A 57,671-nucleotide genomic window follows, 5' to 3' on the forward strand; every position below is an offset into this window, starting at 1 on the left:
AGTGGAAAATGTAGAGAGTTATATTTATTTTTACAATTACAAAAGGATTCATTCAGCTATTGGGTATTTAACCCCAGCAGAAAAGATGGCTGAATTGAAAAAAGTGGCTTGAAATGTGTCCAAGTTGATTAGATCATTACATACCACTTGTCTTATCTAAAAAAGACCTTGTACAGAAAGTCATTCATATTAAGTTTGCTATACTTTTTATTCAGCCTCATGATATCGGGACTTTAAGCTTTGATAGCGTCGCTGAGTTTGATAGTTGTGAAGTCTATATAGAATATATTAATCATGTAGCCACTTATAAAGCACGAGCAAGCAAAGCCTGCGATAGTTCTAAACGGAAAAATTAAAACATTTGTTAAGACCTTTGCAGATGTGTAAATTACAATGGGAGACCTTTGCATAAATAGGGATGATTAGCAAAATTCAATTTTTGCCAGATTGGTGATTTTATTAAACCTTGTCCTAGCAGGGCTAAGGCTGGGTTTAAAAAATCGCCAAGCGGGTGAAAAGTGGATTTTTGATGATTATTCATATTTATGCAAAGGTCTCAATGGGTTAACGACTCTTTAAACTTAAATCTCAGTTGTTTTCTACCCTGAAGAAGACTGTGTATTTTCTGGTCATTTTGGACCCCTAAATTGTTGTAATTTAGTGCCCGAACTTCAGTATAAATTAAATAATATTTCAATCTTAATTATTCAAAAAAGTTATTGAGTGCGTATAATCTCTTTTTTAATTAATTCTATATCTGCCTATTATGAAAAAAACATTCAGTTTCGTGCATTCTAAAAAGAAAAGACCTAGAATGGTTGAGGCAATTAAATATGAACTTAAAAAATACATTAAACGCGAGCGTAATAAAAAATTACCTGATAATGTGGACTTTTGGGATTTTAATTGTCGCTACGGCGCAAATGAGGCTTCCGCTGACACGATTCATATTTCTGAAATCAACAAAGTAATTTCAGAAGCTGATGCAGAAGGCTTAGATACTTTCTTTTTAGAAGTGTTGGTCAAGCCAGGCGTTAGAGTTACTAAGCCTAAAGAAGAATCTATTGAGAATTTTTTAGATTAAGTTTTCCATTGGTGACGAAGCGCTGGCGTAGGCTTTTTTCATCATTCTACCAGCAAGAAAAGATGTGCGCCCTGCTATAACTGCGTGTTTCATGGCACTTGCCATTAAGATAGGGTTGGTGGCATTGGCAATGGCTGAGTTCATGAGTACGCCATCACAGCCTAATTCCATGGCTTTGGCGGCATCTGAGGCGCAACCGATACCTGCATCAACCAATACGGGAACATTGGCGTGCTGTTTAATGAGTTTGATATTGGCTGGGTTGGCAATACCTTGACCTGAGCCGATGAGTGAAGCAAGTGGCATAATAGCACAACAGCCGATGCGCTCTAATTCTTTGGCGATGATTGGGTCATCGCTGGTATAAACCATCACATCAAAGCCGTCATCAACTAAGGTTTGTGCGGCAGATAGCGTCTCAACAATGTTGGGATATAGAGTTTTTTCATCACCCAAAACCTCCAATTTGATTAAATTATGTCCGCCTAAAAGTTCACGGGCTAATTGGCAAGTACGCACTGCATCTTTGGCATTATAGCAACCTGCTGTATTGGGCAAAATAGTGTATTTTTCCGGTGAAATGACATCTAATAAGCTAGGCTCTTCCTTATCCTGTCCGATATTAGTACGGCGAATGGCAACGGTGATAATATCAGCCTCAGCGGCTTCGGTCGCCAGTTTGGTTTCATTAAGGTCTTGGTATTTTCCCGAACCAACCAGTAAGCGAGAGTTGTAAGTTTTTCCTGCGATTACTAAAGGTGTGTCAGTCATAATAGGGTTGATTGATAGTGATAAAATAATCTGAAAATTTTACCTAATTTTCGTATTTTATTAGGCTTTACGCAAGTATTTTTTTTTCCTTACTGTTTAGCGCCAATAAGGCAAATTTTAGAAACACGAAGGCACATAGTAAAAATCTATGCAACTAGGTATTTTTTTAAATTTAACGCCGTAGAATGAAAAAAGACGCAATAATATGGTGGAGAGTGAGGGATTCGAACCCTCGATAGGGGATAAACCCTATACACCCTTAGCAGGGGCGCGCCTTCAGCCAACTCGGCCAACTCTCCATAAGAGGGCGTATTATACGCTAAGAAATAGCGACTTAAAAGCCGTAATTGTATCGAACTTTTATTGCACCAGGGTCTTTGCCCTCCAAGCCTTGCATTTTAAGCTTTATCTGCCCCCAGCTACCTTCGGCACTCATTTTTTCTTGCAATGCTTGTAGTTTTATTTTTGCACCCAGAATCATTCTCTCGGACTTGTTCCATTGATGATCGTTATGAGCTCTAGGGGTGCCTAGTTGGCGTTCGTAGTAAAGCAGTTGTTGGCTAATGTCATCTGCTTGAACTGAAACTTTGAATGCATCAAGCCCCATTTTTAATTTATTTTCAAGTGCTGATAAGTCGTAATGTATTGCTTTAATTTTCTTGGTCAAAGGGTGGCTATTTTTGTCATGTGCTTCCGTAAGTTACTCGTGCTGTGCATCGCTTGCCACAGTGTTTAATGACAAAAAGTAAAAACAAAAAATGCAAATAAATAACCTTAAGAAAACCAATGATAAATCCCCAACATATTAACACAAACAAAAACGGCATTAAGCAACACTAAAGAGTTGTCATTATTTTTAGCTCCTTGAGCAATCCAACTAATGGCCGATGCCATAAAAAAGATATAACCAAATTTAGACCATTCAAAATTAAGCGCTACCAACAAACCACCCGTAATGCCTGTTACTGTGCCAAACCAGCCCCAAGCATTATTCATGGACTTCAAAATCGTGCGTTACCTTGGCAGTTTTTCCCAGCATGATTGAAGCGGAGCAGTATTTATCAGCCGATAAACTAACGGCTTTTGCTACTTTTTTCTCGTTGAGATTTTCTCCTTCTACAACAAAATGAATATGAATATTGGTAAAAACTTTGGGATGCTCATCTGCTCGCTCCGCAGTGATTTCGGCACGGCAATCACGCACAGTTTCACGCATTTTTTTGAGTGTTGAAACTACATCAATAGTTGTGCAGCCACCCATACCGAGTAGCAACATCTCCATAGGACGGATGCCTAAATTTTTACCGCCCAGCTCTTCAGGTCCGTCCATAACCACACCGTGGCCACTGGCAGATTCGCCAACCATCATCATGTCATTAATCCACTTAACGACTGTCTTCATACAAAAATCTCCTGCAAGGCGTTACCTGGGTCGTCATGGCGCATAAAGGCCTCGCCAACCAAGAAACTATAAATATTGTGTTTGTGCATAAATGCCACATCTTTTGCACTCAAAATACCGCTTTCGGTAATGATTAAGGTGTCGTCTTTAATCTCGCTTAACAATTCAACTGTTGTTTGTAATGACACCTTAAACGAGCGTAAATTGCGATTGTTAAAGCCAATCATTGGTAGGCGTAATGCCAGTGCGCGTTGCAGTTCCTCTAAATTATGCACTTCAACCAAAACATCCATATTGACAGCAATAGCACGCATTGCAAAGTCTTCCATTTGCTCATCGCTCAAACAAGCAACAATCAGTAAAATGCAATCAGCGCCCAAGACTCTGGATTCATAAATTTGATAGGGATTAATAATAAATTCTTTGCGCAAGACAGGTAGCGATACAGCGGCACGCACATCGGTTAAATATTGATTATCACCTTGAAAAAAATCTTTATCGGTTAAAACAGACAAGCAAGCTGCACCTGCTTTTTCGTAACTTTTGGCAATTTCAACTGGATTAAAATCCTCTCGTATTACACCTTTAGATGGCGATGCTTTTTTGATTTCTGCAATAATGGCGTTCTGTTTAAGGTCTGCTTTATCCTTTAAGGCTTGATAAAAATCTCGTGTATTGCGATTTTTATAAGCGTCTTCAAGCATTTTATTTGCAGAAATATTGTTTTCACATTCGGCAACTTCTTCTTCTTTGCGCTTGATAATTTTTTTTAGAATATTGGGTGTATTTGTCATATTTGCTATTTTAAACGAATATAATTAACGCTGAGTTTTTTGTATAGATTATAAACGATGAAATTATTAGATTTTGAAGTCGGCATTGATCAGCCATTTTTCCTCATTGCAGGGCCTTGCGTCATTGAGTCTGAAGCATTGGCGCTAGAAACTGCCGCTTATTTAAAGAAAATTACTGAAAATTTAGGCATTAATTTTATTTACAAATCATCCTACGATAAAGCGAACCGCACCAGTACCAATAGTTTTAGAGGCTTGGGCGTTAAAGAGGGTTTACGCATTTTGCAAAAAGTTAAAGACGAGATAGGCGTGCCAGTGTTGACTGATGTGCACGAAGACACGCCACTTAATGAAGTAGCGAGTGTGGTTGATATGATGCAAACCCCTGCTTTTTTGGTTCGTCAAACCAATTTTATTCAAAATGTTTGCAAGCAAGGCTTGCCCGTTAATATTAAAAAAGGACAATTTCAAGCACCGTGGGATATGCAAAATGTGGTCGATAAGGCTTACGAAGTAGGCAATAAAGCAATTACTGTTTGTGACCGTGGCACTTCGTTTGGCTACAATACTTTGGTTTCTGATATGCGTGGCTTGGCGAGTATGCGCAGCACAAATTGCCCCGTGGTCTTTGATGCCACACATTCTGTGCAGCAGCCCGGTGGACAAGGCACAACCTCAGGCGGGCAACGAGAAATGGTGCCCGTATTAGCAAGAGCAGCGGTTGCTGCTGGTATTAGCGGTATTTTTATGGAAACTCACCCAGACCCTGAAAATGCCAAAAGTGATGGGCCTAATTCGATGCCAATTGACAAGATAGGCGAACTACTCAAAACCTTGCAAGATTTAGACAACCTAACTAAGAAAAATGGTTTTTTAGAAAATAGACTATAAAAACCTTAATTTTTATTGATAGAGGTCTTTACATAAATACGGATGATTAGCAGAATTCAATTTTTGTCAACTTGGTAAAAAGTAGATTTTTGATGATTATTCATATTTATGCAAAGGTTTCTGATACGAGGTATCCACCTAAAATCTTTGCTTTGAGTGATAAGTATTTATCTTCTACCAAGCATTCTACGTAGGGTACTGTCTTTATCGATAAAATGATGCTTAAATGCACCAATAATGTGCAGTGTGATAGCAAATATCATAATATTTCCACCCAATTCATGCAAAGTATGTCCCAAGCCTGCAAGTGATTTACTCAGTGGTATCACCTTGCCTGGATTCAATTCATCTGGATTACTTGCCAGTAGTTCTAAACCAAAGATAGACAAGCCGTATCCACCCGCACCTGACATCAACATACCAGAAATTGGCATCATTACCGTGCCAATAATGAGCACCCAATGAATGGTTCTTGCCCCTATTTGCTCAATTTTTTTGTATTGACTAACAGGCTCAGGCCAGCCGCTTTTGATACGCCAAACCACACGGATTAAAATTACACTAAAAAGCAACATTCCTATTGATTTGTGTATTGGGTATAGAAAAAACACCTCGTTTTCTTCCATATATATGCCCACCGCAATTAAGCTGATAAGCACAATGGCAATTAGCCAGTGTAGTGTGGTAGTGATTGGAGATAGTTTTTTCTTACTGTCTTTTATCATTTTGTATTCCTCTTAAAAAGTTAATGAGTAATGCATATAATAATACAAATCAACAACCAAAAACCTTAATTTTTTTTATTTTTTTAATTCATGCTTAAAAGTAAACACCAGCTACTACAAAACACCTTTGGATTTGATGAATTTCGCCCATTGCAAGAAATAGTAGTGGATAAAATTTTAAACCACGAAGATGTGTTATTAATTTTGCCAACGGGTGGTGGGAAATCGCTATGTTATCAACTACCGGCGTTATTAATGGAAGGCATAGTGGTTGTAGTTTCTCCCTTGTTGGCATTGATGCAAGACCAAGTGCATGGGCTGATGGCAAAGGGTGTTCAAGCGGCAATGATGTCGTCCATGCAGGATATGGAAGAAATCATACAAGCACAGAATGATTTACGAAATGGTGCAGTGAAGCTAGTTTTTGTTGCCCCTGAGCGCTTACAAAATGGTCAATTTTTACAATTTTTAAGCACACTGAATATCGCCTTTTTTGCCATTGATGAGGCACATTGTGTGAGCGAATGGGGGCATGAATTTCGGGCAGATTATCGCCAGCTGGGTATATTAAAATCCCATTTTCCCGAAGTGGGTATCGCTGCTTTTACGGCAACGGCGACCACGCAGGTGGAAAAAGACATTGTTAATCAGCTGAAGTTTAAACAGAGCAATAACATTGTTCGTGGTAAAGTTTATCGGCATAATTTATTTATCAGCGTCCAATCTCGACAAGGTAATGGAGGGCAACAATTGCTCGATTTTTTGCAGAACCATCAAAACGAACAAGGCATTATTTACACCTTATCACGCAAAAATACCGAATCATTAAGTGATTTTTTAAATGCCCAAGGTTTAAAAGCACGGGCTTATCATGCAGGTTTGCCAACTCAAGAGCGTCGTCAGGCATTTAGTGACTTTGTAAATGATGAGATTGATATCATGGTCGCTACCATCGCATTCGGTATGGGGATTGATAAAAGTAACATTCGCTTTGTGGTGCATATGTCTATTCCAAAAACCATGGAAGCTTATTACCAAGAAATGGGTAGAGCGGGTAGAGACGGATTAAAAAGTGAGGTTTTGCTACTTTATTCCACTCAAGATTTAGGCTTGTTGGGGCGTTTTATTGCCGATATTGAAAATGAGGAGTATCGAAATTTAGCCTATCACAAGCTTAATTTAATCAAAAAATACGCCTTCTCTGAAGGTTGTCGGCACCAAGCATTAAGTCATTATTTTGACGATGAAATGCCCAAATGCCAAACTCAATGCGATAATTGCCTTAATCCTGATGTTAAACGCAGTGATATTAGCAAACAGGCAAAGATGTTTTTATCCGCCATTTATCGTACCGACCAGCGTTTTGGACAAGGGCACATTGTTGATGTTTTATTAGGCTCAAAAAACCAAAAAGTACTCAACAGTGGACATCAAAACTTATCCGTCTATGGTATTGGTAGCGCCACGAGTAGAGCTTTGTGGAAAATTATTGGCGACCGTTTATTGGAAATAGATGCCTTAATGATAGGTGAATTTAAGGTTTTAAAATTAACTAATATTGCTAAAAATATTTTAAAATCAAAGCAAACAGTCGATATTCGTCAAAGTAATTTGCAAATGCAAAACAAGGCATTTAAACAAATTAAACAACAAGAATATTCAGTAGATGAGGCAATTTTAGGCGCACTACAAGCACTCAGACGAGAGATTGCCCAAGAAGAAAGTATGCCTGCTTACATTATTTTTGACAACAAGGCTTTAACAGAAATGGCGCACTTTCTGCCTGATAGCGAAGCAAAATTATTACAAATCAACGGTGTAGGTCAAGTTAAATTGGAAAAATATGGCGCTCGCTTCCTAGACTTATTAGCCACCTTAAGGGTCGATGGTTTTCAAGAACCTGCACCCAAAGTTGAGCCTATTGTACAAAAATTACACCCTACTTACCAAACTACTCTAGAATTAATAGAACAAGATACAAGCATAGAAAGCATCTGCCAACAGCGCAATTTAGCCCTCACCACCGTGCTAGGGCACATTAACAAATTAGCAAATATCGGCAAAATCGAACACACCAAAAGACAGCAGTTATTTACCACTGTCCCCACTGACGAAGCCATTACCCACTGGATTTTACAAGGTCTTGAGCAAATAGACTCAATCGAAAAAATTCAACACCATTTGGCAGTTTTTAAGCAACTCAATCAAATAAATTGATTTTTATCACGCAAAAATACCGAATCATTAAGTGAGACCTTTGCATAAATACGAATCATCATCAAAAACCCACTTTTTACCAACTTGGTAATTTTTTTAAACCCAGTCTTAGTCTTGCTAGAACAGAGTTGAAAAAAATACCAATTTGACAAAAATTGAATTTTGCTAATCATCCATATTTATGCAAAGGCCTCACATACATAAAAAAATCAAGATATCAGCGCCGATTAAACTTAAAAACTAAGTCCAATCCATACATTGCCAGCTTTTTTGCTTGGCAATTTCTAATAATTTTTCATCACCATGTACGACAATGGGATTATCAACCAATTCCAATAATGGTAAATCATTATGTGAATCGGAGTAGAAATAAGCGCCGTCTAAGATTTCGTTATTGGTTTTACACCACGCTTTTAGTTTATGGACTTTGCCGATTTGAAAACAGGGCTCGCCTGATACTTTTCCGCTAAACTCACCGTTCACTATTTCAGGCTCAGTGGCGAGCAAATCCTTGATACCGTAGGCTTGGGCAATTGGGCGGGTGACGAATGAATTAGTGGCAGTGATGACCAGCGCCCTATCGCCATTTTTTTTGTGTGCATCTACCACTTTTTTGGCTTTTTCTAAAAAAATTGGCTGGATTTTTTCAACCATAAATTGCTGGTGCCATTTGCTGAGTTGTTTGATAGAATTGTGTGCTAAAGGTCTTAGGCAAAATTCTAGATATTGATTAATATCCAATTCTCCTCGTGCATAATCATCAAAAAACACCTGATTTTGCTTTTGGTATTCATCAACATTAACTGCGCCGATTTCGGACAGAAACTCGCCCCACAAAAAATCGCTATCACCGCCTAATAAAGTTTTATCTAAATCAAATAATGCAAGTGCCATATTAATAAACCTCGTTGTGCATATCAACATCAATTAATATGATTTGATTATTTTTTTAATTACAATACGATATTTACGATGGTATTCATCGTATGATTAAAAATTATTATACTAACTTTTTAAAACATTTTTCCGCCTTTTTAATAGTATGTTCAATATCGTTATCGTTATGTGCCGTGGAGATAAACCCTGCCTCGTAGACGCTGGGCGCTAAATAAACACCCTCTTTTAGCATTAAATGAAAAAACTGATTAAAACGCTCAACATTGCATTGTGAAGTTTGCACAAAGTTCGTCACCGTATCAACATCGGTAAAAAACAAACCGAACATGCCACCCACTACATTAGCCGTCATTGAAATATTGTTTTCTCGTGCTTTTTCTACAATGCCGTTGGTAAGCTTGGTGGCTTTTTGCGCTAAATTCTCGTATAAGTTTTTGTCCTTATCAATTGCCTCTAGCATTGCCAAACCTGCTGCCATTGACATGGGATTGCCTGAGAGCGTGCCTGCTTGATAGACTGCACCCAAAGGGGCAATGCATTCCATAATGGCTTTTTTGCCCCCAAATGCACCAACGGGTAGCCCACCGCCAATCACTTTTCCAAGTGTTGTTAAGTCAGGTTGAATGCCAAATTTCTCTTGCGCACCGCCTTTTGCAACCCTGAATCCAGTCATTACTTCGTCAAAAATTAGCACCGTACCATATTCATCACAAACCTCTCTAAGTCCTTGCAAAAACCCATCAACGGGCGGAATACAGTTCATATTACCAGCAACAGGCTCAACGATAATACAAGCAATCTCGCTGCCTTTTTCGGCAAACACTTCTCGCACTTGCGCTAAATTGTTGTATTCCAAGGTCAATGTATACTTGGCAAAATCTGCCGGCACACCTGCTGAATTTGGCTCACCAAGTGTTAATGCGCCTGATCCTGCTTTGACCAATAACGAATCTGAATGCCCGTGATAGCAGCCTTCAAATTTCACAATGGTATCACGCTGAGTAAAGCCTCGCGCCAAGCGAATAGCGCTCATAGTGGCTTCTGTGCCTGAACTCACCATACGCACCAATTCAATAGAAGACACCATTTCACATACTTTTTTTGCCAGCTTAGTCTCAATCTCGGTCGGTGCGCCAAAACCCAAACCATTGTGCAGGACTTTCTCCACTGCACTCACCACGCCTTGGTTAGCATGACCCAAAATCATTGGCCCCCATGAGGCGACATAATCAATGTATTGATTATCATCGACATCAAACAAATAAGCACCCTCACCTCGGGTAAAAAATATCGGCGTGCCGCCTACGCCTTTGAATGCTCGAACGGGGGAATTCACCCCACCTGGAATGTAGTGTTGTGCTTCGCTAAAAAGTTGTTCTGATTTTGTCATTTATTTATTCTCCAATATTTGTGGGTAGGTTTTTAGATGAGTAATATGCGACCATACAATCAGCACATCATCCAATAATAATTTTATATTTACGCTAGTTTTTGCTAGGGCAATAGCACGAGAAATGTCTTGTAATAATTTGAATAAAAAATCTGTTTTTGCTAAGTTGATGATTTGATTTAGCTCAACCAAGCCTCCTTCTCGTTTAAGTGCTTTGAGTCGAATACCCTCGATAACCAAGTGTTGTAGGCAACTCAAGACTTCGACTTCGTTGCTGTCAAAGCCTTCTACTTTGTTGATAGTGGCTGGATGTAGGGCAACGCTTAATAATTGATTTTGCCATTTTTGATAATGAATAAAGTCATCCCCTGCAAGCCCGTCAATAACCTTAAAAGGCACGCCGTGTGCGGCTTCTAATAGTTGCATTGTGTCAAAATCCTCTTTGTGTTCAATATGTTGCTCAATCCACGCTTTAGTGTCTTGGTCGTAAGCAGGGCCAATATGCACGCTCTGACAACGGGAAACAATCGTAACTGGTAGATTTTTAGAATTGTGTGCCAGCAGAATAATCAAGGTATTTTCTCTAGGCTCTTCCAGTGTTTTTAACAAACTATTGGCAGCATTAATGTTCATTTGGTCGGCGTAAAAAATAACGCCTATCTGCAATTTATCAGCAGTTTTGTTTAACGCTTCACAAAATGCACGCACCTGATCAACACGAATATCTTTAGAGCGATTTTTGGTATTTGGATTAATTTCACCCGCACGACAATAAATCATATTCGTGTAATGAGAGCGTCTAATCAACACAGCGTTGTCCAAATCCTGCTGCACATCGTCCTTTCTAATAATTTCCTCGTCATTCAGCAAAGTGCCAACGAGTTGTTGCATTAGTTCAAACTTGCCTATCCGAGAAACGCCTGTAATCAATAACGCATGGGGTAGATGATTTTGGTCAATCATTTGTTTGAGTTTTGCAAATGCATCTTGGTGCCAAGGAAGTGTCATAGCAAATCCAGAATAACTTTAATTTGTTGTTGAGTATAGGCTATCGTTTGCATGGCATTAATTAATTTAATGCGTTCAGGGTGTTGTTTAGAGCGAGTAATATAAGCCTCACGCACACGATTAAAAAAATCAAAATCCTCCTGCTCTATGCGGTCTTTTTTACCTCTGGACTCCACACGCTTCATGCCAATATCCACAGACACATCCAGTAGCAGCGTCATATCAGGGGTAAATGCTCGCAACACCCAGTCTTCTAATTGTGCAATGCGTGCAACATCCAAGCCACGACCGCCACCTTGATAAGCATAAGAAGCATCGGTAAATCTATCACTCAAAATCCAATTTCCTTGCGCCAATGCTGGGATTATTTTGCTTTGAATGTGCTCGTTTCTGGCGGCAAACATCAGCATTAGTTCAGTATCAGCATGCATCTCGCCAGTTGAATTACTCAATAACAAGGTACGAATTTTTTCGCCTATTGCTGTTCCGCCTGGCTCTCGAGTGAGCACAACATTAACACCCTTATCCGCCAAATATTGACAAATAAAATCAATTTGTGTGCTTTTTCCTGCGCCCTCTACGCCATCAATGGTGATAAATTTTCCTTTTTGCATAAAGTCTTATTTTAACGAGTCCACTTTCAATAAATAACTTAAATTTACCTTACCTTTAGCAAAGAAAAAATTGAGAAGCCCGGCTTCTCAATTTTTAGTTAACAAGTGCTTTTTGATATTGAGGCGATGTTGTTGGTAAGTTTTTGCAAAGGCATGGGTGCCATTTTTCTTAGCAACAAAAAACAAGGTATCGCCTGACGCAGGGTGCATTACCGCACGCAACGAAGTGATACTAACTGAGCTAATTGGCGTTGGCGGTAAGCCGTGATTTCGATAGGTGTTGTAAGGGCTGTTGAATTTTAAATCTTGTCGCGTTAAAAAACCACGATATTTTTCACCCAAACCGTACACAACTGTTGGGTCGGTTTGCAGGCGCATACCTATTTGCAAACGGCGCATAAATACGCCTGCTATTTGTGATTTTTCGGCGTTGTGTGCGGTTTCTTTTTCAATCAAAGATGCCAATATCAAGGCTTGAGATGCGTTCTTTAGGCGCAGAGTTTTATCCCGATTTTTCCATTCAGAATTTAATATTTCTTGCATAATTTGATGCGACCTTTTAAAAATACTGGCAACACTATCGCCGTAACGCACACGGTAAGTATCTGGCCAAAAAATCCCTTCATAAGGCGCTTTAACGCCTGCCAAACGCATCGTATTCGCCAGCGATCCATTGGATTTTAATGCCTCAATGCTTTGCAATTGTTGGTAATAATGACGCACAGTTTTACCTTCAATTAGGGTGATATTGCGCTCAGCTACTGTTGCCGATACAAAATTATCAAGCAAATCCATCACTTTCATATTTGGTGTTATATCATAATAGCCAGATTTTAATTTAGACTCAAAGCCAAAAACCTTGGCCGCTATACGCAAGAAAAAAGAGGAGCGAATCACGCCTTGTTTTTCAAGATTATTGGCGACTGAAACAATATTAGCGCCTTGAGACAGGTGATAAACAACTGGGTGGGTGGTTTTAATGGTATTTACCCAATAAGACCAAGTTAGCACCAGTATAGCAACAGTTATTAGAATTTTTTTCATCGTAGTTTTTCTTCTAAAGCTTGCGCTAATTGCCGTGTAATGGTATGTTGGTCAAAGCATTTTTCATTAATAGCTGTAACGGGTTTAATACCAATTATACTATTGCTAATAAATATTTCATCACAATCGTTCAGCGCTTGCAATGTTAATATACCCACCTTGACCTGTAAATCTAGTGCCGTGGCAATTTTTAATATCACGGCTCGTCGTGTCCCTGCAATACCGCATTTTTCTAAGCTTGGTGTTAATAATACGCCCGATTTTATGGCAAAAATATTGCCCTGTGTAACCGAAATCACCCAGCCATCATCATTCAACATAATACACTCATCAGCACGCAAATCACTGCGTGCTAATATTTGCTCAAGACGATTGCAATGCTTAATATTGGACAACAATTGATGATTAGCATAGCCGCTATTACAAACACTAAGGGTGTATTCGCTCAGTATTTTATCGGGCATTTTTGAGACAATAACAAGTCGTGTTGGCTCAATATCTGCTTCAAACCCATATCCTCGCATACTTTGCCCACGAGACAATACTACCTTGACCACGGCTTGCTCTAACTTAGCGATTGAAAGTGCTTTGGCAATATCTTTTAGCCATTGTTGTTCGCTAATACGATTAATTTTAAGTTGCTTACGACCTTTTTCCAACCTAGAAAAATGCGCTGACCAAAATAATAATTGCGCATTTTTGACCACGCAAGTCTCAAACAAACCATCTCCAAACTGCGTTAAGCGATTAAACACGCTAAGTTGGGATTGTTGTTTTCCATTAATTAAAACGACTTCTTTCATAGATTCTATTATAATTGCCAGTGGGCTTTAATTTAGCCGAAATCACAATAAAACCCTAATGAAAAAAACCTTCTTCGTGTTTCTGAACAGCTTGCTAAACAGTGCTAAAGACTTAGCACCGATTGTATTGGTGATTGGTTTTTTTCAACTGGTTGTACTGCAACAAAATATCCCTAATTTTGCCGATATTATCATTGGTACAGGATTTGTGTTATTAGGTTTAACTTTATTCGTCTATGGCTTAAATCTAGGGCTGTTCCCTATTGGCGAAGCACTGGCGTTTGCCTTTGTTAAAAAAGGCTCACTGGTTTGGCTGTTAATATTTGCCTTTGCACTTGGATTTGGCACCACGGTGGCAGAGCCTGCGCTGATTGCTGTTGCTAATGAAGCGGCAAATGTGGCACAACTTGGTGGCATTATTGACAACGAGGCGGTAGACAATTACGCACAAACACTGCGCTATACAGTAGCAATATCGGTTGGTTTATCGGTGTTATTAGGGGCGCTGAGGATTATTAAAGGCTGGGCGCTTACTTATTTGATTATCGGCGGCTATTCACTTGTTATTATTGCCACTATTTTTGCCCCTGAGTTTATTATTGGTATTGCTTATGATGCAGGCGGGGTAACCACTAGCACCATCACCGTACCGCTCGTTACTGCATTAGGCGTTGGCTTAGCTAGCTCAATCCGTGGTAGAAATCCAATGACCGATGGTTTTGGCATGATTGCCATTGCCTCGTTATTACCTATTGTTGCAGTTATGATTTTTGGCATATTATGGTAAATTTATTACAACCTTTTATCGATATGCTTGGGGATGTGGCGCCCATTGCCTTGGTGTTGTTTGGGTTTCAGCTTCTCATTCTTAAACAAAAAATTCCCAATCTAAAAAAAGTTATTATTGGCTTTATTTTGGTTTGGATTGGACTGACCTTGTTTATTGTTGGACTAGAGAAAGCACTTTTCCCACTTGGAAAACTCATGGCAGACCAACTTACCAGTGTTGATTTTATTGGCACTAATACTAACTGGGGCAGTTATTATTGGGTGTATATTTTCGCCTTTGCCATTGGGTTTGCTACCACAATTGCTGAACCTTCGCTGTTAGCAGTTGCCATTAAAGCCAATCAAGTATCGGGTGGTTTTATTAAAGTCTGGTCACTTCGTATGGTTGTCGCATTTGGTGTTGCAGTGGGTATTTCTTTGGGTAGTTTCCGTATTGTGGCTGGGCTACCTATTCACTATTTTATTATTGCGGGTTATGTGGTTGTTTTGATACAAACTTATTTTGCACCAAAAAACATCATTGCACTAGCCTATGACACAGGTGGTGTAACTACTTCTACCGTTACCGTGCCGTTAGTTGCTGCCCTAGGCTTGGGTTTGGCGAGTACAATTGAGGGCAGAAACCCAATCATTGATGGTTTTGGACTGATTGCTTTTGCCTCGCTATTTCCAATCATGAGTGTGCTAGCGTATGCACAAATAACCAATTTTTTAAACAGGAGAAAAAACGATGCACTTTAAACTGATTATTGCCTTTGTCGATAGCAATAAAACTGACTTAATCCTTGAGGCGGCTAGAGAAAAAGGTGCAACAGGATCGACCATTATTTCTCAGGCTCGAGGCGAAGGCTTAAAGCATAATAAAACATTTCTAGGGCTTAATATTGAAACTCCAAGGGATGTCTTATTACTACTCGTGGAGCAACATCTTTCTCGATCAATTCTAGAAAGTATTGCCATAGCAGGAGAGTTCGACCGTGATGACCAAGAGGGCATCGCCTTTCAAATTGATGTAGAGGATGCTGTTGGTGTCATACATCAAATACAAGCATTAGAAACAACCGTGGAGGAAAAACTATGAATATCCCAGTATTAGTCAAAGACATTATGTGGACAGAAGTTGATATTATCAACAGCAAATGCACCGTACAAAACGCTTTAAGAAATATGAAGCACAAAAAAACCAAGATGTTAATCGTTGATAAAGCGCATGAACATGATGAATATGGCGTGGTGCTGATTGCTGATATTGCTGCCAAAGTAATCGCCAAAGGGCGTTCGCCAGACCGTGTTAATGCCTATGAAGTTATGACCAAGCCCGCCATTTCTGTCCATCCTGATATGGAGATTCGTTACTGCGCCAAATTACTCACTCGATTGAATTTATCTCGTTGTCCAGTGTTAGATAACGGCAAAATAGTCGGCATGGTTAGTTTAACCAATATTGTGCTGAATGGCTTACATATTGTATAAGAAAATTATTATATAGTGATAAACTTGCACTGTATTAATAGGCTGTTAGAATACTCAACTGTTTTAACTTTATAACCAACAAGAGAGAATAAAAATGAATACAATTAGATTTATTAAATGGGTGCTGATTATTATTGGCGCAGTTTCAACTTACTATATGGTGTTATTACAGGCACAATACGGTATTACCAGTAAAGTTATCAGTGAGATGATTTCACCAACATTACACCCACAATCAATGGAAAAAGTTTATATGCCGATTGCTAACACTTTATTAGATACGGGCGATCTTGCCATGTCAAGTATTGTCAAAATACCCGTTGCCGACGACCTTTCAAATGAAGATGTTGAAGATGCCATGGAAAGCATTGCAGTAGAAAGAAGTATTCGTTCGGTGGGTATGTTGCCACTCTCAGAAATGGTTGAATTACAAACAGGTGAAAAACAGCGTTATTTAAAGATTTATCAATACTGCTCACCTAGAACAGCAATGATTATGGTTGATCATTCAGATGCATTTTCAGCTTATCTTCCTTGTCGTATTGCTATCATTGAAGACAAACAAGGCAAAAGGTGGTTATACACCTTGGACATGAACGCAATGATTTATGGTGGTACGCCACTGCCAGATTACCTACTTGAAAAAGCATTGGCAGTCAAAGAAACTATGGATGCCATTCAACAGGGTGGAGCAACAGGCGATTTTTAAAGTCGTTTGAGTAAATATTTAAAAACCGCCCTTTTAGGCGGTTTTTTATTGCCTAAAAAAGAGGTTTTACCTTGCTTAAAAAATAATTAAAATAGAGGTGTTATGAAGCCTATTTATCACAACCTTGATTTTGGTATTACTTGCATTGACACACAGTATATGCGTGATGATTTTGTTGCCGCTTATTTAATTGAAGACGGCAAGCGGGCTGCCTTTGTAGATACTGGCTGTTATTTGTCAGTGCCGACACTATTGGCAACACTTGATAAAAAGAACATCAAACGAAAAAATGTAGATTATATTATCTTGACACACATTCATCTAGACCATGCAGGTGGTGCGGGTGAGCTGATTAAACACTTGCCTAATGCCAAAGTTTATGTACATGAATATGGTGTAAACCACTTAATTGACCCATCAAAATTACGCACAGGCGTTATTCAAGTATATGGCGAATTATTTTTTAAACAATTTTTAGGAGATTTAATCCCCATTCCCAAAAATCGTATCATTATCGCTAAAGACAATGATGAAATAAGCTTAGGCAATCGAGTATTAAAATTTATCGACACACCGGGTCATGCGCGCCACCATGTGTGTATTTGGGATGAGAAATCGCACGGTATTTTTAGTGGTGATACCTTAGGTGTGAGTTATCGGGAGTTTGACACTCACCAAGGCGAGTTAATTTTTCCACCCACTACGCCAATTCAATTTGACCCAGAAACTTGGAAAAACACCATCAAGCAACTGATGAAACTTAAGCCAAAATACGCTTATTTAACGCATTTTAATCGCATTGAATTTACTCAAGACTGTGCCAATATGCTTATTCAGCATATAGATGGCTTTGTCAAAATTGCCACGATACTTAAAAACACACCCAATCGTCATAAGGCAATTAAAACGACATTATTAGATTATTTGTTAGAAATCTCTACCAAACATAGAGTGACGCTCGATAAAATACAACAAATTAAACTGTTTAAAGGTGATTTAGAAATCTGCGCCCAAGGTCTGGGCGTTTGGCTGGATAAAAACTCTTAATAATAGAGATCTTTGCATAAATATGGATGATTAACAGAATTCAATTTTTGTCAACTTGGTAAAAAGTGGATTTTTGATGATTATTCATATTTATGCAAAGGTCTCTAATAAGAACAACAATAATCAATCACTTCTTTGACCTGTAATTTAAAACTTGAATTTTTTGGCACTTCAAACGATGTGCCTTTTGTAAAGGTTTGCCATTCATGTTCATTTGGCAGTAGTACATCCGCTTCGCCTGTTTGAATTTCTACCAATTCATTCTCAGTAGTATCAAACGCATAATCACCTGCCATCGGAAAACTCAACAGTGCGGCTGCTCACTCTGCCCTAAAAATAAATATTGGCTTCTTTGATGACAGTTACATTTTCAAAATTTGACATCAAAATTCCCTAAACTGAATCTAAAATATATTGAGTTAATAATGGTACTGGTCTCCCAGTAGCGCCTTTTTTAGCACCACTTACCCACGCTGTGCCAGCAATATCTAAGTGCGCCCAACAATAGTCTTTGGTAAATTTAGCCAAAAAACTTCCAGCGACGCTAGAACCAGCTTCACGACAACCACTAGAATTTGCCATATCAGCAAAATTAGATTTAAATAATTCATTAAACTCTTCATCTAATGGTAACTGCCACACTGTGTCCATAGAGTTTTTACCTGCCTTAATTAAATCATCAGCTAAGTCTTGGTCGTTCACCATCATTCCAGAATGGTGCTTACCGAGCGCCACAATCACCGCACCTGTAAGCGTGGCAACATCAATTACCACTGCTGGGTTAAATTTGGCAACATAAGTCAGCGCATCACACAAAATCAAACGCCCTTCTGCATCGGTATTAAGAATTTCAATCGTCTGCCCTGACATAGATTTAACCACATCGCCCGGCTTGGAGGCATTATGCGCTGGCATATTCTCAACTGTTGGTACCACAATAGTTAAATTAACCTTGAGTTTCATCTCAGCCACCGCATGCATTGTGCCAAGCACAGATGCTGCACCGCACATATCATATTTCATCTCGTCCATACTCGCACCAGATTTGAGTGAAATACCGCCACTATCAAAAGTAACTCCCTTGCCCACCAACACAATGGGCTGAGCACTGTCATTGCCTTGGTAGCTCAAACTGATGAGCTTTGGTGGCTCAATTGAGCCCTTAGAAACCGACAATAAAGAACCCATGCCTAATTTTGACATATCAGATTCTTCTAGCACTTGACACGCAAGATTAAATTCTTGTGCCATGTTTTGTGCCGTTTCTGCCAAATAAGTCGGCGTACAGACATTCGATGGCAAATCACCCAACCTACGAGTAAGCGCCATACCGCTTGCAATTGCTAGCGCCTTGTCAATACTAGCCTGTTCACCTTGTTCAAAAACCACTGTTTGTAATGTATTTTCTTCGGGTGTTTCCAGCTCAATTTTTTGTATTTGATAATCATTATTCGCTATTGCTTGAGTAACAATTTCAACAAAGTTTTCAACTTCAAGCATAGGCAAGAACAATGCTTTCAAATTAAACTGATTGGCAGTTTTAGCCAAAGTTATTGCTAATTTTTGAACTGTTTTGTCGTTAGGTATTTGGTCTCCAAGTCCAATTTTTAATTTATTAGCGCCATCAAACTCTACCTTGTTTAATTTCAGCATCTCATCAAAAACAACCTGTATTTGTGCCTCCGTGGCAGATTTATTAATTTTAAATTCCATTATTTCTGCAACCTATTTTATAAAGATGCGTATAATTTTACACATCTCACACTACCATAAAAAATTATGTTTAAAAAGATACTACTTACTCTCGCCCTCGTTAGTACCCAATCTATTGCCGACAAGTCTACCATTGAAAACCTAAATTCAATATTCGGCACTATAGATATTGAAAAAACCCCTTTTAAAGGCGTTTATGAAGCCATTGCTCAAAACCCAATTCAATCTTTTTTTGTCTCGGAAGATGGTAAATACTTGATTCAAGGTGATATTATCGACTTAACCACTCGCCAGAAAATGCCAAACAGCAACAAAGTGCGGCAACTAAAAAAAGCGCTGTTAGATAGCGTTGAAGATAAAGATAAAATTATCTATCCGGCAAAAAATGAAAAATATGTAATACATGTATTTACCGATGTAGATTGCCCATACTGCAAAAAACTACATAGACAAATGCCCAAAATAAATGAATTTGGGATTACCGTCAAATACCTCGCCACACCATTGGCATCATTGCATCCAGAAGCACAAGGAAAAATGGAAAAAATTTGGTGCGCTAAAGACAGAAAAAAAGCGATGCACGACTATAAAACTAAGAGTATTGTGCCTAATTCGGATGACTGTAAAAACCCAGTTGCGCAGCAATTGCTATTATCTCAGCAACTAGGAGTGAACGGCACACCTGCTATTTTCCTTTCTGATGGTACGCACTTGCCAGGCTATCTACCGGCCGACAGACTCTTGCAAGCCATCAAGCGCACACTTGGAAAATAACACCCGAACCATTGCCCTAGGCGCAATCTGTTCAGTTGTTTTAGAGAAAAAATCACTCTCCACTTTCATCTACCCAGCAGAGGTTAGTGCACTAACAAAATCTCTAGTTTTTGGCACAATTCGCTTCTACCACCAGCTCAACGATATTGTCTCTAGACTACTAAAACACTCACTTAAAAAAGAAGACTTAGATGTTCACTGTTTAATGTTGCTCGGCGCTTATCAAGTCTTACATTCTAATGTAGCAACACACGCCAGTATTTTCGAAACTGTGAATGTCGTTAATGAGCTCAACAAGCCTTGGGCAAAACCCCTAGTGAATGCCATTCTTAGGGAAATAGACCGACAAAAAGACGATTTACAGCAACAAACACATTACACCCATCCAACTTGGTTAGTGAAAAAAATTAAACAATATTACCCCAATAATTTTGCACAAATCTTCACCCAAAACAACACCCAAGCCCCAATGACGCTACGCATTCACCCTAATTTCAACCAACGAGCCTTGCCCGTCTTTATGGATGGGCAAGGCTCGTTGGTTGAAATTGCACCACAGGCAATAATTTTAAATAAAGCGGTTAATGTTTACGATATTCAAGATTTTGATAAAGGCTCGTGTTTTGTGCAGGATGCCTCGGCCCAATTAGCTGCACCTTTGTTAAACCCAAAAGAGGGGGATTTGATTTTAGACGCTTGCTGTGCGCCAGGCGGAAAAACTACTCACCTTAGCGAATTAGCCCCAAATGCCACAATCATTGCACTAGATAACAACAAGGAAAGGCTAAAACGCGTGCAAGAAAATATTGAGCGATTTACCATAAAAAACATCGCCCTACTACAAGGAAAAGCACAAACGCAAGACTGGTGGGATGGCAAATTATTTGATAAAATCCTGCTGGATGCGCCTTGTTCGGCCACGGGTGTAATTCGTCGCCATCCTGATATCAAACTACTTAGAAAACCTAAAGATATCAGCGCTTTAGTCGCCCTACAAAAAGACATTTTAGACAATTTATGGACAATGCTCAAGCCAGGAGGCGTGCTACTATATGCTACTTGCTCAATTTTAAAAAACGAAAATGAAGCTCAAATTGCACAGTTTTTACAAAACCACTCAGACGCAGTTGAGGAAAAAATCATGCTTGATTGGGGGGTTGAAGCCACTCACGGCAGACAACAAATTCCGTGTTATGAATTTGACGGATTTTATTATGCTAAATTAACAAAAATATAGTCGGAAAGAGGCAAGAGACCACTGGGTTAATACAGCGGTCTCTACAATTATTTTTCTAGTGCAATATCCAGCACCTCATCAATCCACTTAACTTTTATTACTTTGAGTTTGCTTTTGATTTTCTCAGGCACTTCAGAGAGTTCTCGTTCGTTGTCGTCGGGGATGATGACGGTTTTGATGCCGCCACGCAATGCCGCTAGCATTTTTTCTTTGAGTCCGCCGATTGGGGTGATTTCACCACGCAGGGTAATTTCGCCAGTCATTGCCACATCGGCTTTAACCTTGCGTCCTGTAAGTACGGATACAAGTGCAGTGCACATCGCTGCGCCTGCGCTAGGTCCGTCTTTTGGGGTGGCGCCATCGGGCACATGGATGTGAATGTCAAGTTTTTCATCGAAATGTTCGTCAATACCAAATTTCTTGGCTCTACTTCTAACCACAGATTTGGCCGCTTGAATGGATTCCTGCATTACATCGCCTAATTGACCTGTGTAATTGAGCTTACCCTTGCCCTTGTAAGCGGCAGCTTCGATGGTGAGCAAATCACCACCTACAGAAGTCCATGCCAGTCCTGTTACTTCGCCAACTTGGTTGTTTTCTTCTGCTAAACCAAAGCGGAATTTTTTAATACCAAGATATTTTTCTAAACTTTTAGCATCAATAATGGCTTTTGTTTTGCGCTTCTTAATAACAACTTCTTTAACGATTTTGCGACAAATAGTGCTAATGGTTCTACTTAGGCTACGCACGCCTGCCTCACGCGTGTAATAACGAATAATGTCCAAAATAGCCGAATCTTTGAATACAATTTCATTCATTTCAACGCCGTTATTTTCCATCGCTTTTTTAATTAAATGACACTTAGCAATCTGCATTTTTTCATCTTCGGTGTAACCAGAGAGTTCAATAATCTCCATTCTATCTAATAGGGGCTGTGGCAAATCTAGCGTGTTGGCGGTTGCCACGAACATAACTTGCGAAAGGTCGTAGTCGATTTCTAAATAATGGTCGTTAAAAGTGTGGTTTTGCTCAGGGTCCAGCACTTCCAGCATAGCTGATGAAGGGTCACCCCGATGATCGGACGCCATTTTCTCAATTTCATCAAGCAAAAATAGAGGATTTTTAACCTTCACTTTTTGCATTTTTTGAATAATAGAGCCTGGCATTGCACCAATATAGGTGCGTCGATGTCCACGAATTTCTGCCTCATCTCGAACACCGCCAAGTGCCATACGCACGAATTTACGGTTCACTGCCTTGGCAATTGATTCGCCGAGTGAAGTTTTTCCCACACCTGGTGGTCCAACTAAGCACAAAATATTTGCCTTGTTGTGGGTAACACGAGTTTGCACTGCCAAATGCTCCAAAATACGCTCTTTTACCTTGTTTAGCCCGTAATGATCATCATCTAAAATATGTTGCGCCTTGGCTAAATTCTTATTAATGCGGGTTTGTTTTTTCCATGGCACATCGCAGAGATTTTCAATATAAGTGCGAATAATAGATGCATCAGATGAATGCGATGACATTCTTGAGAGTTTTTTTAATTCACCTTCTGCTTGTTTTTTAGCATCTTTAGGCATCTTGGCTTGGTTGATTTTTGCTTGTAAATCTTCAATTTCATTCTCATCTTCTGCCTGCCCTAATTCTTTTTGAATGGACTTCATTTGCTCATTCAAGTAATAATCTCGTTGGTTAGATTCCATTTGTTTGCGTACACGGGATTGAATTTTCTTCTCAGTGCCTAAAACATCAATTTCACTTTGAATTACTGATAAGATTTTATCTAATCGAGTTTGCGCATCTTTGCCGCTTAACAGTTCTTGTTTCTCAGCAGTTTTTAGCGATAAATTGGCAATAATGATATCGCTAAAACGCTCAACATTACTCACTTCTTTGAGCATATTAAGCACTTCTTCGGGGATTTTTTTGTTAAGTCTAATATAGGTCTCAAAGTTCTCTAATGCCAGTCGCATCATCGCTTCAACTTCAATATTTTTACCAACATCCAACGCAAATTCGCTCACTTCAACTTCGGTATAGCCATCCGCTTCAACAAATTCCTCAACCTTGGCGCGCTTTACTCCTTCGACTAAGACTTTGATAGTGCCGTCAGGCAATTTCAACATTTGCAAAATCGTTGCCAAAGTACCAACAGTGTGCAGGTCTTCATTCTTCGGGTCTTGTGTTTTTTCGTTTTTTTGTGCAACCAAAAATATATGTTTATTCGTCCCCATAGCCTGGGTAATTGCATTAACGGAACTTTCCCTACCAACAAAAAGTGGCATCACAGTATGTGGAAAAACCACCACATCTCGCAGTGGCAATAAAGGTACTCGTTGTTGTGTTAAATCTATTACCTCTGTTATGGCTTCTGTTCCCATAATAGTGTTACCCCTTTTAAACTTAGTAATTTAGATAGATAGTGATGAGTGACATTGATTTCAAGTATCCATTGCCCAAAATCATCCACTTTTTCATTATGGATATAGCCAATATTGTGAATTTCACTACGAATATAAGCACTAGTTACATCCAGCTGTATTCTGGCGCGTGTCATTGTTCCACTGAGTTGCTCTGCTAACGCTTGATAAAGAAAATCAATGCCTGCACCCGTTTGCGCCGAAATCCAAACACGAAAAATTCTGTTGTTCTCGTCTCTATCAATTCTTGGCTCGAAATTATCTAGGCAATCAATTTTATTCATCACCAAAATACTAGGGACTTTGTCAGCCTCAATATCAAAAATAATAGCTTGCACTTGGTCGATTTTTTCTCTGTTATATTCATCAGCTGCGTCCACCACATGGAGCAGCACATTGGCACGCCGTGTTTCTTCCAAGGTTGATTTAAAAGCTGCCACTAAATCATGAGGTAGGTTTTGAATAAAACCTACGGTATCAGCAATTACCGCTTCACCAGAAGCAGGCAATATCACGCGTCTAATGGTGGAATCAAGCGTGGCAAATAATTGGTCATTGGCAAAAACTTCTGCTTGGGTTATGTAATTAAACAGCGTGGATTTTCCTGCATTGGTGTAGCCTGCCAAAGCAATCATCGGTAATTCGTTCTTAATGCGTGACTTACGCCCTAAATCTCGTTGTTTATGTACTTTTTCTAAGCGTTTACTGATATTTTTAATACGCACAGCAATTAATCGTTTATCGGTTTCTAATTGTGTCTCACCCGGACCACGCATACCAATACCGCCTTTTTGTCGCTCTAAGTGCGTCCAACCACGCACGAGGCGAGTGGATAAATGCCTAAGTTGTGCCAGTTCCACTTGTAATTTACCCTCAAACGAACTTGCTCTCAATGAGAAAATATCCAAAATCAGACCTGTGCGATCCATTACTTGGCATTCTAAGTGTTTTTCTAAATTGCGTTCTTGTGAAGGAGACAATTCAGCAGAAAAAATGACCAAATCTAGCGCTAGTTCTTTAACCAAATCTGCCAATTCTTCCACCTTGCCAGAGCCAATAAAATACCTAGCATTCGCATTATTGCATGTTACTTTTAGGTTTTGAATGACATCCAGTCCAGAGGATTGCGCTAATTCTAAAAGCTCATCTGCACCATTGTGACTATGTCGATTTTGAGGAAGCTCTATATAGACCAGCAAGGTTCGCTCGCCTTGACCAACTGCCTCTTTTTGCTTATCAAATAATTCCACTAACGGCTGCGTTTAAGAGGCTTTTTTAGCCTTTTTAGCTGTTGCTTGTTTTCCAGCCAACTTATATACTATCAAGGGTTCGGTTTTCTTTTCAACCACATTTCTGTCAATAACCACTTCGCTTACATCACTCAATGAGGGCAATTCAAACATTGTATCTAACAACATATATTCCAAGATAGAGCGCAATCCTCTGGCGCCTGTTTTACGCTTAACGGCTAATTTAGCAATCGCTGATAAAGCGGGCTTTCTAAAAGTTAATTTAACACCTTCCATGGCAAAAACTTCTTGAAATTGCTTGATTACTGAATTCTTTGGCTTGGTTAAAATTTGAATAAGTGCCTCTTCGTCTAATTCACCTAACGCTGTTTGTACCGGCAAACGACCGACTAATTCTGGAATTAAACCATAACTAATCAAATCTTCTGGCTCAATAAGATTGAATAATTCTGTTAGATTCTTCTCTTCACTCAAATCTTTCACATCTGCACCAAAACCAATGCCTGTGGCTTTTTCTACCCGCTTACCGATAACTTTGTCCAAGCCATCAAATGCACCGCCACAAATAAATAAAATCTTTGAAGTATCAACATCAATGGTTTCTTGATTTGGGTGTTTGCGTCCGCCTTGTGGTGGCACAGAAGCCACAGTACCTTCAATCAATTTTAACATTGCTTGTTGTACACCTTCGCCAGATACATCACGAGTAATGGAGGGCGAATCAGAACGGCGAGAAATCTTATCTATTTCATCGATAAAAATAATGCCATGTTCAGCACGAACTGGGTCAAAATCACATTTTGACAACAGACTTTTAATTACATTTTCAACATCATCACCCACATAGCCTGCTTCAGTTAAAGTGGTCGCATCTGCCACGGTAAATGGCACATCCAAAAGTCGTGCCAGCGTTTGTGCTAACAATGTTTTGCCCGAACCTGTGGGGCCAATCATTAAAATGTTGGATTTATCCAGCTCAACATCGTTGGATATATGCCCACTTTGCAAGCGCTTGTAATGATTGTAAACTGCAACAGACAACACTTTTTTAGCATGATCTTGTCCAATCACATATTCATTCAGAAAATCATGCAACTGCTTCGGCGTGTAGCTCCAATCTTGATGTGCGTCAATAACTGCCTGCGAGGCTTGCTCTTCAAGTAAACCATAGCACGATTCAATACATTCGTTGCAAATGTAGACACCAGGTCCTGCAACCAATCTATCAACCTCGGATTTTGCTTTGCCGCAAAATGAACAATTAAGCTTTTTCGTATTTTCTGCCATTAACTTAGTCCTTTACTGAATAAAATAAAACAGGATTTAACGCTGTGTCAATACCTTATCAATCAAACCGTATTTAGCCGCTTCGTCAGCCGACATAAAATTGTCTCTATCCGTGTCTTTTTGGATGGTTTTGATAGCCCGACCCGTATGAAACTTAAGGATATTATTGAGTTTTTCCCTCACTTTGAGGATTTCTTGCGCATGAATGTCAATATCACTGGCTTGACCAGAAAACCCACCCAACGGCTGATGAATCATACACCTAGCATTTGGCAGTGCAAATCGTTTGTTCTTAGCGCCAGCAGTTAACAATAACGCACCCATACTCGCTGCTTGACCAATACACAGGGTTGAAATATCAGGCTTGATAAACTGCATAGTATCATAAATCGCCAAACCTGCAGAAACCGAACCTCCCGGAGAATTAATATACAAATGAATGTCCTTGTCAGGGTTTTCGGATTCTAAAAACAACATCTGCGCAACAATGACATTCGCCATATAGTCTTCAACAGGGCCGACCATAAAAATAACGCGTTCTTTTAGAAGGCGTGAATAAATATCGTAAGCTCGTTCACCACGGGCAGATTGCTCTACCACCATTGGAATTTGATTTAGATTTTGAATACTCATTTTATTGCTGTTGGGTTACTTCTTGGAAATCTTTCTTATTGATAGTAACTTTGGCGCTCTTTAAAATCAAATCTTGCACCATTTGCTCTACCACAATCAACTCAATCGTTGCTAATCTAGAAGAGTCTGCGTTGTAATAATCCAACATTTGTTGAGAGTTTTTACCATACGCCTGTGCCATTTCTTTAAGTTTTACATCAATTTGTTCTTTACTGGCATTAAATTTATTATCACTAGAAATCTGATTAACCAGTAAACCTAACTTAACACGGCGTTCTGCCTCAGGATTAAAAGTAGCAGCTGGCATATCGCCTTGATCAGGCATACCTTGTTGTTGTAAGCGTTGTTTCATCTCTTGCAATAGGCTTTGTGCCTCGTTATTAATGCTTTCTTGTGGCACTTCAAAGTCGTTTGCTGCTAACAGCGCACCAAATAAATCGTCTTTATTTTGATTGGTCAGGCGACTGTCAACTTCAACACGCATTTGCTTTTTCATACTCTCTTGCAAAGCATCCATGTCTTTTTCGCCAAATTTCTTAGCAAATTCATTGTCTAGTTTGGGCGCTGTGGGCATACCTACTTCGGTAACTTCGACCTCAAAAACCACGGCCTTACCCGCTAATTGAGGGGCGTGATAGTCTTTTGGAAAGGTTAAGTCCAAGGCAGTTGATTCTCCAGCAACAACGCCTTTAAGTCCATCTTCAAAGCCCGCAATCATCGAGCCTTTGCCCAGTATCATTTTAAAATCTTTGGCAGTGCCGCCTTCAAATACTTCGCCATCAATCATGCCTTTAAAGTCAATCGTTACTTGATCGCCATCGCTAGACTTGCGTTTAACTGCCTTATATTCAGTTGATTGCTCAGTTAGCCCCTTTAAGGTTCTTTCTTCATCCGCTTTGGTGATTTCGACTTGCGTTTGCTCAACTTTTAACTTAGAAAAATCAACCACTTTGATTTCTGGATACACTTCAAATTCCACCGTGTAAGAAAAATCTTTTTTACCTTCTGTATCAATTTTTGTAATGTTTGGTTGTGAGGCGGGTGTTACTTTTACCTCCGTCAACGCATCAAGCAAAGTGTCATCAACAAGCTTATTAACCGCATCAGAATTAGCATGCTTGCCAAACTGCTTGCGCATAACAGGCATCGGCACTTTGCCTTTTCTAAAGCCATCAATATTTACTTGGGAAACCATTTTTTTCAGAATTTTATCTGTTGCTGCCTTAAAGACCTTAATGGGCAATTCAACTGTTAATGATCTTTTTAGACCGTCTAATGTTTCTAGAGAAGTTTTCATTTGTTATTAAATCCGATAGTGTACTTAAAAAAGATAGATTATACCCGATAAAACAACATACGACTTTAGTCCCAATGCAGGAATCAAACAGAGTAATCTCTATTTTTGAATCAGAACATAGAAATTTTGGTTTTTATTCTAACGCCTCATTTCTTTTGCGTTGCCATATTGCCGATAGTGAATTCTTAATAGTGTTTGCGCGAGCTGAAGTAGAAGGGCTTGAGGCGTAATAACTGGGTGAAAACTTAACTCCAGATGATTTCAACTCTGCCACACCATTAATTTTTTTAATAACTGCTAAATCATAATTTCTAGACTTTCTGTTGTAGATAATAATCTCCCCTTGACCGCCTTCCACCCAAGAAAACCACTCATCGCCTTTTAAATATCCATTAAAAGTTGAACCATTCGCTTGTGTAAAAGTTATTTCGCCAGGATATGCCATCACTGCAAATAGCGATGTTGAAAAACTAAATAAAACAATGGATAATATTTTTTTCATCTCATCTCCTTAATTTTTAATGACGGTAATAGTCATTGTATCGCCTGCAGCAGATATATCAGTAACACTCACACCACTAGGATTTCCATCATAACGCTTGGAATTTGGAGTACTCTCGTTACCAAAAGTAACGCTATTGTTACTAAAAAATAAGTTGTTAATGTGTCCTCCTCCCCCATTGTTGTGATTAGGGTTTTTGTCTAATTCAGCATTGTTCGCCTCTTCCACATCTACCCATCTATAATTTTTATCACTATTACTTTCCTTATTGTCATTAATGTGAAGAATCAGTAACCCACCAGGAAACAAACTGCCATCAGAGTTTCCGTTAAGCACATGCAAACCCAAATCATAACCACGACCAGCACGATTTTCAATCAAGAAATATTCTTTATCGCTGCCTGTTTCTACTTTATAGGCTCGATACTTATCACTTGCAGTACTTTCAACAGATAAATCACTATGCGTGCCTGTCGCTAATGCAATCGGATAAGTAAATCTTGAATTTGCTTTGCTCCAAGCAGTCATATGTGTAGGTGTTTTTCCTGGCTGTTCGCTCTCTTTCTTCCCCCAACTTCCAGCACCCATTAAACCAAATTGACCAATACCCTCTGTGTTTTCACTGGTGTCGTAAAGGTCTGGTAAATTAAAGGCGACGTGTCCAAGTTCGTGCGCAATAATACCAATAGTGGCGTCCTTATTATCAGAGTGCTTTTCACCAAACATAGAATAATACCTTAATTTAACACCGTCATGAGTAATAGGATTAGTGACAGAGGCAGCATGCGCCCAAACACCAGGAGATTGTCCTATTGCACTTTCGCCACCAGCAACTAAAAACAGTAGTTGCAATTCATCTTGGGATATTTCGCCATCTTTATTTGTGTCATATTGCGAAAAATCGATAGAACTGTCTGCAAATATTAGTGCATCAACTATGCCTTTCTGAGCAAAATCTCGTCCTGAATTAGGATGGTTTATAGCAAGCGTTGCAGTAATAACACCGTCATTGGTAGTACCCTGAGTCTCCACGGCTTTCACAAATTGATAACGCCCCTGCGATATTTCATTAAAATAATGATTCAACTGCCCCTCACTAGAGCCGAATATTTTTTTTGCCCAAATACTTGCACCATGATCAAAAGTCATGTCATTAAATTCAATCCTAACCACCACCAATGGTTGCTGCTTAATCACTTGAACAGAAAGTGGCTTTGTGGTAGTGGCAGTGCCATCAGAAGCCTTAATATCAAGTTCATAAACATTATTGGTATTGACATCGACAGCATTTTCAAAGTCAGGTGCAGATTTGAAAGTAAGTGCGCCAGAGCTACCATCTAATTCAAATAAATCCTTATCCACACCACTTAAATTATAAGTTATTGCATTGCCTTCAGCATCAGTAGCACTAGCAGTATAACCAGCATCAATGTTGTTTTCAACAACATTAATACTTCCAGCACTATTAATAACGGGGGCGTCATTGACTTGGGTTACTGCAATGGTAAAGCGCTGAATTGCTGTTAGATTACCACTATCAGTTACGCTTAGTGTTATCTCGCCTGAGGTGGTTACACCTTCTAATGGTGTCCAATTGATTTGACCCGTGCTGGTATTAAGTGTCATACCAGTGGGTTTTCTTGGGATAGACCAGGTGTGGGTATCACCATTATCCACATCTCTCATATTGGCATCATAACTATAAATCGTATCTTCTGTTGCGGTAGTAGGAGCAATTGTGGTAATGACAGGAGCATCATTGACTTGGGTTACTGCAATGGTAAAGCGCTGAACTGCTGTTAGATTACCACTATCAGTTACGCTTAGTGTTATCTCGCCTGAGGTGGTTACCCCTTCTAGTGGCGTCCAATTGATTTGACCTGTGTTAGAGTTAAGCGTCATATTGGCGGGCTTTCCTGAGATAGACCAGATATGGGTATCACCACTATCATAATTCACATTGGCGTTATAACTGTAAAGTGTGTCTTCTGTTGCGGTAGTGGGGGCGGTCGTAGCAATAACAGGAGCATCATTGACTTGGGTTACTGCAATGGTAAAGCGCTGAATTGCTGTTAGATTGCCAGTACCATTGTCTGTGACGGTTAATGTTATTTCGCCTGAGGTGGTTACCCCTTCTAGTGGCGTCCAATTGATTTGACCTGTGTTGGAGTTAAGCGTCATATTGGCGGGCTTTCCTAAGATAGACCAGGTATGGGTATCACCACTATCAGCATCATTCACATTGGCGTTATAACTGTAAAGTATGTCTTCTGTTGCGGTAGTGGGGGCAGTCGTAGCAATGACAGGAGCTATATTTATGTTCTCATTTTTTAAGGTTTTTATAAAATGAGCGATCGCTTTTGATTCACTTATTAGGGTTTTATTAGCTTCATGAACTACAGCACTTGCAGAAACATCAGCATCAGCAATATCGACGATTGTAGTAATATCTTCACGAGTATCGACAGTAATCTTAACCCCGTTATCGGGATTGCTATCCTCATCCAAAGTTTGCAATATTTGCAATATTTTAATCATCTGAGGATTTGTTACATTATTTCTATCCACGCCAACCAAATCGGTTGGAAACACCTTGTTATCAACATTAATCTTAGACAAAAGAAAGTCTTTTTTTAGGGTTAATCCACCAATTTTAAAAGTAACCTTGCTATCACTGCTTGAATAATCAAATTTACCCGTTTTATCGGTATATTGTTCTACACCGCCATCTATACTATAACCCAAGCCTTCAACGGCGCTATCTAATATATTCGCCGATTTATTAATCGATGGGGTTGGAGAGCCGCCACCGCAAGCAGTTAAAGCTAAAGCACCGAGTAAAACAATAATTACATTGAATTGTCTCATAAGCCAGAAATATAAGCGGCAACGGCATCAATCTCTTGATTGGTTAAATTCTTAGTAAAGTTAATCATCATACCTTCATAATCGTTGGTTCTATTAGGCTTATTTTCACCAGTTTGTAGATTAATCGAATATTGGCGAAATAACTTAAGTTGCTTAGACACATACATTGCGTGTTGTGATGCCAATGCAGGGAATCCTGCTGATGGAACACCTCTACCTTTTGGTCCATGACAAGCAATACAAGCAGTAACATCGGTTGCCTTCTTACCGCCACGATAGATTTTCTGACCTAATGCAAACAAAGCACCGGATGCGCTCACACCTTTAGAGACTTTTTGAGACGCGTAATAAGCCGCTAAATTAGCCATGTCTGCTTCCGTCAATGGGGCAACTATACCTGCCATCACGCTATCAACACGAGATTTGGATTTAAATTCTTTCAGTTGTTTGAATAAGTAGCCTTCGTTTTGTCCTGCCAATTTTGGAAAAACAGGTGCAGGTGCATTACCATCAACGCCGTGACAACCAGTACAAGTAGCCGACTTAATTTTCCCCTTAGCCGCATCGCCTGTGGCAAAAGTATATGTTGAAACTAAGACCAATGCCATCGTAAAAATCAATGCTAATCTATTCATAAAGACTTCCTTTTCTGCAAAAAAATAAGCTGATATTATACTTAATATCGGCTTATCGTAATATAGAATTTAACGCTTAAATTCTATTACTGTTTAGCCAGCCAGTCTGCAATCGCTTGCTCTTTGCCAACAACCATTGCTGCCATTGCATTCATAGTAGGATCTTTACGAGCGCCAGATTGAAAATCTTTAAGTTGCTTAACTGTGTAAGCTGCATTTTGTCCGCTAAGGTGAGGATACATAGAAATCGCTGATTTACCTGTAGCACCATGACAACCACCACAACCACCAGCAGCATAGGCTGCGCCGCCATCTGCTTGAACCAAAGAACCCATTGACATAACTGTCGCCGCTACCACTAAAACTTTTTTACTTGTTGAAAACATACTATCTCCTTATTTTTAAAAATATATAATGGCAACTTAAAATTACCATAACGCAAATTATACCTTTATTAAACCTAATGAACAATTTTTATCACCGAGCCAAATTCCTACTTTCCTGCCCGTCGCTCAAAGGCTGTCCAACAGACCAAGGCTACGAGGTGATTTTTGCCGGGCGTTCCAATGCAGGAAAATCCAGCGCCATCAACACCATCACCTTGCAGAAAAAACTGGCAAAAGTCTCCCGTACCCCCGGTAGAACTCAGCATTTGGTTTTCTTTGAACTCGATGAAAACCGTCGCCTAGTTGACCTGCCAGGTTACGGCTACGCCAAAGTGCCCGAACGCATTAAAAAACAATGGCACATTGACATGGGCGAGTATTTTTCCCAACGAAAATGCCTAGCAGGCGCAGTCTTAGTAATGGATGTACGCCGCCCACTCACGCCGTTTGACCAAATGATGCTAGACTGGTGCGTTGATGTGAATTTGCCCACACAAATACTACTCACCAAATCTGACAAACTCAAAAAAGGCGCTGCCAGCAACGCCCTGCTTAAAGTCAAAAGCGCAATTAAGCCCCACCCTTTTGTCCAAGTGCAATTATTTTCCAGCCTCAAAAAACAAGGTCTAGATGCACTAAGCACTCGACTTGACACCTTCTTCGGCCATGTGGATTAACGCCCAATTAAACAAAATTAGCAAAGAGGACACCATTGTCTTGGCCAACAACCGCCAAGTATTGGCGTTTAAAAAAACTTGGCACTTGCAAAAAGGCAACTGCGCCCTACCAAAATCCCTATCTTGGCAGCAATACCTAATACAAACTTGGCGTACCTTCGCCCCCAATTCGTCAAAACGCCTCATCTCCAACATTGAATCTCGCACATTGATTGCAAAATCCATGCGCAAACTCAGGCAAAAAACCGACAATCGCCTACTCAATGAAGTCATAAAAAATAACGACTACTGTCACGCCCATTTGATCCAATACTCGCAATTATCCACTTCACAAAACTGCGACCTGTTTACCGCTTGGCTGCAGGATTATCAACAAACCAAACTGACTCACAATCTACTGGATATTAACGACTTGCCCGCCTTAATCATCGCCCAACACAGCACCCTGCCCAAACCCCACCTCTACGGCTTCAAAACCCTCACCCCGCAACAATCCTTATTATTCGACACAATCGGCCACCAAGTGCTTGAAACGCAGCAAAAAAACACCCAAAGTAATAACAAAATCTTCCAAACAACCGATGATGAAATCCTGTCCGCTGCCCAGTGGGCACAAGCACACCACACACGCCACCCACACCACCACATTGCCATCGTTTGTCCTACACTAAGCAGCCAACACCACCAAATCAAATCCATCTTTAACCAAGTATTTAGCGATACCCTCACCGAAACAGGGCAAAAAGCCTACAATATATCCCTAGGCTTACCGCTCACCGACGCCCCGCTAATTCGCCATCTCCTTGCCCTGCTAGAACTCTGCCAACAACTACCAAACAACCGCATTAGTACCAAATTGTTTAACACCGTCATCACCTCGCCCTACCTCCATCACGCCCAAGCAGAGCGCTCCAAGCGTGCCTTGTTGGTCAATCGCGTCTTGTCCTTTTCACAAACGCACTTCAAACTTACCCGCCTCTCCCCCTACCTAGACACCGCTCCCCACCTGCAAGCCCTGCTCAGTGATATTACCCTCTCTGCCCCAAAACAACAAACCCATGACCAATGGCTTATTCACTTTAATACCCTCATGCAAAACTGCGGCTTTGCCACCGATAGAACCCTCTCTAGCACCGAATACCAGCTCTTTAACAAAACCCAAAACGCCAGCCTAGGGCTAAACCAGCTCGCACAAACCCACCACAAAGTCAGTGCCACCCACGCCCTACTTGATTTAGAAAACACTCTCTCACAAGTCATTTTCCAAGCACAATCCGCCCCCACTCCCATCCAAATACTCGGTTCCTTAGAGGCAGAAGGGCTAATCTTTGACCGCGCTTGGGTCTTAGGCATGAGTGACGATTTCCTACCCATGGCACTCAATTCCCCCACATTCATCCCCCACACCATCGCCCAGCACCACCAAATCCCCCACACCAGCTTTACCCTCATTACCAAAGACGCACAAAACACCCTTAACAACTTAATCAACCTCTCCAGCGAAGTCATCTGCTCCTACGCCAAATCACACTTCAACACCGAACAACGCCCCTCCCCCTTGTGCCAATTCACCCATGAGCTGCCCGCCCTTACCCGCCACCACCAAGCCCCAGCACAGCACAGTCTGCCCGACCAGCACGCTCGCCCCCTGCCCGACCCCCACATACACAATGGCGTTAATACCTTAAAAGACCAAATGTCCTGCCCCTTCAAAGGCTTCGCCCACCGCCTCAACATCCAATCGTTTGACCCACCACACATCGGTCTAGACAGAAGGCAACAAGGCAAAATCATCCACACTGCCCTGCAATACTTCTACCAGCAAATTACCACACAAGCCGCACTACTAGCCCTCAAACCCACAGAGCTAGACACTCTCATCCAGCGCAAAATCACCCAAGCCCTCGCACACTACACCGTCTCCGCCTTCAGACAAAATGAGCAAAAAAGACTCCTTACCATCCTCCACCAATTCATCCGCATTGACCAACAAAGAGACCCCTTCACCGTGCTTGCCACCGAGCAACAAATCACCACCAATATCGCCGGCCTTACCTTCACCACCCGCCTAGACAGGCTTGATGAAACCCACAACGCCGACAAAATTATCTTTGACTACAAAATCTCCAACCCCACCACCAGCCACTGGAACGCCCCTGTCATCAAAGAGCCACAGCTTCCCATCTACGCCATTAGCAACCCAGTCCAAGGCATTGCCTTCATCCAGCTCAACGCCGACAAAGTCGCCATCAAAGGCCTGTTCAAAGCCAAAGACCCACAACAATGGCAGCAACAAACCAACGCATGGAAAACCACCCTAGAAACCACCAGCAAACACTTTCAACACGCTCACGCCGCCGTCCTCCCCAACAACACAGCCTGCCAATACTGCCCACTCACCCCCCTCTGCCGAGTTAAAGGTTAAAGGTTAATTGTTAATTGTTAATTATTAAAAGTTGATTTAGAGGCAAAGCTTAATTTTAATTACCCCTTGTCAAGGTTGAACCTTGACAACAAAAATTGCTTGTCTTAGAGAAAGGAAAGGGTTTATTTTATCTTGCTACTTGTGCAATGTTTTTTTGATTAGGGGAATGGTAATGCTGCCTTTGGTTTGTAGTGAGACTGTGTCTAATTGGTTGATGACATCTAGTAACTCGCTTAAATCTCTTGAATAATGTTTGAATAGATAGGCGTATATTTTCTTGTCAATGCGGATGTTTTTCTGCGTCATTTTGCTTTGTAGAATGGTTATTTTTTGTGTATCGGTGAGGTTTTCAAGGGTGAAATTAACACCTTGAGACAGTCGGGTTTTTAAATCCTTTAACAAAGTGGCACTCAGGTGTTCGGCGCTGAGGATGAGCTTGGTTTGTGTGTATTTGATTTGGTTGTATAAATCGAATAACTCTTGCTGCTGCGTGTTATTTAGATAATCGATATTATCAATACACGCCCAGTCAGCGCCAGATAGCCCAGCAATAAATCCCTCGGGCAATTCTTGCTTGATGTCAATATAGAGTGCACTGAGTTGTTTGCCCATTGCCGCAACAGCGCAACCTTGTAGCAGATGGGTTTTGCCGCTGGATTGCTCGCCTAATACCATTACAACACTTGAGTTGTTGTGGTCAAACAAGGTATTAATAAAAGTTAAAATTTGACTGTTTTTATTGCCAATAAAATTATTAAGTTGCATTTTTGCATTGAGTAAAACAGGCAAACCAAGTTGTTTCATGGTTAATTTTTTTTTTCTTGGGAAATGGCTTTTTCAGTCCAAATCCAAATGTAATCTGCGCCACTAAGCACTGTTGAGGTAGCAACGATAATAAAGAAAATCGTCGCCCATGAGGACAATGCGGGGTACAACTGCACGGTAACTAGAAACAATACCAATGTGATTTGCAATGCGGTGTTAATTTTTGAAAGTTTAGAGGGTGTTAGTAGGATATTTTTGGCGTGTCCATTGCCCATAAAACTGCCTACCGTGCCTGAGACAATCATCAAATCCCGTAAGAAAATCAGCGCCAACAGCCACAATGGCAAAAGCCCGATAATATAAAGCACGATAAAACTACTGACCAATAAAAGCTTGTCGGCGACAGGATCAAGGATAGATCCAAGTCTGGTTTGAAAAGCGTATCGTTTGGCAATCCAGCCGTCTAAGGCATCGGTAATGCCAGCAACAAAGAACAATACCATCGCTAAAAAATATTGATGATTTAACAAAGTTAAAGCCACAGGCACTGTTAAAATAATGCGTAAAATTGAAAGTGCGTTTGGCAGTGAAGAAAAGCTCATTGTAAGACGAATAAAATTGAATAATTATACGGAAAAAAATCTATGTCATCATTGACTTACCAAGACGCTGGCGTTGATATTAACAAAGGCAACGATTTAATCGAACAAATCAAACCCATTGCCAACTCCACCAGCAGAGAAGGTGTGTTAGCGGGGTTAGGCGGTTTTGGTGCGATGTTTGAATTGCCTATCAACAAATATAAAAACCCCGTACTCATCTCTGGTACTGATGGCGTAGGCACTAAGCTCAAAGTAGCTGAAATGCTGGGCAAGCACGATACCATTGGCATTGATTTGGTAGCCATGTGTGTGAATGACTTAATCGTCCAAGGCGCTGAGCCTTTGTTTTTTTTAGACTACTACGCCACGGGCAAACTAAACACTGATATTGCGGTATCGGTCATCTCTGGTATTGGCGAAGGTTGCAGGCAATCAGGTTGTGCGTTGATTGGCGGGGAAACAGCCGAAATGCCAGGTATGTATGCAGGTGAAGATTATGATTTGGCGGGTTTTTGTGTCGGCATTGCCGAAAAAGAAGCAGTGATTGACGGCAGCAAAGTAGCCAATGGCGACCACATTATTGCACTCGGATCGTCGGGTCCACATTCTAACGGTTATTCGTTAATTCGCAAGGTGTTAGAACGCACCAAACCCACTGAAGAGCAACTACAACAGCTGATTGAGCCAACTAAAATTTATGTAAAATCCGTTTTATCCCTACTCGAAAAACACTCAGTTCACGCCATTTCACATATTACTGGAGGTGGCTTGTTAGAAAACATTCCTCGAGTGTTGCCAAACAATTTGGCGGCAAAATTAGACGCAAATTCTTGGACATTGCCTGCCATTTTTCAATTCTTACAGGACAATGGCAATATTGAAACGACAGAAATGTATCGGGTATTTAATTGTGGTGTAGGCATGGTGCTGGTGCTCAGTAGCAGTAAAAGTGCTGATGCCATCAAACACCTAGAAGCACAAGGCGAGGTGGCTTGGCTGATTGGTGAAATCGTTGAAAACAATGGCAAACAAGTCATTGTCTAGCGTCGTTATTCTTATTTCGGGTTCAGGTTCAAACCTGCAATCCATTATTAACAATGCCGATAATATCGGCATCAAAATCGACTGCGTGATTAGCAATAAAATCGATGCTTTTGGTTTAGAACGAGCGAAAAACGCAGGCATTGCCACCAAAGTCATTGACCACACGCAGTTTGCCACTCGTGAAGACTTTGACCAAAATCTAACACAACACATCAATACCTTTAATCCAGAATTAATTATATTAGCAGGCTTTATGCGTATTTTATCGGCTAAATTTATTGATGCCTTTGCAGGGAAAATCCTTAATATTCATCCTGCTCTTTTGCCAAAGTTCAAAGGACTTAATACCCATCAACGCGCAATTGATGCGAGGGAGAAATTTGCTGGCGCAAGCGTACATTTTGTTACCAATAAATTGGATTCTGGCGAGGTAATATTGCAAAAATCAGTGGCAATTGAGGCAAACGATGATGCACTAAAACTAGCAAAAAAAGTGCTAGAACAAGAACATATTCTCTATCCAAAAGCCATTCAAAAGGTTTTGCAAAGATGAGGTTTTTATTGCTACTCCTACTGTCTTCTTCGGCATTGGCGCTCAAACCGCATACAGCTATTTATACCATACTCCACACTGGTACAGGCGTTGAAGTTGCTACTGAACGGCGTGTCCTTAGCAAAGAAGATGGAGTGTATCATTACAACGCTACTGCAAGACCTTCTGGGCTTGGTGCACTTTTTGCCTCGGGCTACAAAATAGATGCCAAATCAAGTTTCATTATTAACAAGGCTGCGCTAGTGTCAGTCCATTTTCAATACCTTGAGCGTAACGATGATAAAGTCAAAAAAGATTATGATATTTATCCAAAAGACCAGCAAATTGATCAGTTGGGCTTGTTTCTAGCTTTTACCAATGCATTAGAGAGAAATCCAAACCAAACTGATTTTTACTTCACAGTTCATGATGGAAAAAAGGCGGAAAAAAATCACTACCAACAAGTCTCAAATAAGGATAAAAATTTAATTAAAATTATCGATTCAAAATATATGGAAGCCTACTTTGCTAAAGACAAATATTATTTACCTGTCTTGGTCAAACTTAAGAATATTATTTATGAATTAACATCAGTTCAATTTCAGTAAGGACTTCAAGTATTGCCCTGTGTAAGATTTTTTGACTTTTACAACTTCTTCTGGGGTTCCCGTTGCAATAATATCGCCGCCTTTATCGCCGCCCTCAGGACCCAAATCAACAATCCAGTCTGCCGTTTTAATCACATCAAGATTATGCTCAATAATGACAATGGTATTTTCTCTTTCTCGTAGGCGAGTAATCACGGATAATAACTGCTTAATGTCGTGAAAATGCAGACCTGTGGTCGGTTCATCAAGAATATACAAGGTTTGTCCTGTGTCTATTTTTGATAATTCTTTGGCGAGTTTAATACGCTGTGCTTCGCCACCAGATAAGGTTGTGGCATTTTGCCCCAGAGTGATATAAGACAAACCCACATCCATCAAAGTTTGTAATTTTTGCTTAATTTTTGGAATAGGTTCAAAGAACGCAACAGCGGTTTCAACCGTCATATCCAACACCTGTGCAATGGTTTTACCTTTGTAAGAAATTTCTAAAGTTTCACGGTTGTAACGATGCCCATCACACACATCACAAGACACATAAATATCAGCCAAAAAGTGCATTTCTACTTTAATTAGCCCATCACCCTTACACGCCTCACAACGACCACCCTTAATATTAAAACTAAATCGTCCCGCTTTGTAACCACGAGAACGCGCCTCTAAGGTTTGCGCAAACAGATCGCGAATAAGCGTGAATACACCTGTGTAAGTAGCAGAATTAGAGCGAGGCGTGCGCCCAATCGGACTTTGGTCAATATTTACCACTTTATCAAAATAATCCAAACCTGTGATAGATTTATACGGCGAGGGCGTAGTTTGCGCACGATTAAGATGTTTGGCAGCCAACGAATACAAAGTATCGTTAATCAGGGTGGATTTTCCAGAGCCGGAAACCCCTGTCACACAAGTTAAAACGCCCACAGGGATAGACAAATCCACTTGCTTTAAATTATTACCCGTGGCGCCCTTGATGTGTAGCCACTTACTTGATTTTTTGCGTTTCTTCGGCACAGCAATACTTTGGCGACCGCTGATATAATCCCCAGTGATTGAGTTAGGATTGTCGGCAATTTGTTGTGGTGTGCCAGTGGCAATAATTTCACCACCATGCACGCCTGCACCAGGACCAATATCAACCACAAAATCTGCTTGTTTAATAGCGTCTTCGTCATGTTCGACCACAATCACTGTATTGCCAATATCACGCAAATAAGTTAAAGTATTTAGCAGTTTTTGGTTATCGCGCTGATGTAGTCCGATAGAAGGCTCGTCCAATACATACAACACACCCATAAGTCCTGCGCCAATCTGACTGGCAAGACGAATTCGTTGCGCCTCTCCGCCTGACAGTGTGTTGGAACGGCGGTCTAGGCTTAAATACTCCAAACCAACATTTAGCAAAAACTCCAGCCGTTGGATAATTTCTTTAAGAATTTTCTCAGCAATCTCACCACGAACACCTTCAAGATTTAAATTTTTAAAAAACTCATGGCTGCTGGCAATCGAAAGTTTGGTAATATTAGATAAATTGTAATCGGCAATAAAAACATTTCTAGCAGATTCGTTCAGTCGGTTGCCATCGCAACTTGTGCAATCTTTACTCACAACGAAACGAGACAACTCCTCTCGCACCGAGCGAATCTCGCTTTCCTCGTATCGGCGCATCATTCTAGGAATCACACCTTCAAATGGCTTGGGCTTGTTTGACCAACCTTTACGCCCTTTAATTTTTGAAAAATCAATGGTATCTTTGCCACTACCATATAGTACAATCTTTTTATGTTCGGCACTTAGCTGCTTATATGGTGTCTCAATACTAAAGCCATAATATTGCCCAACCAAAACCAAAATCTGATAAAAATAAGCATTTGAACGGCCCCAGCCGTAAATTGCGCCATCGGCTAAACTGATTTTAGGATTGCTAATCACTTTATTCTCATCAAAAATATCTTTAACACCCAAGCCATCACAACTTTGGCAAGCGCCAATAGGGTTATTAAATGAAAACAATCTAGGCTCAAGTTCGGTTAAAGAATAACCACATTCAACACAGGAAAATTTGGCTGAAAATACCAACTCCTCTTGCTCTGAATCTTCATCTATTGAAGCAATACGCACCAATCCAGCACTTAAATTTAGTGCTGTTTCTAATGACTCAGACAAGCGTAATACCACATCTTTTCGCACTTTAAGACGGTCAACAACAATTTCAATGGTGTGATAAACCTTGCCATCTAACTCATCCATAGCATCTAAATAAACCACTTCCCCATCAACCCGAGCACGCAAAAACCCCTGATGAGAAAGCTCTGCTAGCATTTTGGTGTGGCTGCCTTTACGGTTTTGCACCACAGGCGCAAGCAGCATAATTTTTTCGCCCTCTGGCAAAGTCATAATATTGTCCACCATTTGTGAAATGGTTTGCGACACTAAATCAATCTTGTGTTCAGGGCATTTTGGTATACCAACGCGTGCAAATAACAACCTTAAATAATCATAAATCTCGGTAATGGTACCAACAGTTGAGCGAGGATTATGTGAGGTGGATTTTTGCTCAATGGAGATAGCGGGCGATAAACCCTCAATATGATCCACATCAGGTTTTTCCATTAACGACAAAAATTGCCGTGCATAGGCTGATAACGACTCAACATAACGGCGCTGCCCTTCGGCATAAATCGTGTCAAATGCCAGCGATGACTTACCCGAGCCAGACAAGCCCGTAATGACCACCAATTTGTTACGAGGAATATCAATATCAATATTTTTTAGATTGTGGACTCTGGCGCCACGAATGCTAATTTGTTCCATAAATATGTCAGGCAAAGGATTAATTATAACGGTAAAATTGCCATATTTAAAATATTTAAATCAATATCCCAATCATGAGTAAATATAAACGCATTCTCTTGAAACTTAGCGGCGAAGCACTTGCTACTGAGAACAACACGCTAGACCCAAAGACGCTCAGTCAAGTGGTGGATATTATTCACTCAGCGCTTAAACAAAAAGTGGAAGTGGGCATTGTTGTCGGCGGTGGTAATATCTTTAGAGGCGCAGCACTTGCTAAAGTAGGTATGAATCGTGTAACGGGCGACCACATGGGCATGTTAGCTACCGTGATTAATGCTTTGGCGATTGGCGATGCTTGCAGGCGTGCAAATATTGATGTGTTGGTCATGTCAGGCTTTACTATTGGTGGTGGGGTTTGTGACCCCGTTGATCACAACAAAGCTAAGCAAGCACTGAGTGCTGGCAAAGTAGTGATTTTCTCAGCAGGTACAGGCAGTCCGTGTTTTACGACTGATACAGGTGCGGTATTACGAGGCATTGAAATTGAAGCGGATGTGGTTTTTAAAGCCACTAAAGTTGATGGCGTTTACACCGATGACCCAGTAAAAAACCCTAATGCCACACGCTACGAAACCCTGAGTTTTAACGAAGCCATTGAAAAAAACCTACAAATTATGGACACAGCAGCGTTTGCACTGTGTCGTGAACACGGTTTAGATATTTGTGTTTTTAGTATGCTTGAAAATACCAATACACTGTCTGATATTTTAAATGGCAAGCCTTCTGGCACCATTATTCACCCTTAAGGATTAACTATGTTAAATGAAATACAGCAAGACGCTAATGAACGCATGAACAAAAGCATCGTCTCATTAGAAAATAATTTTAGTAAAATTAGAGCAGGTCGTGCACATCCTTCTCTGCTTGAGCAAATCCAAGTTGATTATTACGGCTCGATGGTGCCTATCTCTCAAGTCGGCAATATTGTTGCCGAAGACTCACGCACACTCAAAGTTTCCGTTTGGGAAAAGGACATGGTAGCCACAGTAGAAAAAGCCATTATGGTATCAGATTTAGGTCTTAATCCTCAGCCTATGGGGCAAGTTATTCGCATTCCACTTCCATCCCTCACTGAAGAGCGCAGGCGTGATCTTGTAAAGGTCGTCAGAGATGAAACCGAACAAGCCAAAGTTGCGATTCGTAATATTCGCCGTGATGCCAATTCTGATTTTAAAGAATTGCTAAAAGACAAAGAAGTTTCAGAAGATGAGGCACGCAAAGCAGAAGAAAATATTCAAAAAATTACCGATGATCACATTAAATCAATCGACGCTAAATTAAACGAAAAAGAAAACGCACTGCTTGAAATCTAAAAAGAGCAGATAATAAAAAAGCCCGCAATTGCGGGCTTTTTTATTATGTTTAGTTATTTGATATTAGCCACCATGTGCATCTACACAAGCTAAGTAACTGTCCCATCTCTTAGGTGAAAACAATGTACCAAATGAATCAATTGGACCTGTATTATATAAGTAACCGTCAACTTTTGCTGCCTTAAAAATAGCAATATTACTATCAGATAAACCAAGTTTGTCTTGACAAGCAATATGTGCACGAATAGATACGACTTTATTACCTACGGTTAATTTCAGCGTCTTTGGGGCTTGAGGGCTCTTAACAGATGGGCTATGCTCAACGCTTGGCATCATTGCCTCTAATGACTCTACTGGACCTGTATCACGGTCATCGCCACCAGCGATAACGCCCGCCGATAAAGTTAATGCTGTTACTAAATTTAAAATATTTTTTATCATTTTTCTAACTCCAAGTAATTAAAATGCTATTGCCCAAGTGCATATTATATATAACTACAAACCTCTATGATTAATAATTTTGCAAAACAATGTTCACAATCAAAATTATCAACAGAATGCGAGCAACTCATTGATATATCAAGAGAGTCTCTGTCTGTTAATAATGGAAATATTCCTAAATGGGAGGAAGCTATTGATGAAATTAACAAATATAGCAAAGGTGGAATTGACTATCAAGCACCTTATTTAAAGATTGACACTAAAAATAACAACAGTGAACACCTGCAAAAATCCTTAAAAAAACTGATTCCATGGCGTAAAGGTCCTTATCAAATAGGCAGCTTACAACTTGACAGTGAATGGCGTGGCGATATGAAATGGGATAGAGTATTATCAAATATTCAACCATTAAAAGGAAAAATTGTGCTAGATGTTGGCTCTGGCAATGGCTATTTCACTTATTTGATGGCATTAGCGGGGGCAGAATTGGCGCTGGGTATTGAGCCATTTTTATTATTCAATTACCAATTTAGCGCAATTCGCACATTAATAGATAATCCGCCTAATGCGTTTGTCTTGCCACTCAAACTAGAGCAAATGCCGAAAAAACCATTATTTGATACTGTGTTTTCAATGGGAGTTTTATACCATCAAAAAGACCATTTATTACATTTGGAGCAACTTAAAACCGTGCTGACAGAAGATGGAGAACTGATTTTAGAAACACTCATTATTGACAAAAAACAAGGTAATAAAATTATCCCCAAAGACCGTTATGCCAGAATGCGCAATGTTTGGTGTTTGCCATCAACGGACACATTGCACACTTGGTTAAAAGCAGTTGGGTTTAAAAAAATAAAACTGGTAGATGTAACAAAAACCACGCCTGAAGAGCAACGAGCTACGCATTGGATTGGTGATAACACACAATCACTCAAAGATTTTTTAGACCCTGATGATGATAATTTAACCATTGAAGGATTGCCAGCACCTCGGCGTGCTATTTTTATTTGTCAAAAATAAATTAAGTAGTATAATTATTTACTTTTTGGTGCAAATCATTATGATTTCTCGCTCACTCTTGGTAGCAATACTGTTATTTTCCACAAACGCCTTTGCAACACCCAATATTGTGGTTAGTATTAAGCCTATTCATTCTATTGTTAGCAGTTTAACGCAAGGAATAACAACGCCAAAATTATTGCTAAAAACCAGTCAATCGCCAGAACATGCCTATTTAAAACCTTCTCAATTATCTTTATTGAGTCATGCGGACTTGGCTGTTTTTATTCATCCTATTTTTGAAAGTGGATTGAAAAAAGCAATGGACAACCTTGATGCCAACAAAAAACTCATTATTGGCAATATGGAGGATATTTATCTTATTTATAATGAGGGATATGAAAGACATGAAGAGCATGAAAATGAAGGGCATAAAGATGAACATGGGCATAGCGAACATCAGGAGGTGGTCAACTATCATCTTTGGCTAGATATAAATAATATGCAAATATTTGCAAAAAAATTGACTGGAAAATTGATTAAAATTGACCCTGATAATCAATCAAATTACACCGCCAATTTAAACAATCTTGATAAAAATTTGGACAAACTCAAGCAAGCTATTAATCAAAAAATATCAATTTATAAGTCTAGCGTGCTTGCAAGTTATTCCAATACTTTTGATTATTTCACCAACGCCAATCAGTTAAAAAAATCAGTCAATATTACGAGTTATCATGGTGAAAGGCTAAGTATACTTAAAATGCTTAAGGCTAAAAAAATAATGAAAGATACGCAAACAAGATGCTTGCTTGCCACCACAGAAGTACCAAAAAAACGCACCAATTCACTTGTTGAAGGCTTGAATATCAATTCAGAAAATATAGACATTATAGGCTTTGATATAGCGCAGGGTCCCAAGCACTATTTTGAACTCATACATAATATTGCCAACAAAGTCGCACAATGTCTCAAGTAAGGTCGGCATTTAATAAAGTGTACTCTCAATACAACGAGCACGCTTTTTTACAAAAAGAAATCGCTATGCGTCTTGACACAAAACTAGAGGTAATTTCTGGCAATACAGATACTATTTTAGATTTAGGCGCAGGGACAGGTTTGTTGTCCCAATTTCTATTAACACGCTTTCCAAATTCAAAAATAATTTGCCTAGATTTTGCACAAAAAACGCTTAAAAATAATCCAATAGATTACAAACTATGTGCTGATGCCAATCATTTGCCTTTGGCGAACAACAGTGTTGATGTTGTTATTTCTAATTTGATGATGCAATGGTGTGGCGACCTTAGTCAACTGTTTGCAGAATGCCATCGAGTGTTGAAAAACGATGGCTTAATATTGTTCTCCACTTTTGGCCCTGATACACTCAAAGAGTTAAAAAAAAGTTGGGCAGTGGTCGATAATGAAGCCCATGTAAACACCTTTATTGATATGCACGACATTGGTGATAGGCTATTAAAAAACGGTTTTCAATCACCAGTAATGGAAATGGAGACCCTAACCTTGACCTATCAAACGGTAACGGATTTATTAAAAGATCTAAAAGCCATTGGCGCACAAACGGTCGGCTCACGCTCCAAAGCCCTTACAGGTAAGGACAAATTTCAATCAATGATTAAGATGTACGAATCTTATCGCCAAAACGACAAACTGCCTGCTACTTATGAAGTAATTTACGGACACGCCTGGAAGAGAATAAATAAATTAGGCGCTATTCAGTTAGCGCAATAAAACGCAGAAAAAAATACGACTTTAGAACAGTGAAAGTGCCAACTGCATCCAAAAATCTGGGAACAATCCTACCACCAGAATCAACACAGCATTAATAGAGACAACCAGCTGTATATCTATTGGCGCTGGAATACTTTCTTGCGCTTCATCACCGTCTTCAAAATACATTGATTTGATAATTTGTAAATAGTAATAAGCACTGATCACAGCAAACACAACGACAATAATTGCCACAGTTATCATGCCACTAGATATTACCTGCTGCAAGATGAATAGTTTTGCATAAAAGCCGATAAACGGGGGAATGCCCGCCATAGACAGCATAATTATTAACATCATCAAGGCAGACCAAGGCGAGTGAGCGCTTAAGCCCTTGTAATCACTGATTAAATCTGCTTCAAAGCCTTTTTTATTGAGCAAAATAATAACACCGAATGCTGCCAAACTCATCAATACATAAACCAGAATATAAAAGACTGCCGCACCATAACCCGTAATCACACCTGTAGCAAAACCCAATAAAACAAAACCAATATGAGAGATGGTCGAATACGCCAACAGTCGCTTGATATTAGTTTGCAGCAGCGCCACAATTGAACCCAGTACAATAGACAATATTGCCAATACCGTAAATAAATCTGACCAATAAGGCTGCATTGCACCCAAACCATCAATCAACAAACGCACCAACATAGCCACCGCAGCAATCTTTGGCACAGTAGAAATAAACATAGTTACTGAAGTGGGTGCACCTTGGTAGACATCTGGCACCCACATATGGAATGGCACTGCGCCAAGTTTAAAGGCAATACCAATCACCAAAAACACCAAGCCAAAATTAATAATCAAGACTTCTCTCGAGGCTAGCGTTGCACTGTTAGCAAATACAGCAATTTCACTAATATTAAGACTACCACTAATGCCATAAATCATGCTCATACCATACAGCAACAAACCCGATGCGATTGCACCCAGTACAAAGTATTTAAGCGCCGCCTCAACTGCTCCTGCTCTATTGCGAGCAATGGCAATCAAAGTGTAAAGAGACAAGGATAAGATTTCCAAACCCAAGTACAGGGTTAGCAAACTATGACCTGATACCATTACCATCATGCCCAATATTGACAACATTACTAAAACAAAATACTCGCCTCTGAATAAAGAATGTTGCAATAAATAATGGCGTGAATACACCATTGCCACCATGGCTGCTACCATCATAAAGACTTTAAACACCGATGCCATGTCGTCTAATATAAATGAATTGCCTAGAATAATTGTCTCTGGCTCTCCAATCAAGTTAAACGCTAATACGCCCGTTGTTAACAAACTCAACTGTGTCAGGTAATAAGTTACTTGTTTAAACGGCTTGGTTAAGAACAAATCTAATAATAAGACAACAACAATAGCACTTAATAAAAAGATTTCTGGCAAAGCTGCCATCAGCGAAGTGGTATCAAATAAGGGTGTATTTATCATAATTTTGAGCTTAACGCTTGATTAAGTAAGTGGTCAATTGAACTGTGCATCACTTCAATCAATGGTTGTGGGTATAGACCTACAATCAGCACAGCCAGCGCCAAGATTGCTAAAATTGAGAATTCACGGCCATTAATGTCATTCAATGTTGCTACTGCTGGATTGGTAATCTTTCCCCAAAACACTCGTTTTACCATCCATAAGGTATAAGCCGCACCGACAATCAGCGTAGTTGCCGCTAACACTGCGTACCAAATATTGGCTTGTACAGCACCTAAAATCACCATAAATTCGCCCACAAAACCTGAAGTACCTGGCAAGCCTGCGTTTGCCATTGCAAACAGCACCGCAAAGCCTGTGAATTTTGGCATAGAATTAATCACGCCGCCATAAGTTGAAATCTCTCTTGAATGCAGGCGGTCATATAGCACACCGACCACCAAGAACATCGCAGCCGAGATAAAGCCATGTGAAATCATCTGCACCATTGCACCCTCAAGGCCCAATAATGCACCTTCTGCGCTACCGGGCTTATAAGCTAAAAACAAGGCAAACACACCCAATGTTACAAAACCCATGTGTGAGATTGATGAATAAGCAATCAGTTTTTTCATATCTCTTTGCACCAAAGCCACAAAACCAATATAAACAATAGCAATCAACGACAAAGCAATTACTACATCTGAAAATTGTAAAGACGCATCAGGTGTGATTGGCAAAGAGAAACGGAAGAAGCCATAACCACCCATTTTCAACATAATCGCCGCCAGAATTACCGACCCCCCAGTTGGCGCTTGCACATGCGCATCAGGCAGCCAAGTATGCACAGGAAACATTGGCACTTTAACTGCAAATGCCATAAAGAATGCCCAAAAAATCCACGCCTGTTCTGTTGCACTTAAACTAAGATTATGCATATCTAAAATTGAAAACGAGCCGCCTTTGTTATACATATAAATTAAAGACACCAGCATAAACACCGAGCCCAAAAAAGTATATAAGAAGAATTTAATCGCTGCATAAACACGATTGTCGCCACCCCAAATACCCACAATCAACAACATTGGAATCAACGATGCCTCCCAAAAAGCATAGAACAAAATAGCATCAAGCGATGAAAACACACCAATAATCAAGCCTTCCATCATCAAAAATGCCGCCATATAATGCGCTGGTCGTTTTTGAATCACTTCCCAGCCTGCGGCAATGACTAAGATAGTTGAAAAAGTTGTTAAAATAATCAGTGGCATAGAAATACCATCAATCCCTAAATGGTAGTGAATGTTAAATTGTGTAATCCAAGCGCTCTTTTCAACAAACTGCATTAAATGTGTCGATGAATCAAACCCCGCCCACAGGCTCAACGACATTACAAATACCAAAATTGAAATGACCAGACTTACCCAACGAGCCGTACTCGCTCGCTCATTACCCAACAAGATAACCAACCCGCCACCTATAATCGGCAACCAAATCAACAAACTAAGTAAAGTGTTTTCCATAATTAAATCACCAGTAATGGCTTGTCACCCATAAACAGCGTCCAAGTTAAAATAATTAATAAACTAAAAATCATAAAGAAGGCATAATGATAAACATAACCTGTTTGAATTGGACGCACCATAGAGCCAATAAAACCAATAAATCTAGCGCTGCCATTCACTATCATCGAATCAATCACCATAGAATCGGAAACCTTCCATAAAACATTACCCAGCTTCTTAACTCCATTTACAAAGACAATCTCGTTAAAACGGTCAAAACCATATAAAGATTGCAACACATAATCAACAACGGAGAATTTTTTCTGCACCCAATCTGCCCACTTAGTTCGATAAATTGAGAACACCCAAGCAACTACAATACCACCAACCATCATCCAAAATGGTAAAGTTTGCACAGCGTGAGAAATCATCTCCGCTGCCCCATGAAACTCACCACTCAATTCAGCCATCGATAAATGCCTTGAGGCAACACTAATAGCATTGTCCAACCAACCTGCAAACAGCATTGGCTCAATCGTAAAATAACCAATAATCGCCGAAGGAATGGCCAGCATTATTAACGGAAAAGTAATTGATGCTGGCGACTCGTGTAAGTGTTGTTCAGTGTGATGATCAACACGCGATTCTCCATGAAACACCAAGAAAAACATTCTAAATGAATAAAATGCAGTAATAAAAACACCCGCAACCACGGCATAATAAACCCAGTCAGCATACGGTAATTGCGAGAAATGCACCGCTTCAATAATCATATCTTTCGAATAAAAGCCTGCAAAACCTGGGAAACCAATAAGTGCCAGCGTGCCAATCAAGCCTGTCCAGTAAGTAATAGGCATTTTCTTACGCAAACCACCCATTTTACGAATATCTTGCTCGTGGTGCATAGCAACAATTACCGAACCTGCACCCAAGAATAATAACGCCTTAAAAAATGCATGTGTCATAAGATGAAAAATTGCCACCGAATAAGCACTTACACCTAAGGCGACCGTCATATAGCCCAGCTGTGACAAGGTCGAATACGCCACCACTTTCTTAATATCATTTTGCACAATACCAAGCAAACCCATAAATAAGGCGGTAATCGCACCCACAACCATAACCACAGTGAGTGCCACATCGCTCATTTCAAACATCGGCGACATACGCGATACCATAAAAATACCCGCTGTTACCATAGTGGCAGCGTGAATCAGTGCTGAAATTGGTGTTGGGCCTTCCATTGAACCTGGCAACCAAACATGAAGTGGTACTTGCGCTGATTTACCCATCGCACCAACAAACAACAACAAACAAATCACGGTAATTAAATCCATACCCCAGAGTGTTTGATTAACTGTGTTATCAAGGCTGGCAAACACTTCCATATAGTCAAGCGAGCCACTAAATGCCAATACTAAACCAATGCCCAATAAAAAACCAAAATCGCCAACACGATTAACTAAAAAGGCCTTTAAATTCGCCTCAACAGCACTTTCTTTGTGATGCCAAAAACCAATCAATAAATAAGAAACCAATCCCACTGCCTCCCAGCCAAAGAACAACTGCATAAAGTTATTACTCATTACTAGCATAAACATTGAGAAAGTAAACAGAGAAATATAACTAAAAAACTTGGTGTAATCCTTATCATCATGCATATAGCCAATGGTGTAAATATGCACCATTAACGACACAAACGACACCACCACCAACATCACAGAGGTTAGGTTATCAACTAAAAACCCAACACTCACATTCAGATTACCAATTTGCATCCAAGTATAAAGGTTTTGATTAAAAACTTCGCCCCGCTCCAACACATGATGATTAAAAACCATGAGCGCAAGCACCGTAGAAACCAACACCCCTAAAATGGTAATGGTGTGTGTGGCAGAACGACCCAATACACGCCCAAAAAAACCAGCAATAATAGCGCCTATTAAAGGAGAAAGTGCAATTGTTAAATAAAAATTTTCCATAGTTTATCTCTTTTATTAACCCTTCAAACTGTTAGTAACATCAACATTAATAGAGCCTTTATTTCTAAACAATAAAGTTAGAATTGCCAGCCCAATAGCCACTTCTGCTGCTGCCACTGTCAAAATAAAGAAAACAAAAATTTGCCCCGCTTCATTGCCTAAAAAGTGCGAGAAGGCAATAAAATTAGTATTCACTGCCACTAAAATTAACTCAACACACATCAGTAAAGTAATAATATTGGTTCGATTAACAAAAATACCCACCAAGCCAATACAAAAAATAATGGCACTTAGAATTAAATAATCACTCAAACTAACCATTATTTTCCCTCCTTATTCGGCGTGGTAATTGAAACCAAGTACACTCTGTCTTTGGCTTTAACACTAACCTGCTCTGCAATATTTTGAGTCTTACGATTGCCTTCGTTTCTATGCACCAAGGTAATTGCTGCAATAATCGCAATTAACAACAATACCGCTGCCAATTCAAATGGATACACATAATCAGTGTAAAGTTGTAATGCCAAAACGGTAATATTGCTGTAATCTGCTGCGTGCCTCGCCGGTGCTGCCATCATCTCTAAACCAAACTGATTGTTACCTAATACCAGCGCCATTTCAGCGGCAATAATGGCTGCCACAATCAAACCCAGTGGCAAATAACTCGCAAATTTCGCACGCAGACTAGATTTATCAATATTAAGCATCTTAATGACAAATAGGAACAACACCATTACTGCACCGACATACACCAAAATCAAGGTAATCGCTAAAAACTCTGCCTCAAGTAAAATCCAAATACTCGCCGCAGAAAAGAAAGCCAAAATTAAAAACAATACGGCTTTTGCTGCATTGCGTGAAAAAATCATCGCCAATGAGGCAGCAATAAACCAAAATGAGAAAACATAAAATAATATTTGATCAAAGCTCATAATTTTTACCTATATTTTTAGCAAGGTTGGTTAGTATCTGCAAATAACCCTCAAGTTGAGCATAGATTTTATCTGCCAAATCTTCATTATAGGTGTGCGTGGTTAGATTGCGATTTTGCACCATATCGGCAAACATTTCTTCCTCTTCTATCAAGCCTAATTTAAACGCTTGTTTAAAACAATTTTTTGGCGAATTACAAACCTCTAATCCTTCATTTTTTAACTGTTCTTGTATTGATTTCCATGACAATTCGTAACAAATTTCATAACGCTTAATCGCACTATCCCACACAATATCGGTTTTATTTTCCAACAAAACCTCTTGCAGTTTACTTGTCGATTGTCTAAAATTTTTGTATCTTATTGTGTTCATAATAGAATCGAACTGTGGTTAATTTGTTTTTTCAGTTCGGCACTAGCATCATTAATATCAAGTAAATCGACGCTATATAAAGTAGGCATATTGTCAATAAAATTTTGAAATTTTCGCATTTTGTTGCCGTCTAATTCTTGTGTGTGTTGAATGGCCAAATCGATATCCGAATATTGGCTGGCAGTATTATTTGCCCTCGAACCAAACAACAACAAAGATACATTGACATCAAAAATCTGATGAAATTCGCTTGCAATAGTACGAATAATATTATCTACTCTATTCATCGGTATTTCGCATCTTCTAATTTGGTCTCGTTAATCATTTGTTCGTTGTTATCGCCGACCTCTAATAGGTGCGCCTTGTCAATAATACTGCCTTCTCTAGAATCAACAAAAGCATAATCAAAAATTTGCGTTTCTACAATTGCATCAACAGGACAAGCTTCTTCACAAAAACCACAAAAAATACACTTGAATAAGTCAATGTCGTATTGCGTGGTGCGTCTAGTACCATCATCACGCATTTCAGATTCAATGGTAATGGCATTTGCTGGACAAACCGCTTCACACAATTTACAAGCAATACACCGCTCTTCACCATTTGGGTAACGACGCAAAGCGTGTAAGCCCCTAAACCTAGGTGAAATCGGCGTTCTCTCCTCAGGAAATTGAACAGTAATTTTTTTGTTAATCAGTTCTTTGGCTGTGATTTTTAGCCCGCCACGAAGCTCACTTAAGCTAAAGTCTTTTATTAATTTTTTAATATTATTAATCATAAAATTACTCAGATGAATTAAAACCAAGGGCCTATTTTAAGTTGCGTCATCAATGCTACCACAAAAATCCAAACAATCGTCCATGGTAAAAACACCTTCCAAGACAAGCGCATAATTTGGTCATAACGAAAACGCGGAAAAGTCGCACGAATCCACAAATATAAAAACATAAAGAAAGTAGATTTTGCCAATAACCAAATAATGCCCGGCACCCAAGCAAAACCTGCCTCTAAATACGCAATACCTTCAAACGGAGAATGCCAACCACCGAAAAACAATATCACTGCCAACACTGCCATAAAAATCATATTGGCATATTCTGCTAAGAAGAAAACTGCAAAAGTCATACCCGAATATTCAACATGAGTGCCGCCGACAATCTCAGATTCCCCTTCCACCACATCAAATGGCGCACGGTTAGTTTCTACCAAAGCCGAGATAAAAAAGATAATCATCATTGGGAACAAAGGAATCCAATACCAATTTAAAATACTGCCTTTTTGTGCCATCACTATATCGTTCAGATTGACACTACCTGCAATCATTACCACAGTTACCAACGCAAAACCAATCACAATTTCGTAAGAAACCAACAGCGATGCACTTCGCAATGCACCTAGCAATGGATACTTAGAATTTGATGCCCAACCCGCTAGAATAATGCCATAAACACCCACCGAACCAATCGCTAATACATACAATAAGCTAATATCTAAATTGGCGACATACATACCTTCATCAAAGGGAATAACCGCCCAAATAGCGATTGCAGGTGCAATTGCCAAGACTGGTGCTAATAAAAACAGGTAGATATTCGCCTTACTTGGGAAAATTATTTCCTTGGTCATTAGTTTTAAAGCGTCTGCAATAGGTTGCAACCAGCCTTTTGGCCCAACACGATTCGGCCCGACACGCAGTTGCATATAGCCAATCACTTTACGCTCAGCATAAGTGAAGTAAGCCACAACCAACATCAGCGGCATCACTAAAGCAATGGCTTTAATTAAGATAATCACAATAGTGGCAATTGCCCCATCAAACCAAGGTATTAACGCATGTATCCACTGCCAAAATGCAATCATAACTCACCTCTAATTGGCTTATTTGTATTCACAAAAACGCAATTATTGGCAACTGATTCACGGATTGAAACTGGCACACCTAGATAGTTGTCATTTTCAGCAACTTCCAATTTCTTAGCCGTGGCTTTGTTCATCGACGCACTATGCATTTGACCGATTTTAGTGGCTTGCAAGGCGCTGGCATGCCTAGATAAAGCATCAACCGCATAAGGTGATTTTTGCCAAATCACATTCACACTGCGTTTAACCTTAATGTCAAGCTTCTTATTGCTAACATTTTGCTTGTGTCCTTGATTAGAAATTTCACTGGTAACTTGCATAGAATTGGCAAAGTGAAAGCCTGGTAATTGTAATAAATCTGCCAATACTTTTAGCACTTTCCATGCTGGCTTAACATCGCTTGGCGCACTGACAGACGCACAGAATGACTGCACTTTGCCCTCAATATTAATATGTGAGCCTGAGGTTTCATAAAAACTTGCGATTGGCAACATCACATCTGAATATTGCGCAACCGCCTCATCTTTAAAACTGTTCATGGAAATAACAAAGGCATCTTTCTTACTTAATGCTTTAATCGCTTGGGCAGGATGATGAAAATCGAAGTGCGGATAAACATCTAGCAGAATGTAAGCCTTTAAGCCTGTTGCCAACATTGCATTTGCATCCAGCCCTTTTTTTCCAGGAACAAATTCTGTCAAATCACCTGCCATTGAATTCGCCGTTGCACTAATATTCAGTGTTGTAGAATTGGTTTGCTGAGCAATCTCGTTAATCAATTGCGCTATGCTTGATGCCTGTGGGTTATTAACCATATGCTCGCCCAAAATAATCACCGAATTATCTGCATCTAGCAATCTATCTGCCAATTGTTTTGCTGTATCGCTCGCCTCAATCTTACTCAGAGCCTCTGGAATCTCAGCATTAGAGGCTTGTAAAATTAACTTTAGCACCTCTGCCAACATGAATGCTATTTGATTTGGTGTAACGATATTTTCGCTGTTTAATTGATAATTAAAATCAAATGCCATGACATTAATCACATCAATACTTGCACCAGATAGCGACGCTTTGCGCAAACGATGGTTAATCATTGGTTGCTCTAATCTTGGATTAGAGCCAATAATCAACACATGATCAACGCCCTCTAATCCTGCTAATTTAATATTGGATTCTAATGTAACTGTATTTTCTAAATCCTTGATATTGAGACGGTAATCAATATTTTCAGAACCTACTTCTCTTAATAATTTTTGCAATAAATGGAATTCTTCAAGTGTCGCAGTATTTGAGGCTAATGCGCCTAATTTATTAGCCTCTCCTGTGTTTAATACCTTGTCAGTCAGGCCGCGCATAGCAAATTCAAGCGCCTCATCCCAGCTAACTTCCCGCCATTCACCTTTCACTTTGATTTGCGGGCTAAGCAATCTATTCTCATGTGCCAAACCCTCATAAGAAAAACGGTCTCTATCAGAAATCCAAGTCTCATTAACGCTGTCATTGTCTTTGGCAACAATACGCTTAACCCTACCTTTGTAGGTTTGCGTAACAATATTGGAGCCAGTCAAATCGTGTCTAGCAATATTGGAAACAGAATTCATCTGCCATGTCCTTAATTCATAACGAAATGGCTTGGAAGTCAACGCGCCCACTGGGCAAACATCAATCATATTACCCGAAAGTTCTGATTGAATACCCTCAGCTAAAAACGGCTCAATCTTCAAGTCTTCGCCGCGACCAGTGCCACCCATTTCCATAATGCCACCAATCTCAGCGCCAAAACGCACACAACGAGTGCAGTGAATGCAACGGGTCATATCGGTTTGAATCAATGGACCAATATCGCCATCCACAACCACTCGCTTACCTTCGCTAAATCGTGAAACATCCGAGCCATAGTCCATTGCCACATCTTGCAATTCACACTCACCACCTTGATCGCAAATCGGACAATCTAAGGGGTGGTTAATAAGTAAAAATTCCATCACTGCTTTTTGTGAGGCCTTAACTTTTTCATTATTGGTGTGCACTTTCATACCTTCATTAATCGGCGTAGAGCACGCAGGTTGTGGTTTTGGTGCGCCCTCCACATCCACTAAGCACATACGGCAATTTGCCGCTACTGATAGTTTTTTGTGATAACAAAACCTAGGTACACTGATGCCTTCTCTGTCAGTAACAGCAATGAGCATCTCACCCGCTTTGGCACTTACTAAATTTCCGTCAATTTCAATTTCAATATCAGCCATTATCCTTTCACCATTGACTTGCCGTGTTTAATATAATATTCAAACTCTGGTCTAAAATTTCTTAAAAAACTCTCCACTGGCATGGCAGCCGCATCGCCCAGTGCACAGATGGTATTGCCCATAATTTTGTCACTCACTCCCAGCAATAAATCAATATCATCTGCTTTACCATCGCCGTCCATAATGCGTTTTAACACACGATATAACCAGCCTGTGCCTTCACGACACGGCGTGCATTGCCCACAAGATTCATCATAATAGAAATGCGCTAGACGGGTTAAGGTTGCAACCATACAAGTTGAATCGTCCATTACAATTACCGAGCCTGCACCAAGCATTGAGCCTGCTTTTTCAATGCCGTCGTAGTCCATAGTCATTTCCATTGCTACTTCTGCTGTTAGTACTGGGGTTGATGATCCGCCTGGAATCACGGCCTTTAGTTTTCTGCCTTTTTTAATACCACCAGCCATCTCTAATAAATCTTTGAACGGTATGCCCATTGGCACTTCAAAATTAGATGGCTTTTGCACATGACCCGTTACTGAAAATAATTTACAACCGCCAGAATTTTCTACACCAATATCAGCAAACCATTGCCCGCCTTGGGATAGGATTTCAGGTACAGAAGCAAAACTTTC

The 57,671-nt window shown here is 39.9% G+C and carries 60 protein-coding genes, 1 tRNA gene and 1 pseudogene (1 of these 62 running past the window's edge); 22 read left to right on the top strand and 40 right to left on the bottom strand.

The annotated features are described in order from the left end of the window. Position 1 precedes the first annotated feature (1 nt). A complete protein-coding gene (locus tag CRYPD_RS00005; protein ID WP_138145522.1) occupies positions 2-112 on the top strand; it encodes an IS3 family transposase in 111 nt (36 codons plus the stop codon). 276 nt (positions 113-388) lie between these two features. Here the strand turns inward: CRYPD_RS00005 and CRYPD_RS07760 are convergent, their stop codons facing one another. Beyond that, positions 389-541, bottom strand: coding sequence for a hypothetical protein (locus CRYPD_RS07760; protein WP_171004250.1), 153 nt, complete (start codon positions 539-541; stop codon positions 389-391). A 225-nt stretch (positions 542-766) separates the two neighbouring features. Here CRYPD_RS07760 and CRYPD_RS00010 point away from each other — a divergent pair, with 225 nt between their 5' ends. Continuing rightward, a complete protein-coding gene (locus tag CRYPD_RS00010) occupies positions 767-1,084 on the top strand; it encodes a DUF6172 family protein (protein ID WP_138145523.1) in 318 nt (105 codons plus the stop codon). Here CRYPD_RS00010 and CRYPD_RS00015 read toward each other — a convergent pair. The 6 genes from CRYPD_RS00015 to trpC all read right to left on the bottom strand — a co-directional run bounded on the left by CRYPD_RS00015 (position 1,076) and on the right by trpC (position 4,051). Then, positions 1,076-1,855 (bottom strand): thiazole synthase, encoded by a 780-nt coding sequence (locus CRYPD_RS00015; protein ID WP_171004251.1) that lies wholly within the window; start codon positions 1,853-1,855, stop codon positions 1,076-1,078. The two genes, CRYPD_RS00010 and CRYPD_RS00015, sit on opposite strands and share 9 nt — an antisense overlap. A gap of 206 nt (positions 1,856-2,061) precedes the next feature. Beyond that, positions 2,062-2,154: transfer RNA gene (locus CRYPD_RS00020), tRNA-Ser, on the bottom strand. A 35-nt stretch (positions 2,155-2,189) separates the two neighbouring features. Beyond that, positions 2,190-2,522 (bottom strand): hypothetical protein, encoded by a 333-nt coding sequence (locus tag CRYPD_RS00025; RefSeq protein ID WP_138145525.1) that lies wholly within the window; start codon positions 2,520-2,522, stop codon positions 2,190-2,192. Between the two features lie 107 nt (positions 2,523-2,629). Next, positions 2,630-2,851 (bottom strand): hypothetical protein, encoded by a 222-nt coding sequence (locus tag CRYPD_RS00030; RefSeq protein ID WP_138145526.1) that lies wholly within the window; start codon positions 2,849-2,851, stop codon positions 2,630-2,632. Continuing rightward, on the bottom strand, positions 2,844-3,257 hold the full coding sequence (locus CRYPD_RS00035) for an OsmC family protein (RefSeq protein WP_138145527.1): 414 nt from the start codon (positions 3,255-3,257) through the stop codon (positions 2,844-2,846). The genes CRYPD_RS00030 and CRYPD_RS00035 overlap by 8 nt, the downstream gene beginning before the upstream one ends. After that, positions 3,254-4,051, bottom strand: coding sequence for an indole-3-glycerol phosphate synthase TrpC (gene trpC, locus CRYPD_RS00040; RefSeq protein ID WP_138145528.1), 798 nt, complete (start codon positions 4,049-4,051; stop codon positions 3,254-3,256). The genes CRYPD_RS00035 and trpC overlap by 4 nt, the downstream gene beginning before the upstream one ends. Positions 4,052-4,108: 57 nt before the next feature. Between trpC and kdsA the strand changes: the two genes are divergently transcribed. Then, a complete protein-coding gene (gene kdsA / locus CRYPD_RS00045; protein ID WP_138145529.1) occupies positions 4,109-4,942 on the top strand; it encodes a 3-deoxy-8-phosphooctulonate synthase in 834 nt (277 codons plus the stop codon). 167 nt (positions 4,943-5,109) lie between these two features. Here kdsA and CRYPD_RS00050 read toward each other — a convergent pair whose 3' ends face one another. After that, positions 5,110-5,667, bottom strand: coding sequence for a cytochrome b (locus tag CRYPD_RS00050; protein ID WP_138145530.1), 558 nt, complete (start codon positions 5,665-5,667; stop codon positions 5,110-5,112). A 90-nt stretch (positions 5,668-5,757) separates the two neighbouring features. Between CRYPD_RS00050 and recQ the strand changes: the two genes are divergently transcribed. Beyond that, positions 5,758-7,884, top strand: a complete 2,127-nt coding sequence (gene recQ, locus CRYPD_RS00055; protein WP_138145531.1) for a DNA helicase RecQ — start codon at positions 5,758-5,760, stop codon at positions 7,882-7,884. Positions 7,885-8,124: 240 nt separating this feature from the next. Here the strand turns inward: recQ and CRYPD_RS00060 are convergent, their stop codons facing one another. The 6 genes from CRYPD_RS00060 to pabC all read right to left on the bottom strand — a co-directional run bounded on the left by CRYPD_RS00060 (position 8,125) and on the right by pabC (position 13,640). Then, positions 8,125-8,778, bottom strand: coding sequence for a histidinol-phosphatase (locus CRYPD_RS00060; RefSeq protein WP_138145532.1), 654 nt, complete (start codon positions 8,776-8,778; stop codon positions 8,125-8,127). Between the two features lie 106 nt (positions 8,779-8,884). Next, positions 8,885-10,171, bottom strand: coding sequence for a glutamate-1-semialdehyde 2,1-aminomutase (hemL, locus tag CRYPD_RS00065; protein WP_138145533.1), 1,287 nt, complete (start codon positions 10,169-10,171; stop codon positions 8,885-8,887). Then, positions 10,172-11,179, bottom strand: a complete 1,008-nt coding sequence (locus CRYPD_RS00070; RefSeq protein WP_138145534.1) for a DNA polymerase III subunit delta' — start codon at positions 11,177-11,179, stop codon at positions 10,172-10,174. After that, positions 11,176-11,793, bottom strand: coding sequence for a dTMP kinase (tmk, locus tag CRYPD_RS00075; RefSeq protein ID WP_138145535.1), 618 nt, complete (start codon positions 11,791-11,793; stop codon positions 11,176-11,178). Before tmk ends, CRYPD_RS00070 begins: the two co-directional genes overlap by 4 nt. A gap of 87 nt (positions 11,794-11,880) precedes the next feature. Next, entirely contained in the window at positions 11,881-12,837 is a 957-nt protein-coding gene (mltG, locus tag CRYPD_RS00080) for an endolytic transglycosylase MltG (RefSeq protein WP_138145536.1), read from the bottom strand. Then, positions 12,834-13,640: an aminodeoxychorismate lyase gene (gene pabC, locus CRYPD_RS00085; protein WP_138145537.1), complete on the bottom strand. Its 807-nt coding sequence runs from the start codon at positions 13,638-13,640 to the stop codon at positions 12,834-12,836. The genes mltG and pabC overlap by 4 nt, the downstream gene beginning before the upstream one ends. A gap of 58 nt (positions 13,641-13,698) precedes the next feature. On the opposite strand from pabC, the gene CRYPD_RS00090 reads away from it, so the two are divergent. The 6 genes from CRYPD_RS00090 (at position 13,699) to CRYPD_RS00115 (ending at position 17,658) form a co-directional block, all read left to right on the top strand. Next, the gene (locus CRYPD_RS00090; RefSeq protein WP_138145538.1) at positions 13,699-14,427 is read left to right on the top strand and encodes a DUF1538 domain-containing protein; all 729 of its coding nucleotides are present in this window, start codon (positions 13,699-13,701) and stop codon (positions 14,425-14,427) included. Next, positions 14,421-15,170 (top strand): DUF1538 domain-containing protein, encoded by a 750-nt coding sequence (locus tag CRYPD_RS00095; protein ID WP_138145539.1) that lies wholly within the window; start codon positions 14,421-14,423, stop codon positions 15,168-15,170. The genes CRYPD_RS00090 and CRYPD_RS00095 overlap by 7 nt, the downstream gene beginning before the upstream one ends. Continuing rightward, positions 15,160-15,510 (top strand): P-II family nitrogen regulator, encoded by a 351-nt coding sequence (locus CRYPD_RS00100; RefSeq protein WP_138145540.1) that lies wholly within the window; start codon positions 15,160-15,162, stop codon positions 15,508-15,510. Before CRYPD_RS00095 ends, CRYPD_RS00100 begins: the two co-directional genes overlap by 11 nt. Beyond that, entirely contained in the window at positions 15,507-15,902 is a 396-nt protein-coding gene (locus CRYPD_RS00105) for a CBS domain-containing protein (protein WP_138145541.1), read from the top strand. The genes CRYPD_RS00100 and CRYPD_RS00105 overlap by 4 nt, the downstream gene beginning before the upstream one ends. Before the next feature lie 94 nt (positions 15,903-15,996). Beyond that, entirely contained in the window at positions 15,997-16,611 is a 615-nt protein-coding gene (locus tag CRYPD_RS00110; RefSeq protein ID WP_138145542.1) for a DUF302 domain-containing protein, read from the top strand. 102 nt (positions 16,612-16,713) lie between these two features. Next, the gene (locus CRYPD_RS00115) at positions 16,714-17,658 is read left to right on the top strand and encodes an MBL fold metallo-hydrolase (protein ID WP_138145543.1); all 945 of its coding nucleotides are present in this window, start codon (positions 16,714-16,716) and stop codon (positions 17,656-17,658) included. A 104-nt stretch (positions 17,659-17,762) separates the two neighbouring features. Here CRYPD_RS00115 and CRYPD_RS00120 read toward each other — a convergent pair. Both CRYPD_RS00120 and CRYPD_RS00125 read right to left on the bottom strand, forming a co-directional pair. Further along, positions 17,763-17,982, bottom strand: a pseudogene (locus tag CRYPD_RS00120) (pyrimidine/purine nucleoside phosphorylase). Positions 17,983-18,051: 69 nt separating this feature from the next. Continuing rightward, positions 18,052-19,371 (bottom strand): leucyl aminopeptidase, encoded by a 1,320-nt coding sequence (locus tag CRYPD_RS00125; protein WP_138145544.1) that lies wholly within the window; start codon positions 19,369-19,371, stop codon positions 18,052-18,054. Positions 19,372-19,437: 66 nt separating this feature from the next. Here CRYPD_RS00125 and CRYPD_RS00130 point away from each other — a divergent pair, with 66 nt between their 5' ends. Next, complete coding sequence (locus CRYPD_RS00130) at positions 19,438-20,145, top strand: DsbC family protein (RefSeq protein WP_138145545.1); 708 nt, start codon at positions 19,438-19,440, stop codon at positions 20,143-20,145. Next, entirely contained in the window at positions 20,135-21,382 is a 1,248-nt protein-coding gene (gene rsmB / locus CRYPD_RS00135; RefSeq protein WP_244610211.1) for a 16S rRNA (cytosine(967)-C(5))-methyltransferase RsmB, read from the top strand. Before CRYPD_RS00130 ends, rsmB begins: the two co-directional genes overlap by 11 nt. Before the next feature lie 47 nt (positions 21,383-21,429). Here the strand turns inward: rsmB and lon are convergent, their stop codons facing one another. The 9 genes from lon to CRYPD_RS00180 all read right to left on the bottom strand — a co-directional run bounded on the left by lon (position 21,430) and on the right by CRYPD_RS00180 (position 32,663). Next, positions 21,430-23,766, bottom strand: a complete 2,337-nt coding sequence (gene lon / locus CRYPD_RS00140) for an endopeptidase La (protein WP_138145547.1) — start codon at positions 23,764-23,766, stop codon at positions 21,430-21,432. Then, positions 23,748-25,055: a ribosome rescue GTPase HflX gene (hflX, locus tag CRYPD_RS00145; RefSeq protein ID WP_138145548.1), complete on the bottom strand. Its 1,308-nt coding sequence runs from the start codon at positions 25,053-25,055 to the stop codon at positions 23,748-23,750. The genes lon and hflX overlap by 19 nt, the downstream gene beginning before the upstream one ends. A 12-nt stretch (positions 25,056-25,067) precedes the next feature. Continuing rightward, positions 25,068-26,342 (bottom strand): ATP-dependent Clp protease ATP-binding subunit ClpX, encoded by a 1,275-nt coding sequence (clpX, locus tag CRYPD_RS00150; protein WP_138145549.1) that lies wholly within the window; start codon positions 26,340-26,342, stop codon positions 25,068-25,070. A gap of 36 nt (positions 26,343-26,378) precedes the next feature. Then, a complete protein-coding gene (clpP, locus tag CRYPD_RS00155; protein ID WP_138145550.1) occupies positions 26,379-26,975 on the bottom strand; it encodes an ATP-dependent Clp endopeptidase proteolytic subunit ClpP in 597 nt (198 codons plus the stop codon). Between the two features lies 1 nt (position 26,976). After that, complete coding sequence (gene tig, locus CRYPD_RS00160) at positions 26,977-28,272, bottom strand: trigger factor (RefSeq protein ID WP_138145551.1); 1,296 nt, start codon at positions 28,270-28,272, stop codon at positions 26,977-26,979. Between the two features lie 133 nt (positions 28,273-28,405). After that, positions 28,406-28,774 (bottom strand): hypothetical protein, encoded by a 369-nt coding sequence (locus tag CRYPD_RS00165; protein ID WP_138145552.1) that lies wholly within the window; start codon positions 28,772-28,774, stop codon positions 28,406-28,408. Between the two features lie 9 nt (positions 28,775-28,783). Then, positions 28,784-31,642 (bottom strand): M6 family metalloprotease domain-containing protein, encoded by a 2,859-nt coding sequence (locus tag CRYPD_RS00170; RefSeq protein WP_138145553.1) that lies wholly within the window; start codon positions 31,640-31,642, stop codon positions 28,784-28,786. After that, the gene (locus CRYPD_RS00175; RefSeq protein WP_138145554.1) at positions 31,639-32,277 is read right to left on the bottom strand and encodes a c-type cytochrome; all 639 of its coding nucleotides are present in this window, start codon (positions 32,275-32,277) and stop codon (positions 31,639-31,641) included. Before CRYPD_RS00175 ends, CRYPD_RS00170 begins: the two co-directional genes overlap by 4 nt. A gap of 86 nt (positions 32,278-32,363) precedes the next feature. Beyond that, a complete protein-coding gene (locus CRYPD_RS00180) occupies positions 32,364-32,663 on the bottom strand; it encodes a c-type cytochrome (RefSeq protein ID WP_138145555.1) in 300 nt (99 codons plus the stop codon). A gap of 77 nt (positions 32,664-32,740) precedes the next feature. Between CRYPD_RS00180 and yihA the strand changes: the two genes are divergently transcribed. Both yihA and CRYPD_RS00190 read left to right on the top strand, forming a co-directional pair. Then, a complete protein-coding gene (gene yihA, locus CRYPD_RS00185; RefSeq protein WP_138145556.1) occupies positions 32,741-33,340 on the top strand; it encodes a ribosome biogenesis GTP-binding protein YihA/YsxC in 600 nt (199 codons plus the stop codon). Then, positions 33,312-35,765, top strand: coding sequence for a PD-(D/E)XK nuclease family protein (locus CRYPD_RS00190; RefSeq protein ID WP_244610212.1), 2,454 nt, complete (start codon positions 33,312-33,314; stop codon positions 35,763-35,765). Before yihA ends, CRYPD_RS00190 begins: the two co-directional genes overlap by 29 nt. 135 nt (positions 35,766-35,900) lie before the next feature. Here the strand turns inward: CRYPD_RS00190 and CRYPD_RS00195 are convergent, their stop codons facing one another. Beyond that, on the bottom strand, positions 35,901-36,569 hold the full coding sequence (locus tag CRYPD_RS00195; RefSeq protein ID WP_138145557.1) for an HdaA/DnaA family protein: 669 nt from the start codon (positions 36,567-36,569) through the stop codon (positions 35,901-35,903). Between the two features lie 2 nt (positions 36,570-36,571). Further along, entirely contained in the window at positions 36,572-37,132 is a 561-nt protein-coding gene (locus tag CRYPD_RS00200; RefSeq protein WP_138145558.1) for a CDP-alcohol phosphatidyltransferase family protein, read from the bottom strand. A 42-nt stretch (positions 37,133-37,174) separates the two neighbouring features. On the opposite strand from CRYPD_RS00200, the gene purM reads away from it, so the two are divergent. Genes purM through CRYPD_RS00215 form a run of 3 tightly spaced genes read left to right on the top strand, consistent with a single transcriptional unit; the run spans position 37,175 to position 39,316 of the window. Continuing rightward, entirely contained in the window at positions 37,175-38,176 is a 1,002-nt protein-coding gene (gene purM, locus CRYPD_RS00205) for a phosphoribosylformylglycinamidine cyclo-ligase (protein WP_138145559.1), read from the top strand. After that, positions 38,154-38,729 (top strand): phosphoribosylglycinamide formyltransferase, encoded by a 576-nt coding sequence (purN, locus tag CRYPD_RS00210; protein ID WP_138145560.1) that lies wholly within the window; start codon positions 38,154-38,156, stop codon positions 38,727-38,729. The genes purM and purN overlap by 23 nt, the downstream gene beginning before the upstream one ends. Positions 38,730-38,737: 8 nt before the next feature. Then, positions 38,738-39,316, top strand: coding sequence for a hypothetical protein (locus tag CRYPD_RS00215; protein ID WP_138145561.1), 579 nt, complete (start codon positions 38,738-38,740; stop codon positions 39,314-39,316). On the opposite strand, the gene uvrA is transcribed toward CRYPD_RS00215, so the two are convergent. Beyond that, entirely contained in the window at positions 39,299-42,124 is a 2,826-nt protein-coding gene (gene uvrA / locus CRYPD_RS00220) for an excinuclease ABC subunit UvrA (protein WP_138145588.1), read from the bottom strand. The genes CRYPD_RS00215 and uvrA overlap by 18 nt on opposite strands. A gap of 74 nt (positions 42,125-42,198) precedes the next feature. Between uvrA and pyrH the strand changes: the two genes are divergently transcribed. Then, entirely contained in the window at positions 42,199-42,912 is a 714-nt protein-coding gene (gene pyrH / locus CRYPD_RS00225) for a UMP kinase (protein ID WP_138145562.1), read from the top strand. A 9-nt stretch (positions 42,913-42,921) separates the two neighbouring features. After that, complete coding sequence (frr, locus tag CRYPD_RS00230; RefSeq protein WP_138145563.1) at positions 42,922-43,479, top strand: ribosome recycling factor; 558 nt, start codon at positions 42,922-42,924, stop codon at positions 43,477-43,479. Positions 43,480-43,542: 63 nt separating this feature from the next. Here the strand turns inward: frr and CRYPD_RS00235 are convergent, their stop codons facing one another. After that, complete coding sequence (locus CRYPD_RS00235; protein ID WP_138145564.1) at positions 43,543-43,920, bottom strand: hypothetical protein; 378 nt, start codon at positions 43,918-43,920, stop codon at positions 43,543-43,545. Positions 43,921-43,986: 66 nt separating this feature from the next. Between CRYPD_RS00235 and cmoB the strand changes: the two genes are divergently transcribed. From cmoB to bioC, 3 genes are read left to right on the top strand one after another with little or no spacing between them, the layout of a single operon-like run. Further along, positions 43,987-44,943 carry a tRNA 5-methoxyuridine(34)/uridine 5-oxyacetic acid(34) synthase CmoB gene (gene cmoB, locus CRYPD_RS00240; protein ID WP_138145565.1) on the top strand — a complete coding sequence of 319 codons (957 nt, stop codon included), beginning with the start codon at positions 43,987-43,989 and terminating at the stop codon, positions 44,941-44,943. A gap of 40 nt (positions 44,944-44,983) precedes the next feature. Next, positions 44,984-45,901, top strand: coding sequence for a metal ABC transporter solute-binding protein, Zn/Mn family (locus tag CRYPD_RS00245; RefSeq protein ID WP_138145589.1), 918 nt, complete (start codon positions 44,984-44,986; stop codon positions 45,899-45,901). Further along, positions 45,889-46,674 (top strand): malonyl-ACP O-methyltransferase BioC, encoded by a 786-nt coding sequence (bioC, locus tag CRYPD_RS00250; RefSeq protein WP_138145566.1) that lies wholly within the window; start codon positions 45,889-45,891, stop codon positions 46,672-46,674. Before CRYPD_RS00245 ends, bioC begins: the two co-directional genes overlap by 13 nt. Positions 46,675-46,695: 21 nt before the next feature. Here bioC and nuoN read toward each other — a convergent pair whose 3' ends face one another. The 11 genes in view from nuoN to nuoF are tightly spaced (at most 17 nt apart) and all read right to left on the bottom strand, a layout consistent with a single transcriptional unit that may run on beyond the window. Continuing rightward, positions 46,696-48,153 carry an NADH-quinone oxidoreductase subunit NuoN gene (nuoN, locus tag CRYPD_RS00255; RefSeq protein ID WP_138145567.1) on the bottom strand — a complete coding sequence of 486 codons (1,458 nt, stop codon included), beginning with the start codon at positions 48,151-48,153 and terminating at the stop codon, positions 46,696-46,698. Continuing rightward, the gene (locus CRYPD_RS00260) at positions 48,150-49,655 is read right to left on the bottom strand and encodes an NADH-quinone oxidoreductase subunit M (protein WP_138145568.1); all 1,506 of its coding nucleotides are present in this window, start codon (positions 49,653-49,655) and stop codon (positions 48,150-48,152) included. The genes nuoN and CRYPD_RS00260 overlap by 4 nt, the downstream gene beginning before the upstream one ends. 2 nt (positions 49,656-49,657) lie before the next feature. Continuing rightward, positions 49,658-51,619 carry an NADH-quinone oxidoreductase subunit L gene (gene nuoL, locus CRYPD_RS00265; RefSeq protein ID WP_138145569.1) on the bottom strand — a complete coding sequence of 654 codons (1,962 nt, stop codon included), beginning with the start codon at positions 51,617-51,619 and terminating at the stop codon, positions 49,658-49,660. A 15-nt stretch (positions 51,620-51,634) separates the two neighbouring features. After that, the gene (nuoK, locus tag CRYPD_RS00270; protein WP_138145570.1) at positions 51,635-51,940 is read right to left on the bottom strand and encodes an NADH-quinone oxidoreductase subunit NuoK; all 306 of its coding nucleotides are present in this window, start codon (positions 51,938-51,940) and stop codon (positions 51,635-51,637) included. Next, entirely contained in the window at positions 51,940-52,551 is a 612-nt protein-coding gene (locus tag CRYPD_RS00275) for an NADH-quinone oxidoreductase subunit J (RefSeq protein WP_138145571.1), read from the bottom strand. The genes nuoK and CRYPD_RS00275 overlap by 1 nt, the downstream gene beginning before the upstream one ends. Further along, positions 52,541-52,924: an HI0074 family nucleotidyltransferase substrate-binding subunit gene (locus tag CRYPD_RS00280; RefSeq protein ID WP_138145572.1), complete on the bottom strand. Its 384-nt coding sequence runs from the start codon at positions 52,922-52,924 to the stop codon at positions 52,541-52,543. Before CRYPD_RS00280 ends, CRYPD_RS00275 begins: the two co-directional genes overlap by 11 nt. Then, positions 52,921-53,211 (bottom strand): nucleotidyltransferase family protein, encoded by a 291-nt coding sequence (locus CRYPD_RS00285; protein WP_138145573.1) that lies wholly within the window; start codon positions 53,209-53,211, stop codon positions 52,921-52,923. Before CRYPD_RS00285 ends, CRYPD_RS00280 begins: the two co-directional genes overlap by 4 nt. Then, positions 53,208-53,702, bottom strand: a complete 495-nt coding sequence (gene nuoI / locus CRYPD_RS00290) for an NADH-quinone oxidoreductase subunit NuoI (RefSeq protein WP_138145574.1) — start codon at positions 53,700-53,702, stop codon at positions 53,208-53,210. The genes CRYPD_RS00285 and nuoI overlap by 4 nt, the downstream gene beginning before the upstream one ends. A gap of 17 nt (positions 53,703-53,719) precedes the next feature. After that, positions 53,720-54,784, bottom strand: a complete 1,065-nt coding sequence (nuoH, locus tag CRYPD_RS00295) for an NADH-quinone oxidoreductase subunit NuoH (protein ID WP_138145575.1) — start codon at positions 54,782-54,784, stop codon at positions 53,720-53,722. Further along, entirely contained in the window at positions 54,781-57,033 is a 2,253-nt protein-coding gene (nuoG, locus tag CRYPD_RS00300; RefSeq protein ID WP_138145576.1) for an NADH-quinone oxidoreductase subunit NuoG, read from the bottom strand. The genes nuoH and nuoG overlap by 4 nt, the downstream gene beginning before the upstream one ends. Continuing rightward, on the bottom strand, positions 57,033-57,671 hold the 3' portion of the coding sequence (gene nuoF / locus CRYPD_RS00305) for an NADH-quinone oxidoreductase subunit NuoF (protein WP_138145577.1). 630 nt of this gene lie beyond the right edge of the window; 639 of the gene's 1,269 nt are visible here — the last part of the coding sequence; the start codon falls outside the window, past its right edge; the stop codon is at positions 57,033-57,035. Before nuoF ends, nuoG begins: the two co-directional genes overlap by 1 nt.

It is taken from the genome of Bathymodiolus heckerae thiotrophic gill symbiont, assembly GCF_900180345.1.
Lineage (GTDB): Bacteria > Pseudomonadota > Gammaproteobacteria > PS1 > Pseudothioglobaceae > Thiodubiliella.

Coding starts and splice junctions, on each gene's coding strand:
- CRYPD_RS00245 (WP_138145589.1), top strand. CDS start 44,984: ATGATTTCTCGCTCACTCTTGGTAGCAATACTGTTATTTTCCACAAAC.
- CRYPD_RS00180 (WP_138145555.1), bottom strand. CDS start 32,663: ATGTTTTCAACAAGTAAAAAAGTTTTAGTGGTAGCGGCGACAGTTATG.
- CRYPD_RS00035 (WP_138145527.1), bottom strand. CDS start 3,257: ATGAAGACAGTCGTTAAGTGGATTAATGACATGATGATGGTTGGCGAA.
- CRYPD_RS00195 (WP_138145557.1), bottom strand. CDS start 36,569: ATGAAACAACTTGGTTTGCCTGTTTTACTCAATGCAAAAATGCAACTT.
- CRYPD_RS00235 (WP_138145564.1), bottom strand. CDS start 43,920: ATGATAAAAAATATTTTAAATTTAGTAACAGCATTAACTTTATCGGCG.
- recQ (WP_138145531.1), top strand. CDS start 5,758: ATGCTTAAAAGTAAACACCAGCTACTACAAAACACCTTTGGATTTGAT.
- CRYPD_RS00105 (WP_138145541.1), top strand. CDS start 15,507: ATGAATATCCCAGTATTAGTCAAAGACATTATGTGGACAGAAGTTGAT.
- CRYPD_RS00165 (WP_138145552.1), bottom strand. CDS start 28,774: ATGAAAAAAATATTATCCATTGTTTTATTTAGTTTTTCAACATCGCTA.
- CRYPD_RS00200 (WP_138145558.1), bottom strand. CDS start 37,132: ATGAGCTTTTCTTCACTGCCAAACGCACTTTCAATTTTACGCATTATT.
- nuoL (WP_138145569.1), bottom strand. CDS start 51,619: ATGGAAAATTTTTATTTAACAATTGCACTTTCTCCTTTAATAGGCGCT.
- clpP (WP_138145550.1), bottom strand. CDS start 26,975: ATGAGTATTCAAAATCTAAATCAAATTCCAATGGTGGTAGAGCAATCT.
- clpX (WP_138145549.1), bottom strand. CDS start 26,342: ATGGCAGAAAATACGAAAAAGCTTAATTGTTCATTTTGCGGCAAAGCA.
- mltG (WP_138145536.1), bottom strand. CDS start 12,837: ATGAAAAAAATTCTAATAACTGTTGCTATACTGGTGCTAACTTGGTCT.
- CRYPD_RS00260 (WP_138145568.1), bottom strand. CDS start 49,655: ATGGAAAACACTTTACTTAGTTTGTTGATTTGGTTGCCGATTATAGGT.
- pabC (WP_138145537.1), bottom strand. CDS start 13,640: ATGAAAGAAGTCGTTTTAATTAATGGAAAACAACAATCCCAACTTAGC.
- CRYPD_RS00285 (WP_138145573.1), bottom strand. CDS start 53,211: ATGAATAGAGTAGATAATATTATTCGTACTATTGCAAGCGAATTTCAT.
- cmoB (WP_138145565.1), top strand. CDS start 43,987: ATGATTAATAATTTTGCAAAACAATGTTCACAATCAAAATTATCAACA.
- CRYPD_RS00095 (WP_138145539.1), top strand. CDS start 14,421: ATGGTAAATTTATTACAACCTTTTATCGATATGCTTGGGGATGTGGCG.
- uvrA (WP_138145588.1), bottom strand. CDS start 42,124: ATGGAACAAATTAGCATTCGTGGCGCCAGAGTCCACAATCTAAAAAAT.
- CRYPD_RS00100 (WP_138145540.1), top strand. CDS start 15,160: ATGCACTTTAAACTGATTATTGCCTTTGTCGATAGCAATAAAACTGAC.
- CRYPD_RS00050 (WP_138145530.1), bottom strand. CDS start 5,667: ATGATAAAAGACAGTAAGAAAAAACTATCTCCAATCACTACCACACTA.
- CRYPD_RS00060 (WP_138145532.1), bottom strand. CDS start 8,778: ATGGCACTTGCATTATTTGATTTAGATAAAACTTTATTAGGCGGTGAT.
- trpC (WP_138145528.1), bottom strand. CDS start 4,051: ATGACAAATACACCCAATATTCTAAAAAAAATTATCAAGCGCAAAGAA.
- CRYPD_RS00110 (WP_138145542.1), top strand. CDS start 15,997: ATGAATACAATTAGATTTATTAAATGGGTGCTGATTATTATTGGCGCA.
- CRYPD_RS00010 (WP_138145523.1), top strand. CDS start 767: ATGAAAAAAACATTCAGTTTCGTGCATTCTAAAAAGAAAAGACCTAGA.
- CRYPD_RS00275 (WP_138145571.1), bottom strand. CDS start 52,551: ATGAGCTTTGATCAAATATTATTTTATGTTTTCTCATTTTGGTTTATT.
- tmk (WP_138145535.1), bottom strand. CDS start 11,793: ATGCAAAAAGGAAAATTTATCACCATTGATGGCGTAGAGGGCGCAGGA.
- CRYPD_RS00015 (WP_171004251.1), bottom strand. CDS start 1,855: ATGACTGACACACCTTTAGTAATCGCAGGAAAAACTTACAACTCTCGC.
- frr (WP_138145563.1), top strand. CDS start 42,922: ATGTTAAATGAAATACAGCAAGACGCTAATGAACGCATGAACAAAAGC.
- kdsA (WP_138145529.1), top strand. CDS start 4,109: ATGAAATTATTAGATTTTGAAGTCGGCATTGATCAGCCATTTTTCCTC.
- CRYPD_RS00030 (WP_138145526.1), bottom strand. CDS start 2,851: ATGAATAATGCTTGGGGCTGGTTTGGCACAGTAACAGGCATTACGGGT.
- nuoN (WP_138145567.1), bottom strand. CDS start 48,153: ATGATAAATACACCCTTATTTGATACCACTTCGCTGATGGCAGCTTTG.
- hemL (WP_138145533.1), bottom strand. CDS start 10,171: ATGACAAAATCAGAACAACTTTTTAGCGAAGCACAACACTACATTCCA.
- CRYPD_RS00130 (WP_138145545.1), top strand. CDS start 19,438: ATGTTTAAAAAGATACTACTTACTCTCGCCCTCGTTAGTACCCAATCT.
- yihA (WP_138145556.1), top strand. CDS start 32,741: ATGAACAATTTTTATCACCGAGCCAAATTCCTACTTTCCTGCCCGTCG.
- CRYPD_RS00280 (WP_138145572.1), bottom strand. CDS start 52,924: ATGAACACAATAAGATACAAAAATTTTAGACAATCGACAAGTAAACTG.
- CRYPD_RS00115 (WP_138145543.1), top strand. CDS start 16,714: ATGAAGCCTATTTATCACAACCTTGATTTTGGTATTACTTGCATTGAC.
- CRYPD_RS00170 (WP_138145553.1), bottom strand. CDS start 31,642: ATGAGACAATTCAATGTAATTATTGTTTTACTCGGTGCTTTAGCTTTA.
- bioC (WP_138145566.1), top strand. CDS start 45,889: ATGTCTCAAGTAAGGTCGGCATTTAATAAAGTGTACTCTCAATACAAC.
- lon (WP_138145547.1), bottom strand. CDS start 23,766: ATGGGAACAGAAGCCATAACAGAGGTAATAGATTTAACACAACAACGA.
- nuoH (WP_138145575.1), bottom strand. CDS start 54,784: ATGATTGCATTTTGGCAGTGGATACATGCGTTAATACCTTGGTTTGAT.
- pyrH (WP_138145562.1), top strand. CDS start 42,199: ATGAGTAAATATAAACGCATTCTCTTGAAACTTAGCGGCGAAGCACTT.
- CRYPD_RS00125 (WP_138145544.1), bottom strand. CDS start 19,371: ATGGAATTTAAAATTAATAAATCTGCCACGGAGGCACAAATACAGGTT.
- nuoK (WP_138145570.1), bottom strand. CDS start 51,940: ATGGTTAGTTTGAGTGATTATTTAATTCTAAGTGCCATTATTTTTTGT.
- CRYPD_RS00070 (WP_138145534.1), bottom strand. CDS start 11,179: ATGACACTTCCTTGGCACCAAGATGCATTTGCAAAACTCAAACAAATG.
- nuoI (WP_138145574.1), bottom strand. CDS start 53,702: ATGATTAATAATATTAAAAAATTAATAAAAGACTTTAGCTTAAGTGAG.
- CRYPD_RS00090 (WP_138145538.1), top strand. CDS start 13,699: ATGAAAAAAACCTTCTTCGTGTTTCTGAACAGCTTGCTAAACAGTGCT.
- CRYPD_RS07760 (WP_171004250.1), bottom strand. CDS start 541: ATGAATAATCATCAAAAATCCACTTTTCACCCGCTTGGCGATTTTTTA.
- purN (WP_138145560.1), top strand. CDS start 38,154: ATGGCAAACAAGTCATTGTCTAGCGTCGTTATTCTTATTTCGGGTTCA.
- tig (WP_138145551.1), bottom strand. CDS start 28,272: ATGAAAACTTCTCTAGAAACATTAGACGGTCTAAAAAGATCATTAACA.
- CRYPD_RS00175 (WP_138145554.1), bottom strand. CDS start 32,277: ATGAATAGATTAGCATTGATTTTTACGATGGCATTGGTCTTAGTTTCA.
- nuoG (WP_138145576.1), bottom strand. CDS start 57,033: ATGGCTGATATTGAAATTGAAATTGACGGAAATTTAGTAAGTGCCAAA.
- purM (WP_138145559.1), top strand. CDS start 37,175: ATGTCATCATTGACTTACCAAGACGCTGGCGTTGATATTAACAAAGGC.